Consider the following 57,671-nt stretch of genomic DNA (forward strand, 5'->3'; position numbering starts at 1 on the left):
TCATTTGAGACTGCTGAAAAAGTTAAACACCAATATGGGCACGCTTTCTTTGAATCTGCATCGGATCAAGATATCTTTACTGTTGATCAAGTAGATAGCGAAGAAGATGTTCAATTTACTCAAAAAGATTTAGCAGATATTATCGAAGCACGAGTTGAAGATATTTTCTTCAATGTATTTGAGGTTTTACAAGACTTAGGTCTTACAAAAGTAAACGGCGGTTTCGTAGTTACTGGTGGTTCGGCTAATTTATTAGGAGTCAAAGAATTGTTGCAAGATATGGTGAGTGAGAAAGTTAGAATTCATACACCATCACAAATGGGAATTAGAAAGCCTGAATTCTCATCAGCAATTTCAACAATTTCTAGTAGCATTACTTTCGACGAATTGCTAGATTATGTTACAATTAGTAATCGTGACAGTGAAGAATTCGAAGAGGAAGTCATCGAATCTGATGAAAGAGAACACAGTACAAAATCAAGCGGATTTGATTGGTTCAAGAAAAAATCGAACAAGCAAGATGATGAACTTCAAGCTACTTCTTCAGAATCAACTCGAACAAAAGAATCTGTTGTTGATGAAGAAGAACCAGAGGTATACGACGATGAAGTAAATGTCGAACACGATGAAGAACTTAAACCTCAGGAAAAAGAAGAAGGTAAATTTAAAAAACTTATGAAATCTCTATTCGATTGATTGGCCATTAAAACTAGGAGGAAATATAAATGTTAGAATTTGAACAAGGATTTAATCATTTAGCGACGTTAAAAGTCATCGGTGTAGGGGGCGGCGGTAATAACGCTGTAAACCGTATGATTGACCATGGTATGAATAATGTTGAGTTTATTTCTATTAATACGGATGGACAAGCTTTAAACTTATCTAAAGCTGAGTCAAAAATCCAAATTGGTGAAAAATTAACTCGTGGTTTAGGCGCTGGCGCTAACCCTGAAATTGGTAAAAAAGCAGCTGAAGAATCACGTGAACAAATTGAAGATGCAATCCAAGGTGCAGATATGGTATTCGTAACTGCTGGTATGGGTGGCGGTACAGGTACTGGTGCAGCACCTGTAGTAGCTAAAATTGCTAAAGAAATGGGTGCGTTAACAGTTGGTGTTGTAACACGTCCATTTGGTTTTGAAGGTCGTAAGCGTCAAACTCAAGCTGCAGCAGGTGTAGAAGCTATGAAAGCTGCTGTTGATACATTAATTGTTATTCCTAATGACCGTTTATTAGATATCGTTGATAAATCAACACCTATGATGGAAGCATTTAAAGAAGCTGATAATGTATTACGCCAAGGTGTTCAAGGTATTTCTGATTTAATCGCAGTATCAGGTGAAGTTAACCTTGACTTTGCAGACGTTAAAACAATTATGTCTAACCAAGGTTCAGCATTAATGGGTATCGGTGTTTCTTCTGGCGAAAATCGTGCTGTTGAAGCTGCTAAAAAAGCAATTTCATCACCATTATTAGAAACTTCAATCGTTGGTGCACAAGGTGTGCTTATGAATATTACAGGTGGAGAATCATTATCATTATTCGAAGCTCAAGAAGCAGCAGACATCGTACAAGATGCAGCTGACGAAGATGTTAATATGATATTTGGTACTGTAATTAATCCTGAACTACAAGATGAAATTGTTGTAACAGTAATCGCAACTGGTTTTGAAGATAAACCTTCATCACAAGGTCGCAAAGCTTCAAACACAGGATTTGGAAGCAGTGCTACAAGCAGCAATACAACTAAAGAAGACACATTCGCTTCAAACACAACGAATGCGTCTCAATCATCAGATAGTGCTAGTGAAGGTAGAGCACATACTACGAATGAAGATGACATTCCAAGCTTTATTAGAAATAGAGAAGAAAGACGTTCAAGAAGAACTAGACGTTAATTTAAAATCTTTTTGTAATATATGATTATAAATAAAAGTTGAGTCTGAGGCATAAACAATGCTTCAGGCTTTTTTCTGATATGATAAAGTATCGCTTATCCATAGAACTACTTTATAGAACTACTTTTCAGAACTACTTTTTCATTTATGAATAATAGTAGTTCTTATACATGAGCTTTAGCTCAGGTAATCCGTTTTCTTACTGTTTCTTTTTCAAATTTAAAGAAAATAAAATGAGTCGGCTTCCAATTACAAATGGATCTACTCATAGATTTACAAATGCTAGTATAAATAGAGATATTTTATTATAATTAAAGTGTGTCTGTTATATGAATGACAAATGTTTTTCAGATAAGCAGAAAGTTGAAACTAGCCATTATTTTGGAAGGGCATGTTGATTCGTAATATTAAAATTGAATAATATAAATTAATGGAGGTTCGTTGTGATGCAAGATAAATTTATTAAAAAGCGTCATATCTTGGAATATGAGGATAAACAATTAATAAATGTAAAACTGGGTATAACAACAAGAGAAGACGGTTTAAGTCCATATCCTCATAATGCGTTTAATATGGCAAGATATATTGATGATTCTCAGCAAAATATTACGAAACATCAAGAAATGCTTGCAACAGTTATTGGATTTCCAAGAGAACAATGGGTCTTCCCTATCCAAACACATGAAAACAAAGTTGTTAAAGTAACTAGCAACGATAAAGGAACAAATATTGATGCGTTAAATGATGCATTGCATGGTGTAGACGCACTATATACTTATGAACCCAATCTATTACTTACAATGTGCTATGCAGATTGTGTCCCAATATATTTTTACAGTGAAAAACATCATTTTATTGGACTGGCGCATGCTGGTTGGAGAGGGACGGTTGGACAAATCGTGAATGCATTAATCTCAAATATTGATTTTGACTTAAATGATTTAAATGTTGTTATTGGACCTGCTACTTCGACATCATATGAAATTAATGATGATATTAAATCAAAATTTGAAACGCTTCCCATTGATATCAACCAATATATTGATACTAGAGGCACAGACAGACATGGTATTGATTTAAAATGCGCCAATGCATTATTACTTGAAAATGCGGGTGTTCCCAAAGATAATATATATATAACAAATTATGCGACATCTGAAGATTTATCTTTGTTCTTTTCCTATCGAGTTGAAAAGGGGAACACAGGTAGAATGTTAGCATTTATTGGTCAATAATGAAGAGGTGTTTAAAGTTGGATGTACAATATAATTTAGAAAAAATAAATGAACAAATTGAAGCACATTGTAAAAAAGGTAATATTACAACGAAGCCAGACGTGATAGCAGTGACAAAGTATGTTACAATAGACCGAGCTAATGATGCATATAATGTTGGCATTAGACATTTCGGTGAAAATCGTTTAGAAGGCTTTCAACAAAAGAAAGCAGCTTTACCAGATGATGTTGTGATGCACTTTATTGGTTCATTGCAAACACGAAAAGTGAAAGATGTTATCAATGAAATAGATTATTTTCACGCGTTGGATCGGTTAAAATTGGCAAAAGAAATCAATAAACGTGCTGAACATAAAATTAAGTGTTTTGTTCAAGTCAATGTTTCAGGTGAATCATCGAAACAAGGTGTTTCATTATCTGAAGTAGAAACATTTATAAAAGAATTAAAGCAATATGAAAATATAGAAATTATAGGACTTATGACTATGGCGCCATTAACTGACGATGAGTCATATATTAAACGTTTATTTCAATTATTAAAATTAAAAAGAGATGAAATTAAAGCGCTCAATTTAAATTATGCACCATGTACTGAGTTGTCAATGGGAATGAGTAATGATTTCCATTTAGCTGCTGAAGAAGGTGCATCATTTGTGAGAATTGGGACTAAACTTGTAGGAAAAGAGGAGTGAGCCCCGTGGCTTTAAAAGATTTATTTAGTGGATTTTTCGTGGTTGAAGAGGAAGATGACGAATTAGAAGCACCACCAGAAGAAAATGAGCAACAAGAAAGACAACAAGCTAAACAACAAGCGCAGTCTCAAAATCAATTTACAGAACAACCTAGAAATGTGAATTCAGAAAGACCGAGATCGATTCAATCCGTGCCCAAAAAGCAGTCAACTAGATTGCAACAATCATCGGGTGAAAGGAAGTATCAAATGAATAACACTACATCAAAAAATAATGCTAGGAACGTTGTGAATATGAATAATCAAGAGCAAGAAAATTATGATTTTACACAAGAAAGTTCTAAAATGTGTTTATTTGAACCACGTGTTTTTTCAGATACACAAGATATAGCTGACGAATTAAAAAATCGTCGTGCAACATTAGTTAACTTACAACGTATCGATAAAGTATCAGCTAAACGCATCATAGACTTTTTAAGTGGTACTGTATATGCGATTGGTGGAGACATCCAACGCGTCGGATCAGATATATTCTTATGTACACCAGACAATGTTGAAGTTGCTGGCAGTATCACGGATCAAATAGAAAATATGGAATACCAAGGTGAATAGAGGTTAAAAATAAATGGATATAGGTTTATTAGCAAATATATTTAATTTTATTTTATTCTTGGTTCAAATTTATTATTATGGAATGATTGTTTATTTCTTTATGTCGTGGATTCCAAATGCACGAGAAAACAGATTTGGTCAATTTTTAGCCAAAATTTATGAACCATTTTTAGAACAATTCCGTAAGATTATTCCGCCGCTCGGAATGATTGATATTTCGTCAATTGTTGCCATCATTGTACTTGTATTATTCAGAAGTGGATTGGCAAGTATCTTCAATCTTATTTTGAGTAAATTAATGTAATGATTAAAGCAATAATTAATATTTAGAGTGAATTTAAAAAAGTATGTATAAAATAAATGATAAGCACCTACGTTCATAGACGCGAGGTGCTTTGTCTTGTATTTGGGGTGAGCGTCATAGATATATATCAGCATTTTAGAAAAGAAGAGCATGAATTAATAGATCAACTTATAGATAAATGTAATCGGGCTAATGATCAATATTCGCCTATTTTAACGCCATTTTTAGATCCACGTGGTCAGTATATTATGAATGTGGTGGCTGGCAGTTTTGAAGATTTAGAAGTTACATTTTATGGTGGGCCATTCGCGGAAAGAAAAAGAGCGATGATTGCGCCAAGTTATTTTCAACCAGATGCAGAGGCATTTGAAATTGTATTAATTGAAATAGATTATCCTCAAAAATTTGTAACATTACAGCACCAACACATATTGGGTACAATCATGTCTTTAGGTATTGAAAGAGATCAACTAGGTGACATTGTTGTAGATGATCGAATTCAATTTACTTTGACAAAACAATTAGAATCTTATATTATATTAGAATTAACTAAAATCAAAGGTGCTTCAGTTAAACTTAATTCTATTCCTATAAAAGATATGATACAATCAAAAGAGCATTGGCTATCTTTTGAAACGACTGTCAGTGGTTTAAGATTAGATGTCGTATTAAAAGAGATGGTGCGTAAATCACGCTCGATAGCTAAGCAACTTATTGATAAAAAGCGTGTTAAAGTCAACCATACAGTGATTGATGCTGCAGATTTCCAACTAGATAGTGGGGATTTGTTGTCTATCCAAGGATTTGGAAGAGCGATGATTACTGATATTGGTGGTAAAACAAAAAAAGATAAAATACGCATTTCATATAAAACGCTGTTTAAATAATATGAAGTTTATGAAAGCGAATATAAACACTTTGCACAATTAACTAAATGATATATTATAAAAGAATATTGTAGGAAAAACACTATTTATCTTATTTAATCAAAGCTGATAATAGTGTATTATAGAAGGAGGATCATGTATGCCTTTTACACCAAGTGAAATAAAAAACAAAACATTTACTCAAGTAAAAAGTGGGTTTGAACCTAAAGAAGTTGAAGACTATTTAGAACAATTAAGTAATGAAATTGAACGTCTAAAAGAAGACAAAGCTCAGTTAGAAAAAGTCATTGAAGATAAAGAAACAAATATTCAATCTTACAAGGATGTACATCAATCCGTAAGTGATGCTTTAATTCAAGCAAAACATGCTGGTGAGGAAACTAAAGCAGCTGCTACAAAAGAAGCAGAAGCAACAGTAGCAAAAGCAAAAGCAGAAGCGGATAAAATTGTTAATGATGGTGTGGAAAAAGCACGTCGCTTATCTTTCCAAACAGAAGATATGAAACGTCAATCAAAAATTTTCAGATCGCGTTTCCGTATGCTAGTTGAAGCACAATTAGATTTACTTAAAAGTGAAGATTGGGATTACTTATTAAATTATGATTTGGATTCTGAACAAGTGACTCAAGAAAATATTAATCATTTGAATGAAAAGGATTTAACTGAAGAAGAAAAAGCTATGAAAGCAAAAGCAGAAGCAGATAATACTGCACAATCAAATGATGATCCGAATAAAGCATAAGGATAACAGACACGTTTGAAACGAAACACATATCAAAGCGAGTTAGGAATAGTGAGAGCCTTTCATATGTGCGTTTCTAATATCACTGTTGTCACAATTTATATAACATAAATGAGAGAACTCTAAGTTGAGTTAACCAGGGTGGTAACGCGGTCAATATCGTCCCTGTTAATTGAACTTAGGGTTCTTTTATTGTATAAAATGAACTAACTTAGAAAATCGGAAGAAGGAGTGTATTGAAAATGGATTATAAAGATACGTTGTTAATGCCAAAAACAGATTTCCCAATGCGTGGAGGTTTGCCAAATAAAGAGCCAAAAATACAAGAAGAATGGGATGCCAAAAATATTTATCAAAAAGTATTAGATAAAAATGAAGGTAATCCGTCATTTATTTTACATGATGGACCACCGTATGCGAATGGTAATTTACACATGGGCCATGCCTTAAATAAAATTCTTAAAGATATTATTACGAGATATAAATCCATGCTTGGTTACTATGCACCATACGTTCCAGGTTGGGATACACATGGTCTTCCAATTGAACAAGCATTGACTAAAAAGGGCGTTAAACGTAAAGAACTATCAATCGCTGAATTTAGAAAAAAATGTGAAGCATTTGCATTAGAACAAATCGACAACCAGAAAAAAGATTTTAAACGTTTAGGTGTTAAAGGTGATTTTAATAATCCATACATTACGCTTAAACCTGAATATGAAGCAGCTCAAATTCGTTTGTTTGGTGAAATGGCAGACAAAGGATTAATTTATAAAGGTAAAAAACCTGTTTATTGGTCACCATCAAGTGAATCGTCATTAGCTGAAGCTGAAATTGAATATCAAGATAAACGTTCACCGTCTATTTATGTAGCTTTTGATGTTATAGATGGTAAAGGTATTGTAGATGACGATGCACAATTCATCATCTGGACAACAACACCATGGACTTTACCTTCAAATGTTGCCATTACAGTACACCCAGATTTAACTTATGGTCAATATAATGTTAACGGCAAAAAATATATTATCGGTAAAGATTTAGCGAGTGATGTGGCTGAAGCGCTAGATTGGGACGAAGATACTTTAGAATTAGAAAAAGAATTCAAAGGTAAAGACTTAGAGTACATTAAAGCGCAACATCCATTCTTTGATCGTGAATCATTAGTTATCAACGGGTTACACGTTACTACTGATGCAGGTACAGGTTGTGTACACACAGCACCAGGTCATGGTGAAGATGACTATATTGTTGGTCAAAAATACAATTTACCTGTTATCAGTCCTGTTGATGATAAAGGTGTGTTCACTGATGAAGCAGGTCAATTTGAAGGCATGTTCTATGATAAAGCAAACAAAGAAATCACAGATTTATTAAAAGAAGATGGCTCATTATTAAAATTAGAATTTATTACACATAGTTACCCTCATGATTGGCGTACTAAGAAACCAGTGATCTTTAGAGCGACACCACAATGGTTTGCTTCTATTGATAAAGTACGTGAGGACATCTTAAGTGCAATAGACGATACGCAATTCAAAGTTGATTGGGGTAAAACACGTATCTATAATATGATTCGTGATCGTGGAGAATGGGTTATTTCTCGCCAACGTGTATGGGGTGTGCCATTACCAGTATTTTATGCAGAAAATGGTGACATCATCATGACAAGTGAGACCGTAAACCATGTTGCAGATTTATTTGAAGCAAATGGTTCAAATATTTGGTTTGAACGTGAAGCGAAAGATTTACTGCCAGAAGGTTTTACACATCCTGGTAGCCCTAACGGCGAATTCACAAAAGAAACGGATATCATGGATGTATGGTTTGATTCAGGTTCTTCACACCGTGGTGTATTAGAGGCACGTCCAGAATTATCATATCCTGCAGATTTATATCTTGAAGGTAGTGACCAGTATCGTGGTTGGTTTAACTCTTCAATAACAACTTCTGTAGCTACAAGGGGACAATCACCATATAAAATGTTACTTTCTCATGGCTTTGTCATGGATGGCGAAGGTAAAAAAATGAGTAAATCATTAGGAAATGTGATTGTTCCTGATCAAATCGTTAAACAAAAAGGTGCAGACATTGCACGTCTATGGGTAAGTAGTGTAGATTATTTAGCAGATGTTCGTATATCTGATGAAATCTTAAAACAATCTTCTGATGTATATCGTAAGATTAGAAATACGCTAAGATTTATGCTAGGAAATGTGAGTGATTATAACCCTGCCACAGACGCTATCGCAGAAAAAGATTTACTAGAAGTAGATAAATATTTATTAAATAGATTACGTGAATTTACTGCAAACACATTAGATCACTATGATAACTATGATTATTTAGATATTTACCAAGAAGTTCAAAACTTTATCAATGTGGAATTAAGTAATTTCTATCTAGATTATGGTAAAGATATTCTATATATTGAAGAACGTGATTCACACAAACGTCGCAGCATGCAAACGGTGTTATACCAAATTGTAGTAGATATGACAAAACTACTTGCACCGATTTTAGTTCATACTGCTGAAGAAGTTTGGTCTCATATTCCACACGTAGAAGAAGAGAGTGTACATTTAACAAATATGCCAGAGCGCGTAGAAATTGATCAAGCGTTTGTTGATAGATGGAATACATTTATGAAATTACGTGATGATGTTAACCGTGCATTAGAAGTTGCACGTAATGAAAAAGTAATCGGTAAATCACTCGAAGCAAAAGTTGTGATTGGCTCTAATGAAAACTTCGATGCGACGACATTCTTACAACAATTCAAAGATTTACAACAACTATTTATCACTTCTCAAGCTGAAGTTGTCGATAAAGTAGATGACGGTGTTGCATATCAACATGGTGATATCCGTATCGAACATGCTCATGGAGAAAAATGTGAACGTTGTTGGAATTATAGTGAGGAATTAGGTTCAGTAGGTGAATTAGATAACTTATGTCCTCGTTGTCAAGCAGTTGTAAAAACACTTGTATAAGAATTAGAAAGTAAGTAAAAATGATTCAATAAGTTCAAAGGTTACTTATATTTGCATTCAGCAAATTAAGTAACCTTTTCTTATGGCAATAATTGTTGTTATAATTTAGTGAAAATAAAATGCTAATGGCGCGGATGTACAGTAATATCAATAATGAAGGACGTATGAATTAGCATAGGTAGATAGATAAAAATTAAACGTAAAGTGTCATTTTAATGAATAAGAAATTGACATTTGGAAAGGTGTTTGTCATGTTTCATAATCAAAGTGCTCATTTTGTAAATGGCATCACATTAAATGTAAGAGATAAAGAAGCAATGAAGCATTTTTATCAAGACATATTAGGATTGAATGTAGTGAATGAATCACTATCTATTGTTCATTATGAAATAGGAAATATGAATCATTTTTTAACATTAAATCAAATAAATATGGGGAGAGAGCCATTAACATCGGAAGCTGGCTTATTTCATTTAGCTATAAAGTTACCTTCAAAGACAGACTTAGCAGATTTACTTGTACAGTTAAGTGAATATACAATTCCAGTTAACGGCGGTGAACACGAAACGGCTACCTCAATTTTTCTAGAGGATCCTGAAGGCAATGGACTTGAATTCTATGTCGATAATCCAATGGAAGATTGGTCTTTTGAAAATGGACAAGTTGTATTAGAGACCCAACCGATTAATGTGCCACATCTATTGACTTATGTATCAAATGAAAAGTGGCAAGGCATTCCAGATGAAAGTATTATTGGTTATATTAATCTAAAGACAATAGAGTTAAAACGTATTAAATTATATTACAAGCGATTTTTTGGTTTAGAACCATCCGCTTTAGAAACCAATCATTCAGTATATTTATCATCAAATGGTTATCATCAGCATATCGTTGTGAATAATTGGTACTCTAGTATCAAACGTATTGAAAATGAACGTACCTATGGTTTGGCTTGTGTAGATTACCATTATCCTGAATCGACTCATAAACGCTTAACTGGACCCGATGGGATTCAATTTAGATTCAATTTCTACAAAGTGATATAAAGAAGCGAAATAAAAAATGAAAAGCATAGTTAGAAATTTCCTGATTGCATCGGTATAATTTTAAACGTCAAAATTTCGTATAGGAAATGTAGTTTTTTTACAGATAATGAAACTGTAACTTTTTTTATAAGTTTGAGTAGGATATAATGAGAGTTGTTGTAAAAGCGACTGAACGTAGAATAGGAGGTACGGACATGAAACGTCAGTACTATATTGGTATTTCTTTATTCATAACAATCATTATATTAGTATTAGATCAAATCACAAAATTTATTATTGCTAGTTCAATGAAAGTGGGAGATTCATTTGAAGTTATTCCCAACTTTTTAAATATAACTTCGCATCGTAATGATGGTGCAGCTTGGGGAATTTTAAGTGGAAAGATGAGTTTTTTCTTTATTATCACAATCATTATACTGGTTGTACTCATCGTATTTTATATTAAAGAAGCGAAAAACAATTTATTGATGCAAATCGCAATTAGTTTATTGTTTGCTGGTGCATTAGGGAACTTCATCGATCGTGTGTTACATGGAGAAGTTGTAGACTTTGTAGATACATATATCTTTGGATATAATTTTCCAATATTTAATGTAGCTGACTCAAGTTTAACGATAGGCGTTTTATTAATTATTATCGCTTTGCTAACAGATATGAAGAAAGAAGAATAGGAGAGATATTGTATGGATATACATCAGTTTAAGATTGAAAATCCAGAAGATACAGGCCAACGTATCGATAAATTACTACCTGAATATCATTCAGAGTGGTCACGTACACAAATTCAAGACTGGATTAAAGCTTCTCTAGTAAAAGTAAACGACCAGGTCATTAAATCTAATTATAAGACAAAAATGAATGATCACATTGTTGTAACCGAAAAAGAAACCGTTGAAGCGGATATTCAACCAGAAAATTTAAATTTAGATATTTATTATGAAGATGATGATGTAGCGATTGTATATAAACCTAAAGGTATGGTTGTGCATCCATCTGCAGGTCATTATACCGGTACATTAGTGAATGGTCTAATGTATCAAATGAAAAATTTATCAGGTATTAACGGTGAAATACGTCCAGGTATTGTACATCGTATTGATAAAGATACCTCAGGTTTACTCATGGTTGCTAAAAATGATGTGGCACATCGTAGTTTAGTTGATCAACTCGTTAATAAAACCGTGACACGTAAATATGTCGCTTTGGTACATGGTAATATTCCTCATGATTATGGTACTGTTGATGCGCCGATTGGTAGAAATAAAAACGATCGTCAATCTATGGATGTTGTAGATGATGGTAAAGAGGCGGTTACACATTTTAATGTTTTAGAACATTTTAATAAATACACATTAATAGAGTGTCAATTAGAAACCGGACGTACCCACCAAATCCGTGTGCATATGAAATATATTGGTTATCCATTAGTTGGTGACCCCAAATATGGCCCTAAAAAAACATTAGATATAGGTGGCCAAGCGTTACACGCTGGAATTATTGGCTTTGAACATCCAGTTACACATGAGTATATTGAAAAATCAACTGCATTACCTGAAGATTTTGAACAGTTATTGTCAGAATTACGTAGAAGTGATAAATAAAAATGATAAAATTTTATAAAATGGATTATTAAACATTCATAGTGCCTAATTTTTAATTAATCAAACTGTCATTTCCACTAAAGATACACATTTTAAATTGAAACAAGCATACCGTTTTCTGTCTCACTACTGTGTTTATTTCTTAAGTGGCTTGCAAGTGAATGCGTTTCATGGTAGTATGGTGACAGTTTAATAAAGAGCGTACGTCTTTAATTGTAAGTCCAGAGAGGCTTCGAAGACATGTATTTATTAAAGGTAGACAAACAATATTTTTCTCATTTGAGAAAAATACCTGTTGTAGTTAGTATCATATAACGCAACGGAAGATACAGTCGTTAGTAAAAACACTGTAAAGAGAAATCAGCTTGGATAAGAAAGCATATGTCTCTTATACGTTTGTCATACACTTTAACAAACCTCATGTCTTAATAAAGACATGAGGTTTTCTTTATATCATCATCATTTTAAAAGGTAGGTGCCTAAGATGTCAGAACGCATTATTATGGATGAAGCGGCAATTCAACGTACTGTGACACGTATTGCACACGAAATTTTAGAATATAATAAAGGTACTGATAATTTAATCTTATTAGGTATTAAGACACGTGGCGCATTTTTAGCAAGAAGAATTCAACAAAAAATTGAGCAAATTGATGAAATTGCTGTGCCTACAGGTACAATCGATATAACACAATTTAGAGATGATTTGGAACAAACGATAAATCAAGTAGATGAAAGATCATATGAAATTGATGTAAACATTACTAATCAAGTAGTCATTATTATCGATGATGTCTTATATACTGGTAGAACTGTAAGAGCGTCACTAGATGCAGTGTTACAGTATGCTAGGCCGAAGAAGATTGGGCTAGCGACACTAGTAGATAGAGGGCATAGAGAGTTACCAATAAGAGCTGACTTTGTAGGTAAAAATATCCCGACAGCCAAGGAAGAAGATGTTTCAGTATATTTAGAAGAAATAGATGAAAGAAATGCAGTTGTAATTGAATAACACCTTTTAATTCGGTACGAGAGACTGAAAAAGGGGAGAGGGTTAAACGGATGCAATAATATTGATAAATGTTTTATTGTAATACATCCGTTTATAAATTAAACAATTAATGAAACAACCTCTTCAATTATCTAATTTTATTTTTAAAGCACATTAATATTATAGAAGTTACATAACTTTTTATATGTGTATGAGTAAATTAGATAATATACTTTTTAGTCTCTTTACATGAATTTAATGTAAAGAGATTTTTTTATGAGAGGAAGCATAACCATGGAAAATGAAACAATGTTTGAACGGACAGTCAAGCCAGTATTAGATGTACAAGATAAACCAAAAATTGGACAGTGGGCATTTTTAAGTACACAGCATTTATTCGCAATGTTTGGTTCGACCGTACTTGTACCATTTTTAACTGGATTACCCATATCATCAGCGCTTTTAGCATCAGGTATAGGAACATTGCTTTATATCCTAATAACAAAAGCTAAGATACCAGCATATTTAGGATCGAGCTTTGCATTTATCACACCGATTATAACGGGGTTAAATTCTCATAGCCTTGGTGATATGCTGATGGCACTCTTTATGAGCGGCGTGATGTACGTATTAATAGGCTTAGCAATTAGATTGAGTGGTACGGGCTGGCTTATGCATCTTTTGCCACCTGTTGTTGTAGGACCAGTGATTATGGTCATAGGATTGAGTTTAGCACCAACAGCAGTTAATATGGCCATGTTTGAGAACTCAGGGGACATGAAAGGTTACAACTTAAGTTACTTGATTGTAGCTATGATTACGTTATTAGTAACAATTATTGTTCAAGGTTATTTTAAAGGATTCTTATCACTCATTCCTGTTCTAATAGGAATCATAACAGGTTACATCGTTTCGGCTTGTATGGGATTAGTCAACTTTGCACCGATTGCTAAAGCAAAATGGCTACAGTTTCCAGAAGTCTACATACCATTTAAAGATTATACACCTTCGTTTCATCTAGGACTCATACTCGTCTTGATACCTATTGTATTTGTGACGGTAAGTGAACATATCGGGCACCAAATGGTTATCAATAAGATTGTAGGACGTAATTTTTTCAAGGATCCAGGCTTAGACAAATCAATCATTGGTGATGGTGTTTCAACCATGTTTGCAAGTATTATCGGAGGTCCTCCAAGTACAACATATGGTGAAAATATCGGCGTTTTAGCAATCACAAAAATTTATAGTGTTTATGTGATTGGTGGCGCAGCAGTCATTGCAATCATTTTAGGATTTGTCGGGAAATTTACAGCACTGGTTTCATCTATACCAACCCCAGTCATGGGTGGGGTATCCATCCTGTTATTTGGCATTATCGCAGCAAGTGGCTTGAGGATGTTAGTGGAAAGTGAAGTAGATTTTGCGAGCAATAGAAACCTAGTCATTGCATCGGTCATACTTGTTATTGGTATTGGCAATCTAGTATTCAATTTAAATGGATTAGGGATTAACTTAGAAATAGAAGGTATGGCATTAGCAGCGTTAGCAGGTATTATACTTAACTTGATTTTACCTAAAACAGCACCAAACAATAATTAAAAGAAATTCTGATGATGAGGGAGCTGAATAAAAATGGATAATTTACTTTCAATGGAATACTTAAATACGACTGAAATTTACGATCTAATACAACGTGCGAGCGCTTTTAAAAATGGTAACGCGCAGCCAGGATGTTTTGAAGATAAATTTGTTGCTAATCTATTCTTTGAAAATTCCACACGTACAAAAAGTAGTTTTTTAGTAGCGGAACAAAAATTAGGACTAAAGTTAATAGATTTTGAGACAAGTACATCATCCGTTCAAAAAGGTGAATCATTGTATGATACTTGTAAAACGCTGGAACAAATTGGTGCCAATGTGTTAGTTATTCGACATTCACAAACAACTTATTATGATGAATTAAAGCATTTAAATATACCTATCATCAATGCTGGAGATGGTAGCGGACAACATCCGACACAAAGTTTACTAGACCTCATGACAATTTACGAAGAATACAAGACTTTTGAAGGTTTGAATGTACTTATCTGTGGTGATGTCAAGAACTCACGTGTAGCGAAAAGTAATTACCAAAGTCTAACAGCATTAGGTGCGCATGTCATGTTCTCTAGTCCAGATGAATGGAAAGATGAAACATTAGAAGCACCTTATGTTGATATTGATGAAGTGATTGATCGAATCGATATTGTCATGTTGTTAAGAGTCCAACACGAGAGACATGAGGATAGTGAAGTTACTAGCTTTGAAGTGAGTCAATATCATGAAAATTTTGGTTTAACGCAATCACGTTATGATTTATTGAAAGATCGAGCAATTATCATGCATCCTGCACCAGTAAATCGCGGTGTAGAAATTGAAGATACATTAGTAGAAGCACCGAAATCACGTATTTTTAAACAAATGGAAAATGGTATGTATATACGTATGGCAGTTATAGATCATATCTTACAAACGGAAGGGGCAACAGCAAAATGAAATTATTAACAAATGCAAAAATCTTAAAAAATGGTGAATTAACGACGGTATCGATTTTAATTGAGGGACAACATATTAAAAAAATCGCACCACACATTGATGTTACATCAGAGACTGAAGTCATAGACGTTAAAGGACAATTCGTTTCGCCAGGATTAGTTGATGTCCATGTCCATTTACGTGAACCAGGCGGTGAACACAAAGAAACAATAGAAACGGGTACGAAAGCAGCGGCGAGAGGTGGATTTACTACAGTATGTCCAATGCCGAATACGAAACCTGTGCCTGATTCAGAAGAAAATCTGAATCGCTTAAACCAATTAATTGAAGAAAATGCACAAGTAAGAGTATTGCCATATGCAGCAATCACAGTTAGACAGGCTGGGAAAGAACACGCGGACTTTGAAACACTTGCTAACAACGGTGCATTCGCATTTACAGATGATGGTGTTGGTGTACAACAAGCTAGCATGATGTACGAAGCTATGCAAGCGGCTGCAAAAGTAAATAAAGCAGTTGTTGCACATTGTGAAGATAACAGTTTAATATACGGCGGAGCAATGCACGAAGGTCAGCGTAGTGAAGCGTTAGGTATACCAGGTATTCCAAATATATGTGAAGCTGTACAAATCGCGAGAGATGTTTTACTGGCAGAAGCAGCAGGCGCACATTATCATGTATGTCACGTATCTACAAAGGAAAGTGTCAGAACAATTAGAGATGCTAAAAAGGCAGGCATTCATGTAACTGCTGAAGTCACACCACACCATTTATTATTAACAGAAGATGATGTACCAGGTGATGATGCTATTTATAAAATGAACCCGCCTTTAAGAAGTAAAGAGGATAGAGAGGCATTATTAGAAGGTTTATTAGATGGCACGATTGATTGTATAGCTACGGATCATGCACCACATGCAGCAGAAGAAAAGAATCAGCCAATGACGAAAGCACCATTTGGTATAGTTGGAAGTGAAACAGCGTTCCCATTACTATACACTCATTTCGTTAAAAATGGAGATTGGACACTTCAACAATTGGTAGATTATTTAACAATCAAACCTGCACAAACATTTGATTTACCTTTTGGAAGATTGGAAGAAGGTTATTTAGCAGATTTAACAGTCATTAACTTAGAAGAAGAAAGCGAAATTAAAGCAGAAGATTTTGCATCTAAAGGAACCAATACACCATTTATCGGTTACAAAGTTTACGGTACACCCGTATTAACAATGGTTGAAGGCGAAGTTAAATTTGAGGAGGAAGAATGATGTTGAAAAAACGTTATCTCGTATTAGAAGATGGTTCATATTATGAAGGTTATCCAATAGGTTCAGATCAATTAACATTAGGAGAAATTGTATTTAACACAGCTATGACTGGTTACCAAGAAACAATTTCAGATCCATCATATACTGGTCAAATTATTACATTTACTTATCCATTAATTGGTAATTATGGTATTAACAGAGATGATTTTGAAGCACTTGTTCCAACGTTAAATGGTGTTGTAGTGAAAGAAGCGAGTCGCCAACCAAGTAATTTCAGAAAGCAAAAGACATTCCATGAAGTATTACAAGAATATGATATACCAGGAATTTCAGGTGTAGATACACGTAGCATTACACGTAAAATAAGAAACAATGGTGTATTAAAAGCAGGTTTTACAGATGAAAAAAGTGAAATTGATTCAATGATTGCAAAGCTGCAATCCGTTGAATTGCCGCGAAATGAAGTCACAACTGTTTCTACTAAATCACCATATGTTTCTACAGGTTATGGACTTAGCGTCGTACTAGTAGATTTTGGAAAAAAACAAAACATAGTTAGAGAATTAAACGCGCGTGGTTGTAATGTAACTGTAGTGCCTTATGACACTTCAGCAGAAGCGATTATTCGCATGTCACCTGATGGTGTTATGCTGTCAAATGGCCCAGGTGACCCTGAAGAAGTCCATGTAGCTGTTGAAATGATTAAAGGCATTTTAGGGAAAATACCATTTTTTGGTATTTGTTTAGGACATCAATTATTTGCATTATCACAAGGTGCTACGTCATTTAAGATGAAATTTGGTCATAGAGGGGCTAACCATCCGGTTAAAGATTTAAAAACTGGAAAGATAGCTTTAACAAGTCAAAATCATGGTTATGCCATTGACAAAGCATCTCTAAAAAATACTGACCTAGAAGTGACACATATTGCAATTAATGATGATACGGTTGAGGGCTTGAGACATAAATCATTACCAGCTTTTTCAGTACAATATCATCCAGAAGCATGTCCAGGACCATCAGATTCAAACTACTTATTCGATGAATTTATAGACATGATAAATGAATATAAAACAAAGGAGCTTACAAATAATGCCTAAACGTCAAGATATAGAAACCATTTTAGTAATAGGATCAGGACCAATTATTATCGGTCAAGCTGCAGAGTTTGATTATGCTGGAACTCAAGCTTGTCTTGCGTTAAAAGAAGAAGGATACCGCGTCATTTTAGTGAATTCCAATCCTGCAACAATTATGACGGATAACGAAATTGCAGATAAAGTTTATATTGAGCCTTTAACACATGACTTCATCGCACGTATTATACGTAAAGAACAACCAGATGCATTATTACCTACACTTGGTGGCCAAACTGGTTTGAATATGGCGATTCAGTTGCATGATAGTGGTGAACTAGAAGCGAATAATGTAAAACTATTAGGTACTGAATTGGAATCCATTCAACAAGCGGAAGATAGAGAGTTATTTAGAACACTTATGAACGATTTAGGCGTACCAGTTCCTGAAAGTGATATCGTTAATACAGTTGAACAAGCTTTTGCTTTTAAAGAAGAAGTGGGTTATCCACTCATCGTTAGACCTGCATTCACAATGGGTGGCACAGGTGGCGGTATTTGTCACAATGATGCAGAATTCAAAGAAATTGTAACAAACGGTCTACATTATAGTCCGGCAACACAATGTCTAATTGAAAAATCAATTGCAGGATTTAAAGAAATAGAATATGAGGTTATGCGTGATAAAAACGATAACGCAATCGTAGTTTGTAATATGGAAAATATTGACCCTGTCGGCATACATACAGGTGATTCAATCGTTGTTGCACCAAGCCAAACACTATCAGATGTAGAGTATCAAATGTTACGTGATGTATCATTGAAAGTTATTCGAGCGCTCGGTATAGAAGGTGGATGTAATGTGCAATTAGCATTAGACCCACACTCATTAGATTATTATATTATTGAAGTGAATCCACGTGTTTCAAGATCATCTGCATTAGCTTCAAAAGCAACGGGCTATCCGATTGCTAAATTAGCAGCTAAAATCGCTATTGGTTTAACACTAGATGAAATGTTAAATCCGATAACAGAAACATCCTATGCAGCATTTGAGCCAACTTTAGATTATGTAATTTCTAAAATTCCTCGTTTCCCATTTGATAAATTCGAAAAAGGAGAACGTGTCTTAGGAACTCAAATGAAAGCAACTGGTGAAGTAATGGCAATTGGTAGAACATATGAAGAATCACTACTAAAAGCAATTCGTTCCTTAGAATATGGTGTACATCACTTAGGATTACCTAATGGTGAAACATTTGATTTAGGTTATATTAAAGAACGTATTCAAGACCAAGATGATGAACGTTTATTCTTTATAGGTGAGGCAATTCGCAGAGGTACTACATTAGAAGAAATACATGAAATGACAAAAATAGATTATTTCTTCTTAAATAAATTCCAACACATCATAGATATTGAACACGATTTGAAATCAAATAAAGGTGACATTGATTATTTAAAATTCGCAAAAAATTACGGTTTTAGTGATAGAGTAATCGCACATCGATTCGATATGACAGAAGAAGAGGTGTACGATTTAAGACAACAAAACGGCATTATACCAGTGTATAAAATGGTTGATACATGTGCTGCAGAATTTGAATCTGCTACGCCTTATTATTACGGCACGTATGAATATGAAAATGAATCTGTAGTCACAGAGAAAGAAAAAATTCTTGTCTTAGGTTCAGGACCTATTAGAATTGGACAAGGTGTAGAATTTGATTACGCCACTGTACATGCTGTATGGGCAATTCAACAAGCGGGCTACGAAGCGATTATAGTTAATAACAATCCAGAAACTGTTTCGACCGACTTTTCTATTTCGGATAAATTATACTTTGAACCGTTAACTGAAGAAGATGTCATGAACATTATAGATTTAGAGCAACCTAAAGGTGTCGTTGTACAGTTTGGTGGGCAAACGGCCATTAACTTAGCCGATAAACTAGCGAAACATGACGTGAAGATTTTAGGAACATCATTAGAAGATTTAAATAGAGCAGAAGACCGTAAAGAGTTTGAAGCGTTATTACACACGATTGATGTACCACAACCTAATGGTAAAACTGCAACGTCACCACAAGAAGCATTAGAAAATGCACGCAGTATTGGCTATCCAGTCGTCGTCAGACCTTCTTATGTATTAGGTGGTCGCGCTATGGAAATCGTTAATAGTGATGCAGAATTAGAAGACTACATGAATCAAGCAGTTAAAGCAAGTCCAGACCATCCGGTATTAGTCGATAGATATTTGACAGGTAAAGAGATTGAAGTAGATGCGATTTCTGATGGTGAAACAGTGATTATACCAGGTATTATGGAACATATTGAAAGAGCGGGAGTCCATTCAGGTGATTCCATTGCTGTTTATCCACCACAAACGTTAACGCAAGAAGAAATGACAACATTAGAAGACTTTACGATTCGTTTAGCAAAAGGCTTAAACATTGTTGGTTTAATTAACATTCAATTTGTAATTGCGCATGATGGTGTATATGTATTAGAAGTGAATCCACGTTCGAGTCGTACAGTACCATTTTTAAGCAAGATTACGAATATTCAAATGGCACAGTTAGCTATGCGTGCAATCATAGGTGACAAGCTAGTGGACTTAGGATATCAACCAGGCATCCAACCTTATACAGAAGGTGTCTTTGTGAAAGCACCCGTATTTAGCTTTAACAAATTGAAAAACGTCGACATCACGTTAGGACCTGAAATGAAGTCAACAGGTGAAGTGATGGGTAAAGATGCAACTATGGAAAAAGCACTGTTTAAAGGTTTAACAGCTAGTGGGATGGAAGTTAAAGATCATGGTACGGTCTTGATGACAGTCAGCGATAAAGATAAAGATGAAATTGTCTCTATTGCACAACGATTAAATGAAGTAGGATATAGAATCTTAGCAACACAAGGTACTGCACGAAAATTAGCCGAGAATAATATACCTTCAGAAGTAGTAGGAAAAATTGGTGGCGAAGATGATTTACTTACGCGTATACAAAATGGAGAAGTACAAATCGTTGTGAATACGATGACCAAAGGTAAAGAATTCGAACGAGATGGTTTCCAAATTAGACGCGCCTCCGTAGAAAATGGCGTGCCTTGTCTAACCTCATTAGATACGGTTGTTGCATTAACACGTGTAATTGAAAGCATGACATTTACAATGAAAAATATGTAGTAATGAATAAGTGAGAAATGTCACAACAATGAACAATCATTGACTTTGTGATGGATTAGATAAGATGAAATAAAAAAGGTTAGGATGTAGAGCTAGATGAAAAACTTGCCAATTATTGCTTTAGATTTTGATTCAACAGAAGCTGTAGATCAGTTTTTAGACCAATTTAATGAACCACTATTCGTGAAAATTGGAATGGAACTCTTTTATCAAACTGGACCTCAACTGATTGCTTCAATAAAGGATAGAGGACATGACATTTTTCTTGATTTAAAATTGCATGATATTCCTAATACGGTTGGCAAAGCAATGGAAGGCTTAAGCAAATTAAATATCGATCTTGTGAATGTGCATGCGGCAGGTGGTACAGAAATGATGAAACAAGCCTTGAACGGTTTGCAAAAACACAACCCCGATATTAAATTAATTGCAGTTACTCAATTGACGTCAACAACTGAAACGATGTTGCACAAGGAACAAAACATTCAAACTTCAATTGAGGAGGCTGTTTTGAACTATGCAACTTTAGCACAATCATCAGGTTTGGATGGCATCGTATGTTCACCACTAGAAGCAGAATTAGTGAAAAATGAATTAGGTAATGACTTTTTAAAGGTAACACCTGGTATCAGACCAAAAGATGCTAGTTCAGACGACCAAAAACGTATTACAACACCAGAAGATGCTAAAGAATTAGGTTCAACACATATTGTTGTTGGAAGACCAATCACCAAAAGTGAAAACCCAGTAGCAAGTTATCATAAAATCAAAGAAAGTTGGTTAGGTTAATATGGCTAAAGCAATTGCAAAAGCATTATTAGAAATTGAAGCAGTATCACTATCCCCGAATGATCCATTTACTTGGAGTTCTGGTATAAAATCACCAATTTATTGTGATAATCGTGTAACACTTGGATATCCAGAAGTACGTCAACATATTAGAGATGGACTGTGTGACTTAATCGAAACATATTTTGGAGACGTGGAAATAGTTTCAGGTACTGCCACAGCTGGTATACCCCATGCTGCGTATGTTTCTGAAAAATTAGCTTTACCGATGAATTATGTTCGTTCTAAAAGTAAGAGTCATGGCAAACAAAATCAAATTGAAGGTGCTTTAAGTAAAGGAAAAAAAGTAGTTGTTATTGAAGATTTAATTTCAACGGGTGGTTCATCAATTACTGCAGTCGAAGCTTTAAGAGAAGCGGGGGCAGATGTTATTGGTGTCGTAGCTATCTTTACTTACGGTTTAAAAAAAGCAGATGAACAATTCAAACAAGCGCAAATGCCATTTTATACATTAAGCAATTACAATGAATTAATTGATGTTGCAAAAGAAAATGGAGAAATTTCTGATAATGATATTAGGTCTTTAGTTGATTGGAGAGACAACTTGTCATAATATACTAAGTGGAGGGGATGTTATGACAAAAGACCCGAAAGAAGCTTATAATCATTTCGCACATTTGAATAAATTTTTGAATAAAAATGAAGATTATAGAGACCAAAACATATCAGATATTGATTACGAAATGTTAAAGCAAAAATCAGAAGAAAATATATATAAAAAATCTAAATCAACTATAAAGCAAAAAGGGCATATTAAATAATAAGCTTAACGAATAGACGATTTAAGTTAATAACATGGCAAATAAGTAGGGGCTAATCAAATTTATTTTATTAAATAAGTTTGATTAGCCCCTATTTGAAATAAGAAAGGGAACAACATTTATATTGATTATCATGAATTGTTGATTTCAATTATAGGTGCCCCGTACGTTATAAATTTTTTAATAGTGTATTAGCAAATCATTATTTTAATGATGATATAGCCTACAAGTAATACAAGGGCTGCAATAAGTAAAGGAATAATATAAAAAGACATGAACATTACCTCCAATGTAATTTAGTTTCATTTTAACTATAGAAGTTAAAATGGTAAAAGAAAAAGCTATTAGTTTAAGTATAACAGTTAATAAGTATATTCATATGATATGCTTAGTTTACTAAAAAAGATAATTAAAGTATCAAATGATTTATAAACTATGTATTTAAGATCTATATACTTATTTTAAAATAAATTGTAAAAATAAGATATTAAAGCTTTGATATTTTGGTAAGGGGGACTTGTATGCAAAAAATTCGACAGTTACTTAAAAACAATACAAAAGATATGATCATTTGTCTTATTGGTTCTTTTATTAGTGCTATTGCAGTCAATTGCTTTATACTAGGGTCAAATTTAGGTGATGGTGGCACCGTCGGCATGTCATTAGCGCTTAAATACGCTTTCGGTTGGTCACCAGCACTTTCATCTTTAATTATTAATACCCTCGTCATTATTGTTGGCTGGAAATTTTTAAGCACAAGAACAGCGATTTATACTGTGGTCGCCAATACTTCCATTTCTATATTTTTAGATTTAACTGAACATTGGAAGACAGGGGTAGATAATTTTGTAATTAATGCAACGTTTGGTGGTGTACTAGTCGGTGTGGGCATTGGGTTAGTTATTGCATCCGGTGGTGTTATAGGTGGTACATCAGTTATTGCAAAAATGCTTAATAAGTATTTTGATATTAAAACAGCACAGGGTATTTTTGTATTAGATGGTTTAGTCGTACTATCATTTTTATTTGTATTGCCACTCACGAACGTGCTATTTACAATAATAATGATTTTCATTACTGAGCGTGCGACCTCATTTATAATTGAAGGTTTTAATCCCAAAAAGGCAGTTACAGTCATTTCTAGTAAAAACGAAACGATTAGTGATAAAATCAACAGCTTCACAGGTAGAGGCTCTACGATACTAAACGGTAAAGGTGGTTATGGTAAACATGAGACAAGCATGTTATACGTTGTTGTGCCACAATCACAAGTAACAAGAGTTAAAAAGTTAGTAAATGAAGAAGACGAAAATGCATTTTTAGTGATTCATGACGTACGTGACGTACTTGGTAATGGATTTATTAACTTATCTTAAATTTAGAAATTTACGAACATAAAATGCATAAATTCGATTTTTGATAGTATATCCTTTATTCTAAAGTGTATAAAGGTTTAGGAGGTAGAATAATGGCAATACCTAAGATAACAACTTTTCTGATGTTTAACGGCAATGCAGAAGAAGCTATTAATTTATATGTTAATACATTTGAGGACGCTGAAATATTAGCGTTGGTAAGATACAGCGAAAGTGATGAAGAACCAACAGGCGCTGTTCAACATGCCATTTTTAGATTAAAAGATCAAGTATTTATGGCAATTGATAATATGAATGGGGTAGATATTGAGATGAACCCTGCAATGTCATTATACGTGACAGTTGATAGCGCAATTGAAATGGAGAGATTATTTAGTAAACTGAAAAGTGGTGGCGCCATTTTAATGCCAAAAACAGAAATGCCACCTTTTAGAGAATTTGCATGGATTCAAGATAAGTTTGGTGTTAATTTCCAATTAGCCTTACCTGAGAAAAATTAAATACTAATATAGAAGCGGGACGATGAAATCAACATTTCTAAAATTGATTTCATCGTCCCGCTTTTGTTTGTTATAGGATACAACCGTAATATTATATCGTATTTACTTTACTTTCATTTTTTGAATGTGATCATAATCGGGTGTTGCATAAAGTGTTTTTTGGTTATCATAAGTTACAAAACCTGGTTTTGCACCTGAAGGCTTATGCACGTGTTTAATTTCAGTAAAATCAACTGGAATTTGAGCTGAACTACCTGCTTTTGAGAAGTAACCAGATAACATGGCCGCTTCTTTAATTGTTTCTTCACTCGGATCATCACTTAATATGACGACATGTGATCCGGGAATATCTTTCGTATGGAACCAAAGTTGATGTTTCTTAGCTAATTTATTCGTTAAATAATCATTTTGTTTATTGTTTTTACCAACCATGATTGTATCTCCATCTGTAGATACGTATTCTTGTAACTGCATAGTTTGTTTCTTTTTCTTCTTACTCTGTTTACGTTGTTTCATATACCCTTGCTCGGCTAATTCATCGCGAATGTCATCAATATCATTGACTGAAATATGAGCAAGTTGTTGTTCTATACTTTCAAAATAATTAATGTTTTCTTTGGTTAAATCGATTTGATGGTGCAATTCATGTTCTCTTGTCTTTAATTTATTATACTGTTTGTAATAATTTTGTGCATTCACTGCTGGTGCCTTTGTAGGGTTAAGCGGTATAGTGACTTCTTCACCAGTGTAATAATTTAAGGCTGTGACCGATTTGTCACCTTGTTTAATACGATAAATGTTAGCAGTGATAAGTTCCCCATACAATTGTTGTAATTCTTTTTCTTTTGTACCTTCTTGTTCATCAATCAATTTATTTAATTTATTTTGAAATTTATGCAATTGTTGTTGTACAAATTTCACTAAATCATTTGCACGTTGTTTTACACGCTCTCGCTCTCCACGTGCATCATAATAACGGTCTAATAAATCATGTAATGAGTCATATTCTGTTACATCATCATAAAATTGATTTAATTTCATAAAGTAAAAATCTTCTTTACCCGTCTCGTGATTTTTATGAAAAACGGGTGTAGGTGTATGGTTAATTTCATTGATGACTTCATCAAATGCTTCTGGTAACGTATCATTTGTCATAAATCGTTTGCGATTCACAATTTCATTTGTAATTAATGGACTAAAGCCTTCGAAATGATCAAGAAGTTGACGTGCAATTTTGCCCTTATTGAAATCGATATATTGTATGACTTTATTACCAGTTATTTCAAAAGGATTAATTTTATTTTGAGTTGGTGGTGTTTCATATTGAAAGCCAGGCATTACTGTGCGATATTGATTGGTATTCGGTGTTAAATGCTTAAAGCCTTCAATGATTTTACGCTGATCATCAACTAATATTAAGTTACTGTGTTTACCCATAATTTCTAAAATTATAGTTCTATATATTGTATCTCCAATTTCATCTTTGCTTTGAACATCAATTTCTACACGTCTATCATTCCCAATTTGTCTTACTGCTTTAACGATGCCACCTTCTATATGTTTACGGAAAACGCGTGCAAACATGGGTGGATCAAATGGATTATCATATTTTTTATTTGTTAAATGCATTCTAGCAAAGCTAGGATGAATAGAAAGTAGAAGTTGATGATTTTTTCGGTTTTGTCGAATAACGACAAGAAGCGTGTCGTTTTCTGGTTGATTTATTTTATGGATTCTTCCGTCTACAAGAAATTGTAACGATTCCACCATTTTTCTTGTAAATAAACCATCATATGCCATTACTATCAGCCACCTTATTTTTAGTCATTCATCATATTGTAACATGGCATAAAGAAATGGTCATGACCAAAGTTTGTGCTGTTGGACGCTATACAACTAAATGAAAATTGTGGTATCATAGTTTAATAATAGAAGAATAGTTTAGAGAGGTAGTAAGTCATGGATAATGAGAAAGGTTTGTTGATTGTGCTATCTGGACCTTCTGGCGTTGGGAAAGGTACAGTTAGAAAGAAAATATTTGATGACCCGTCCACATCTTATAAATATTCTATTTCGATGACGACACGTGATAAGCGTCAGGGTGAAGTCGATGGTGTTGATTATTTCTTCAAAGCAAAATCAGAGTTTGAAGAGTTAATAAAACAAGATCAATTTATAGAATATGCAGAGTACGTAGGAAATTATTATGGGACGCCTGTGCAATACGTTAAAGACACTATGGATCGTGGGCACGATGTATTTTTAGAAATTGAAGTAGAAGGTGCAAAACAGGTACGTAAAAAGTTCCCAGATGCATTGTTTATTTTTCTTGCGCCACCAAGTTTAGATCATTTACGTGAGCGCTTAGTAGGTCGTGGTACAGAATCCAGTGAAAAAATTCAAAGCCGAGTGCATGAAGCTCGTAAAGAAGTGGAAATGATGAATTTATATGATTATGTTGTAGTTAATGACGAAGTTGAGTTAGCTAAGCAACGTATTCAATCTATTGTTGAAGCTGAACATTTGAAGAGAGAACGTATAGAAGCAAAATATAGAAAAATGATACTGGAGGCAAAAAAATAATGTTACAACCACCATTAAACCAATTAACATCAAAAATTAATTCAAAATATTTAATTGCAACTACAGCTGCAAAACGTGCGCGTGAAATAGACGAGAAACCTGAAAGTGCATTATTAACAAAATACATTTCAGAAAAACCTGTTGGTAAAGCTTTAGAAGAAATTGCTGACGGTGAAGTTTTCCCAGACGAACTATTCTTAAAAACGTATTAATTAAAAAGCATAGATATTGAATTTTATATAGCCATCTATGTGTTATTAAATGAATATCTTTCAAGTGCACACCATGCAGTCGCAAGGTGTGCTTTTTTTATTTAACTAATAAATTGTGTATAATGAACAGTAATCGAAAAGTTAATTTAATTATGAGGGACATACATTTTGATTTTCAATTATAAGAGACGTCACCCACGTCTGATCTAATTCAATCGAAGGAGAATGACTATATAATGAAACGAATATTACTTGCTGTTACAGGTGGTATAGCTGCATATAAAGCAATTGATTTAACGAGTAAACTGACGCAGGCTGGATTTGATGTCAGAGTCATGCTTACTGATCATGCTCAGGAATTTGTTACCCCACTAGCATTCCAAGCTATTGGGAGAAATCCCGTTTATACGAGTACATTTATAGAGCAAAATCCTCAAGAAATTCAACATGTTGCGCTGGGTGATTGGGCAGACGCAATTATCGTAGCGCCAGCAACTGCAAATACAATTGCTAAATTAGCAAATGGCATTGCAGATGATATGGTTACGTCAACGTTGTTAGCAACTGAAACGCCTAAATTTATTGCACCTGCAATGAACGTGCATATGTATGAAAATAAGAGGACACAACATAATTTAGCGACTTTAAGTTCAGATGGTTACTATTTTTTAGAACCTGGAGAAGGTTTTTTAGCATGTGGATATGTAGCGAAGGGGCGTATGGAAGAACCTTTACAAATTGTAGAGCGCATAAAGCAATACTTTAATGACATAAAACAAAAAGCTGTGCCAGCATCAAGTAGCTTTATTGGTAAACATGTATTAATTACTGCTGGACCCACTGTAGAAGAATTAGATCCAGTTCGTTTTTTATCAAATCGATCTTCAGGTAAGATTGGATACGTGCTTGCTGAATCTTTAGCTAAACGAGGTGCAGAAGTTACTTTAGTTTCAGGACCGACACATTTAACACCACCGAAGCATGTTGATGTAGTACACGTACAAAGTGCAGAAGAAATGTTCGAAGCGGTTCGAAGTCGTTTTGCTAAACAAGATATCGTTTTTAAAGCTGCTGCCGTGTCAGATTATGCGCCAGTAGAAATGTTGGACCATAAATTAAAAAAACAAGATGGTACTTTATCTGTAGAATTTAAACGTACACCAGATATTTTGAAATATTTAGGAGAACATAAAGAATCACAATACTTAGTTGGATTTGCAGCAGAAACACAAAATATTGAAGCTTATGCACAAAAAAAATTGCATAATAAAAATGCAGATGTGATTATTGCGAATAATGTTGGAGACCGTACGATTGGCTTTAGTTCCGATGACAATGATTATACGATGTATTATAAAAATGGAGACGCTATACCTTTAGGCAAACACAAAAAAGTCGAATTAGCGGAGCATATATTGAATAGTTTAGAAACAAGGTGGCAATAAAATGATAGCAAAAGTAATTGTTGATATACCTTCTAAGAGTGTTGATTTTACATTTGATTATATAATTCCTATAAGGTTACAATCAATGATTCAAATAGGTATGCGTGTCATTGTTCCATTTGGACCAAGAACAATTCAAGGTTATGTCATGAAGATAACAGACCAGCCTGATAGCAATATAGATATAAATAAATTAAAAGAAATTAAAGAAATTCAAGATATAAAACCCGAATTGACTGAAGAATTAATTCAATTTACTGAGTGGTATAACAATTACTTCGTTACAAAACGTATTTCAATGCTTGAAGTTATGCTGCCAAGTGCAATTAAAGCAAAATATACCAAGGTCTTTTCTATTGAAGATACGAATGCACTGCCTGAAACTTTAGCAGGGAAATTTGACTCATCAGGACACTATGCATTTAAAGCAGCACAGCAAAATGATGATTTAACACAAATTGCGCCATTATTAAAACAAGGTATTGTATCTGAAGTAACCTTACTATCACAAAATGTAAATAAGAAAAAACAACGTGCCATATGTGTTGTTGAAGGATTTAACTATGATAGTGTGCTAAATTCATTAGAAAAATCTAAGAAGCAATATGAATTATATGCCTTTTTATTAGATGAACAACATCGCATCGTTTTACTTAAAGACATAGAAGCAATGGGTTATTCAAAATCTAGTGTAGATACATTAATTAGCAAGGGCTTTGTTGAAAAATATGATGCTGTCGTTGAACGTGATCCATTTGAGACTAGGGTCTTTGAACAAGATGTGAAACAACATCTGACTTCAGACCAACAACGTGCATTTGAAGCCATATCAGAAAAGATACATGCTCATGAACAATGTACCTATTTATTACATGGTGTGACAGGATCAGGCAAAACAGAAGTGTATTTACAAACAATTGAAGAAGTACTAAATCTTAATAGACAAGCAATGATGTTAGTTCCAGAAATTGCCTTAACACCACAAATGGTATTAAGATTTAAACGTAGATTTGGAGACGAAGTTGCTGTACTACATTCTGGATTATCCAAAGGTGAACGCTATGATGAATGGCAAAAGATTAGAGACGGTAAAGCACGTGTGAGCGTAGGTGCACGTTCAAGCGTCTTTGCACCATTTAAAAATTTAGGGATGATTATTATAGATGAAGAACATGAATCTTCGTATAAGCAAGAAGATTATCCTAGATATCATGCAAGAGATATCGCGCAATGGCGTAGTGAGTATCATCAATGTCCTTTAATATTAGGCAGCGCGACACCAAGTTTAGAATCATTTGCACGAGCTGAAAAGGGTGTATATGAGTTACTATCGTTACCTAACAGAGTTAATCAACAAGCTTTACCTGAGGTAGAAATTGTAGATATGAGAGAAGAATTGAACTCTGGAAATCGCTCTATGTTCTCTAATCAATTACGAGATGCAATACAACAACGCTTAGATAATCAGGAACAAATTGTACTCTTTTTAAATCGACGCGGTTATGCTTCATTTATGTTGTGTAGAGATTGTGGGCATGTTCCACAGTGTCCGAACTGTGATATTTCATTGACTTATCACAAATCAACAGATCAATTGAAATGTCATTATTGTGGTCATCAAGAAGTACCACCTAATCAATGTCCTAATTGTGAAAGTGAGCATATTAGACAAATGGGTACTGGCACACAGAGAGTTGAAGAACTTTTACAAGAAGCGTTTCAAGAGGCTCGTATTATACGGATGGACGTGGATACTACTTCTAGAAAAGGTGCTCATGAAAAGTTATTAAATGATTTTGGTTCAGGAAAAGGGGATATCTTGTTAGGGACACAAATGATTGCTAAAGGATTGGATTTTCCTAATATTACGTTAGTAGGTGTTTTGAATGCTGACACAATGTTGAATTTGCCAGACTTTAGAGCAAGTGAGCGAACATACCAATTGTTAACGCAAGTTGCTGGTCGAGCTGGTCGTCATGAAAAAGAAGGACAGGTGCTTATTCAAACATACAATCCAGATCATTATGCTATTAAAGATGTCCAAGAAAATGATTACACAGCCTTTTTTCAAAAAGAAATGAATTATAGGAAAATTGGAAAGTACCCACCGTATTTCTTTTTAATTAATTTTACTATTGCGCATAAAGAAATGAAAAAAGTTATGGAAGCATCCAAGCATATTCATAAAATATTACTGCAACATTTAACAGACAAAGCACTTGTACTTGGCCCATCTCCGGCCGCATTATCAAGAATCAATAACGAATATCGCTTTCAAATATTAGTGAAATATAAACGAGAACCTGCATTACACGAAGCATTAAAATATTTAGACGATTATTATCATGATCAATATTTAAAAGAAAAATTATCTTTGAAAATAGATATCGCACCGCAGATGATGATGTAATATTGAGCACGTTATATAACGAAGCTAATGTATACTGACTTTTGTATAAAAATATTAGAAAAAAGAACAAATTGTTTTGCTAGGTAAATGATTAGCCATTAAAATAGTTTGTTCTTTTTTTTGGACAAAAAAACATAAAAGTTAGATATAAATATGAAGTATAGTGATGGCGCTATGGATATAATCTTAACAATTAACTAATATTTATTAAAATTTATAAAAAATAATTTGCTACATTTTTTTGCATTTAATATTAATTAAAGTTATATTAAAGAGTAACGAGTCACGCATAAATGATTAGAGTACGTATTGAGAACGACAATAACGATTAAGAAAAGCAACCGACTAAGTGAGAAATGAGATCAATATCTTTTTATGTCTAATCTAAGGAGTACGCCTATGAGTTTAATTCGAAATAGAAAAGCAATTGGATTAAGTATCAATGAGTTGTCAAACAGAATTACGTCCTTTTACGATATCGTATTAAATCCAGAGATGATTAAGCAAATTGAACAACAACAATTAACACTCAATCAAAATGACGCTAAAATATTAGCTGAATTTTTAATACGACTGCGGAAGATTTACTTTAGTATAGTAACGTTAGTTTATGCTTTAGGGAAAAAAGGAGTGTTCATGTGCGATATAATGAGTTTAAGCAACCCAGTGGTGAAGAACAAAATGAGTTTAAACAAGCTCATTTACCCAATGTGAAAGTTTTAGAAGGGCAATATTGCAGATTAGAAAAGTTAGCGCAATGTCATATTCAAGATTTATTTAATTATTTTTCTGATGAAGCGGATGCGCCGAATTGGACATATTTACCTGATGAGCAACCTCACGATTTTCAAGCATTTGAAAATTATATAGATAAGAAAATCAATTCTACTGATCCGTATTTTTTCGCCATTATTGATAAAGAAACATCTGAAGCAGTGGGCATTTTATCTTTACTCAGAATTGATCGCCATAATGGTTCAATTGAAGTTGGTCATATACATTACGCTAATGTCATGAAACAAACACGTATTGCCACGGAAGTGCAATTTTTATTAGCCAATTATGTATTTCAAACATTAGGTTATAGAAGATATGAATGGAAATGTGATGCTTTAAATGAACCGTCTATTAAAGCTGCCCAACGGCTAGGGTTTAAATTTGAAGGTATTTTTAGAAATCATAAAGTGTATAAAAATCGTAATCGTGACACATATTGGTTAGCAATGATTGATAAAGAGTGGCAGCAAAATAAACTTAAATTTGAAAGTTGGTTAGCAGCACAAAATTTCGATGAACTTGGTAATCAAGTGAATCGGTTAACGATTCTAGATTGATGAAAAACAATAAGCTTAAAGAACGATCAATGCTCAATATATAATGAAAAATGTAAAGGTTTGAAATATGTCTTGTATACTATGAACATCGTTTTAAAGTGCAGTATAGATAAAAAGCCCATTTAAATATGAGCAGATATCTATTTCTGCACTTTTTATATTTTATGAAGATAGATTGAATGAAGACTTATCCTACTACTTACTCAATATGTTCAGTAAAGTATTCTTTCAATGAATGGTGCAATTTCCACTAAAATAAGTTATAATAATATGATGAATTTTTATGAGGAGAAATCGATATGACAATCAAACAACTTGTAACAAGCAAACACCCTATTCTTAATAAGTCTATACCGGATGTGACAAAATTTGATGAAAATTTAGAACAATTATTGTTAGATTTAGAAGATACAATGTATGATGTTGAAGCATCTGCGATATGTGCGCCGCAGATAGGTGTTGCACAAAAAGTAGCGATGATAGATATGGAAATGGATGGATTGTTACAACTGATTAATCCTCAAATTATAAGTGAATCGGATACAAAAGTGACTGATTTAGAAGGGTCTATCAGTATACCTAATGTTTATGGTGAAGTGGAAAGAAGTAAAATGATTGTCGTTAAGAGTAATGATAAAAAAGGTAATGAAGTTGAGATGACTGCATATGATGATATCGCGAGAATGATTTTACATATGATAGATCATTTTGAAGGAAGATTGTTTACTGAACGTGTAGAGAAATTTTTAAGTGAAAGTGAAATGGAGGCGTATTTTGATAATGAGTAAAGTCATTTTTATGGGAACACCAGATTTTTCAACAAAAGTGCTAGAAATGTTAATTCCTGAACATGATGTGATTGCAGTAGTCACGCAACCAGACAGACCAGTAGGTAGAAAACGTGTTTTAACACCTCCACCAGTGAAAGAAGTTGCAATTAAGCACGGTTTACCAGTATATCAACCAGAAAAATTAGCCCAATCATCAGAGTTAGAACAACTTATTGACTTAGAAGCAGATTTAATCGTAACTGCAGCCTTTGGGCAAATATTGCCTGAATCATTATTAAATGCGCCAAAGTTAGGGGCAATCAATGTCCACGCGTCGTTATTACCTAAATATAGAGGTGGAGCGCCGATTCATCAAGCTATCATGGATGGTCAAACAGAAACAGGTATTTCTATAATGTATATGGTTAAGAAATTAGATGCAGGAGATATCATTTCTCAACAAGCAATAGAAATTGAGCACCAAGATGATGTCGGTACCATGCATGATAAATTGAGCTTTTTAGGTGCAGAATTATTAAAAGAGACTTTACCTTCTATTATTAATGGTACAAATAACCGCATTACACAGAATGAAAGTGAAGCTAGTTTTGCTACTAATATAAGTAGAAAACAGGAAAAGATTGATTGGTACCAATCGGCTGAAGTTATTTACAACCATATAAGAGGTCTATCACCATGGCCAGTAGCTTATACAGTTATGGATGATGGTAACATGAAAGTATATGCATCCCGAATTGAAAAAGGTAAAACAGGTGAACCAGGTACAATTATTGAAACAACGAAAAAAGCAATCATCGTTGCGACAGGTTCCGACGATGCAATTGCATTAACAGATATTCAAGTTGCAGGGAAAAAACGTATGTTAACTGCAAACTACTTAAGTGGCGTGCAAACTTCACTTGTTGGGAAGGTACTAACATGACAATAGAAACAAATGTGCGAGCGTTAGCATTTGAAACCATTCAAGATATTATAAATGATAAAGCCTATAGTAACATCATCATTAATGATGTGTTATCAAATAATGAATTAAATAGAGCAGATAAAGGATTATATACAGAATTAGTATATGGCACGTTAAAAAGAAAATATACTTTAGATTATTTGCTGAAACCTTTTGTTCAAACAAAGTTAAAAGGTTGGGTCAGACAGTTACTTTGGATGAGTATTTATCAATATGTCTATTTAGATAAAATACCTGAACACGCGATTATTAATGAAGCCGTTGAAATTGCTAAATATAAAGGCGGTCCGCATAATGGTAATGTTGTGAACGGTATACTAAGAAATATTATGCGCAGTGACTTACCAGATTTTACTGAAATTACAGATGACAAAAAACGTATCGCGATTGAATACAGTTTACCCAAATGGTTGGTTGATCACTGGACAACGCATTTTGGTATTGAAAAAACAGAAACAATTGCGCAATCATTTTTAGATAAAGTAACTACAACCGTACGTGTTAACTTAACTCGTATTTCAGTAGACGATGCTATTAGAAGACTCACTGATGATTATATTGTAGAACAAGATAGAGAAATCGAAACTTGTCTACATATTAGTGGTAAGCCAATTATTGAATCTCGTATGTTTAAAGATGGACTGATATCTATTCAAGATAAGAGTTCAATGTTTATTGGTGAATTAATGGCATTAAAAGAAGGTGACCAAGTTTTAGATGCTTGTAGTGCACCTGGTGGAAAAGCTTGTCATATTGCTGAAATATTAAATGGTACTGGACATGTTGATGCGACGGACATTCATGAACATAAAATAGATTTAATAGATTTTAATATAAGAAAATTACGTTTATCTAACATTTCTGCATTTGAACACGATGCAACTGAAAAATATGATAAAGTGTATGATAAGATTTTAGTAGATGCGCCATGTAGTGGTTTAGGTGTTTTAAGACATAAACCAGAAATAAAATATGAACAATCGCAACATGCAATTGAATCTTTGGTTGAAATTCAATTGGAAATCTTAAATAATGTGAAATATAATGTGAAACCTGGTGGTACAATGATTTATTCAACTTGTACGATTGAGCAAATGGAAAATGAAAATGTTGTATATACATTTTTAAAAGAAAATAAAGATTTTGAATTCGATCAATTTGAACATCCAATAACTGGAGAAAAAGTAAAAACGATGCAAATTTTACCTCAAGATTTTAACTCTGATGGCTTTTTCATAACTAGGATAAGAAGAAAGGAAAATTAAAATATGATAACTGCAGAAAAGAAGAAAAAAAATAAGTTTCTTCCCAATTTTGAAAAGCAATCAATTTATTCATTAAGATACGATGAGATGCAAGATTGGTTGGTACAAAATGGTCAGCAAAAATTCAGAGCGAAACAAATTTTTGAGTGGCTTTACGAAAAACGCGTCGATGACATTGATGATATGACAAATTTATCTAAAGAATTAAGAGAAGTACTTAAAGATAATTTTACAATGACAACCATGACAACAGTTGTAAAACAAGAAAGTAAAGACGGTACAATTAAGTTTTTATTTGAATTACAAGATGGTTATACAATTGAAACGGTCCTTATGAGACATGAATACGGGAATTCTGTTTGTGTAACCACACAGGTTGGTTGCCGTATTGGTTGTACGTTTTGCGCTTCTACATTAGGCGGTTTAAAACGTAACTTAGAAGCTGGAGAAATTGTTTCTCAAGTATTAACAGTTCAAAAAGCTTTAGATGAAACAGAAGAGCGTGTATCACAAATCGTTATCATGGGTATTGGAGAACCATTTGAAAACTATGATGAAATGATGGATTTCTTAAAAATTGTTAATGATGATAATGGACTAAATATTGGAGCGCGTCATATTACAGTGTCAACTTCAGGAATTATTCCAAGAATATACGATTTCGCTGATGAAGATATTCAAATTAATTTTGCGGTTAGCTTACACGGTGCAAATGATGAAATTCGATCACGTTTGATGCCGATAAATAGAGCATATAATGTAGAAAAATTAATGGAAGCTATTCATTATTATCAAGAAAAAACAAATAGACGTATTACTTTTGAGTATGGTTTATTTGGTGGCGTCAACGACCAAATTGAACATGCTAGGGAATTAGCGCATTTAATTCAAGAATTGAATTGCCATGTTAACTTAATACCAGTGAATCACGTACCAGAAAGAAATTATGTGAAGACACCTAAAGAAGATATCTTTAAATTTGAAAAAGAATTGAAGCGTTTAGGGATAAATGCAACAATTAGACGTGAACAAGGTGCTGATATTGACGCTGCTTGTGGTCAATTAAGAGCTAAGGAACGAAAAGTAGAAACGAGGTAGGGGCATGCTAAAAGCACAATTTTTTACTGACACGGGTCGATACCGTGATAAAAATGAAGATGCAGGTGGCGTATTTTATAATCGTACAGAGCAACAGCTATTAGTGCTTTGTGATGGTATGGGTGGTCACCTAGCAGGAGAAGTTGCGAGCCAATTTGTCACTGATGAGCTTCAACGTCGTTTTGAAGTGGAAAATCTTATCGAAGCTGATCAAGCTGAAAATTGGTTGAGAACAACTTTAAAAGCTATTAATCGTGAGTTATATGAAATGTCAGTAGAAAACCCAGAATATAAGGGCATGGGTACAACTTGTGTCTGTGCTTTAGTATTTGATAACTATATTGTAGTAGCAAATATTGGTGATTCACGAGCTTATTTAGTGAATAGTAGAGAGATTGAACAAATTACGAATGATCATTCGTTTGTTAATCATCTCATGATGATTGGGCAAATTACTGCTGAACAAGCATTTAATCATCCTCAACGAAATATCATTACCAAAGTGATGGGGACTGATAAGTTAGTGACGCCAGATATATTTGTGAAAAAAACGAATTTCTATGATTATTTAATGTTAAATTCTGATGGTTTAACCGATTTTGTACGTAACCATCAAATTCAAGAAACATTGGTGCAAGCGAAAGAATTAGAGACACACGGTCAAGACTTAATAGAACTTGCACTATCTGAAGATACGAATGACAATGTGAGTATTGTATTGGCTGAGATTGAAGGTGATAAAGTATGATAGGCAAAATAATAAGTGAGCGCTACGAGGTCATTAAAAAACTCGGTGGTGGCGGAATGAGTACTGTCTATCTTGCCGAAGACACAATTCTCAATCGTAAAGTAGCGATCAAAGCAATTAGGATTCCTGCTGGTGAGAAAGAAGAAACTATTAAACGTTTCGAAAGAGAAGTACATAATTTAACACAACTATCACATAAAAATATAGTGAACGTGTTTGATGTTACGGAAGATGATGATAATTTCTATTTAGTAATGGAATATATAGAAGGACCGACATTATCTGAATACATTCAAAAAAACCAACCTTTGGATACCACAACAGCACTCAACTTTACCAATCAAATTATTAATGGAATTAAACATGCTCATGATACTAAAATCGTACACCGTGATATTAAACCACAAAATATTTTAATAGATAAGCACCAGACTTTGAAGATTTTAGATTTTGGTATTGCGAAAGCTCTAAGCGAAACAACAATGACACAAACGAACCATGTATTAGGTACAGTTCAATATTTATCACCCGAACAAGCACGTGGTGAATCGACAGATAATGGTACCGATATTTATTCAATTGGTGTTGTATTATATGAAATGCTTATTGGTAAACCACCGTTTTCTGGAGAAACAGCAGTAAGTATTGCAATTAAGCATATCCAAGATCCTATGCCTAATATTACTGATGAACGCTCGGATGTACCTCAAGCACTAAGTAATGTTGTACTGAAAGCAACGGAAAAAGATAAGACGGTGCGTTACCAATCAGTAAGAGATATGCAAAGTGATTTAGAAAATGTATTGTCTGAAAATCGTGAGAATGAAGCGAGGTATCAATCCGTTGAGGAGAATACCAAGACAATTCCTATAAATAAATCAGATATTGTCAACCAGACGAGAGATGAAGATAAAGGAAAAAACATAAAAGAAACAATGCAGATTCCTATCGTCAATCAACAACAATTTCAATCAAGTGAAGAACATATTTATGAGGTACCACAAAAAAAGCGTACAAAGAAAAAGAAGTTTTTCTATACACTTATAATCGTCTTATTGCTGTTTGGTTTATTTGGATTCATGGCAATGGGTATGTTTGGAAATAAATATTTAGAAACACCAGATTTATCAGGTAAGACAGAAAAAGAAGCAGAACATATTTTAAAAGAAAATAAATTACAAATGGGTAATATATCGCGTGAATATAGTGATAAATATCCAGAGAATAAAATTATAAAAACGACGCCTGAGAAAGGGGATCGTTTAGAACAACAAAGTAAAGTTGACATTGTTTTATCTAAAGGACCTGAATTGACGGAAATGCCAAATTTATTTGGTATGACAAAATCCGAAGCTTTAGATAAATTAAAAGATTTAGGCATCAAAGATTCAAAAGTGAAACAAGCGTACACGAAACAAAATATCGCTAAAGGTTTAATTGAATCACAAAATGTGAATCCTGGAGATAAAGTGAAAGTGAATGATAGTAATATAGAGCTTACTGAATCTTTAGGGACAAAACAAGTTTACGTTGATGACTATGAGAATAAAGCTTTTAAAACGGCAAAATCAGAGTTAGAGGCAAAAGGATTCAAGGTAGTTGTCACTCAGGAAACTGAGGACAAGAAAGTTAAAAAAGATAATGTTATCAGCCAATCACCAAAAGATGAAGAAATAGACGAAGGTTCAACAATTGAATTCACCGTTTCAAAAGGCGCTCCAAAATCTGATGATGATAAAGAAGATGAGGAAAAAAATGCTGACGATAAAGATAAAGATGACAAAGAATCTAAAGATGATGAACCAGCGACTAAAGATTATACAGAAACGTATGAAGTTCAATATACTGGTAAAGATGACGACAGCCAAGAAGTAAAAGTGTTTGTAAGAGACAAAGATGGCGAAGGGACATCACCTTCACAAACATTTAAAATAAAAGACAATAAAACCATTAAAATACCGATGACAATAGAAAAAGGTAAAACGGCTGGTTATACCGTTCGTGTAGATGGTAAAGTTGTTGCTGATAAAGATATACCTTATGATTTTTAGCGAGCGAAGAGAGCATAGTGTCGCTTATGCAAGAGCGAAAGCTCTAGCGAACCACAAATAGAAGATATAAAATGAGCACCAATTTAGTCGAATTTGGATTAAATTGGTGCTTTTAATTTATTATCTCAATTTCATTCATAGAATAATTAAGTGGAAAAGTATCGTTATCGATATTTACAACTGAAAATTTAGCCGAAATCGTTTCAAATCATATTTAAATCAAAAATGCTTTGCTATAATATAAATGGTAAAAGTATTTAAAAGAGGGGTGCCTAAGTGAAAACAGGACGCATCATAAAATCAATCAGTGGTGTTTACCGAGTTGATGTAGACGGTGAAATGTATGATACAAAACCACGTGGCCTTTTTAGAAAAAATAAATTTTCACCTATTGTAGGTGATGTCGTTGATTTTGAAGTAGAAAATGTAACGGAAGGTTATATACATCATGTACATGAACGAAAAAATGAAATAAAGCGACCGCCTGTTAGTAATGTCGACCATCTCATTATTGTAATGAGTGCTGTAGAACCAGATTTTTCTACACAGTTACTAGATAGGTTTTTAGTAATTGCGCATTCTTATCATATGCGTCCGCGTATTCTTGTAACTAAAAAAGATTTGACATCTTTGGAAAAACAACACGATATTGAAAAATTGCTAGAAGTTTATGAGAATATGAGCTATAAAACACAATTCATAAGTATTAATGAAGATATTGAACAAGTCTTTTCAAGTTGGGGTGATGGTTTAGCTGTGTTGAGTGGTCAATCAGGTGTTGGTAAATCAACGTTATTGAATAAATATTTTCCTAATATAGAGATTGAAACACAACACATTTCTAAAGCGTTAAATCGTGGTCGTCATACAACACGTCATGTTGAATTGTTTGAGAGAGCTAAAGGCTTTATAGCAGATACGCCAGGCTTTAGTGCTGTGGATTATGATCATATACAAAAAGATGAAATCAAAAATTATTTCATGGAAATACATGAATATGGTGCGACATGTAAGTTCAGAGATTGTAACCATATTAATGAACCGAAATGTAATGTTAAAGCTGAATTGGAAAATGGCAATATTGCCCAGTTTAGATACAATCATTATTTACAGCTATTTAAAGAAATTTCAAATAGAAAGGAAAGATATTAAGTGGCAAAATTATATCCATCATTATTATCAGCAGATTTTTTGAATTTACAACAAGAGTTAACTGCTTTAGAAAAGGCAGGCGTTGATGGGGTACATTTTGACGTCATGGATGGACAATTTGTACCTAACATTTCAATCGGACTACCTATATTGGATTCAGTACGTAAAGGTACAGATCTACCTATTGATGTGCATCTTATGATAGAAGAACCTGAAAAATATGTTGAATTATTTGCTGAGCATGGCGCTGATATGATTTCAGTACATGTTGAAGCAACACCCCATATTCACAGAGTGATTGAACAAATTAAGAATAAAAATGTAAAAGCTGGTGTGGTGATTAATCCTGGGACGCCAGTTGATTCAATTCGTCCGGTATTAAAAATGGTAGATTATGTATTGGTTATGACAGTAAACCCTGGTTTTGGTGGTCAAACATTTATAAATGATTGCGTAGAAAAACTGGATCAATTATCTGAAATCAAAAAAGCGCAAGGCTTAAACTTTGATATTGAAGTAGATGGTGGTATTAACAATAACACTGTTGAAACTGTAGTTAACCATGGTGCGACAATGTTAGTTGCAGGGTCATACTTTTTTAAACACGTTGATTATCAAACGGTAACTAACACATTGAAAGGTTGACATAGATGAAAGCCAATTTATTATGTGGCAATAGAAATTTGCCCAAGCATATTTTAGTGGAACATAAACATGAACATTGGATTGGTATAGATAGAGGCACCTTGATCTTGCTAGAATCTGGGATTACACCTCAATTTGCAGTCGGTGATTTCGATTCTATTTCTGATTCAGAGAGGAACTTTATACAACAACAGATAGAGATAAATCCTTATAATTCTGAAAAAGATGACACAGATTTAGCTTTAGGCATTGATCAAGCAGTAAAGCGTGGCTATCGAAATATTGATGTTTATGGTGCGACGGGCGGTAGACTAGATCATTTCATGGGCGCCTTACAAATACTGGAAAAACCGGAATATACAAAAATGAATATCAACATTAAATTAATAGATGATACAAATGAAATTCAATTTATACAAAAAGGTCAGTTTAATGTGACGTATAGTGAACAATTTCCATATATTTCATTTATACCAGTCATCTATCCAACTGTAATTTCATTGAAAGGCTTTAAATATAACTTACAAAATGAAACACTGAAACTTGGTTCAACGCTTACTATTTCAAATGAATTAAGTCAATCTTGTGGGAATATAGAAATAATTGAAGGCAGTGTATTGATGATTCGAAGTAAAGATTAAATGAGGATTTTTAAATATACGCTGATATCTAAAAGAAAATGAAATAAAAAAAGACCAATCCTCCACATAAGGATTAGTCTTTTCGTGCATTATATTTATTAAACTCTAGTTACTTTACCAGATTTTAAAGCACGTGCAGAAACCCAAACTTTTTTAGGTTTTCCGTCTACAAGAATTCTAACTTTTTGAAGGTTAGCATTCCATCTTCTTTTAGAAGAATTTAAAGCGTGAGAACGATTGTTTCCAGTTGAAGCTTTACGACCTGTTACGAAACATTGTTTGCCCATGAAAGTACCTCCTTTAATAAATATAAATACACGTATCTACTACATACTTGAATAATGTACCACAAATAAGTATAGATAGCAATAAAACGAGAAAAATTTTTTGTTTACATGAGTAATACTTTTGTTAATATTAAATTATGGTATAATTGTAAACTGTGGATAAATATAGTATTTTTTTTAATAAGATAATCAAAACGCATTGTTTATTATTGGCGATTATGATATAACGATAAACTTAGGAGGCCCATTTTATGACATTAGAAATCACAAATGATTACGGTAGTATAGACATTTCAAACGAAGTAATATCTTCAGTTGTGGGTAGTAAAGCAGTAGAATGTTATGGAATTGTAGGCATGGCTTCTAGACAACAAGTTAGAGATGGCATTGCAGAAATACTCGGACATGAAAATTATGCTAAAGGTATCATTGTACGAGAAGATAATGGCGTTGTTGACGTAGATATGTACATTATTGTAAGCTTTGGAACAAAAATATCTGAAGTAGCTAGCAATGTACAATCAACAGTAAAATATACATTAGAACAAACATTAAAAATAAAAGTAAATTCAATCAATATATTTGTACAAGGTGTGCGCATTAATAATGGCACGAAAAACTAGGAGGACATTACGCAATGGTAAGCAAAATAGATGGTAAATTATTTGCCGAGATGATTATACAAGGGGCGCAAAATTTATCAAATCATGCAGACTTAGTTGATTCATTGAACGTTTATCCAGTACCAGATGGAGATACTGGGACGAATATGAATTTGACGATGACATCAGGGAGAGAAGCAGTCGAAAACAATTTATCTCAACAAATTGGTGAACTAGGTAAGACATTTTCTAAAGGTTTATTGATGGGTGCTAGAGGGAACTCTGGTGTGATTTTGTCACAATTATTTAGAGGGTTTAGTAAAAGTTTAGAAACATATGAAACAATTAATGCTAAACAATTTGCTGAAAGTTTTAAAGCAGGTGTAGATACAGCGTATAAAGCAATCATGAAACCAGTTGAGGGAACGATTTTAACAGTAGCAAGAGATGCAGCTGATGCAGCTATACAAAAGGCAGAAGAAACCGACGATTGTATTGAATTAATGGCTTACATTCTCGAAGAAGCAGAAGTCTCACTTGAAAACACACCGAATTTATTACCAGTATTAAAAGAAGTCGGTGTTGTAGATAGTGGAGGTAAAGGCTTAGCTATTGTTTACGCTGGATTTTTAAAAGCATTAAAAGGTGAAACGGTATCTGCACAGTCACCAAAATTAAATAAAGAGTCTTTAGTTAATGAAGAACATGATTTTCATGGCGTAATTAATACGGAAGATATCGTTTATGGCTATTGTACTGAAATGATGGTTCGTTTTGGAAAAAATAAAAAAACCTTTGATGAGCAGAATTTTAGAGAAGACATGAGCCAGTTTGGGGATTCTTTATTAGTTATCAACGATGAGGAAATTGTTAAAGTGCATGTGCATACAGAAAAACCAGGTGACGTATTTAACTATGGTCAACAGTATGGTGAATTAATTAAGTTAAAAGTCGAAAATATGCGTGAACAACATCGTGAAGTTGTGAAAAAAGAACATGACGGTGGCAAAGCAACATCTACAGAAGAAACGCAGGCAGTCGACACTGCAGTCATTGCAATCTCCATGGGTGAAGGTATTTCAGAGATTTTCAAGTCAATGGGTGCGACACACATGATTAGTGGTGGACAAACAATGAATCCATCAACAGAAGATATTGTCAAGATTATTGAACAATCACAATGTAAACGTGCAATCATTTTACCTAATAATAAAAACATTCTAATGGCTAGTGAACAAGCTGCTGAAATTGTAGAAGCTGATACTATAGTCATTCCGACCAAATCAATACCACAAGGCATTGCTGCGTTATTTAATTACGATGAAACTGATTCACTCGAATCTAATAAATCAAGAATGGTGGAATCTTTAGAAGCAGTACGTTCTGGTTCAGTGACATACGCTGTGAGAGATACTAAAATTGATGGTGTTGAAATTAAAAAAGACGCATTTATGGGCTTGATTGAGGATAAAATTGTAACAAGTCATGCTGATCAATTTGAAACGGTTAAGGGATTAATGGCAGAAATGATTAATGAAGATAGTGAAATCATTACGATGATCGTTGGTATGGATGCTGATAAAACAGTTACTTCAGACATTGAAGATTGGATGGAAGCAACATATCCAGACGTTGAATTAGAACAACATGATGGTCAACAACCTGTTTATCAATATTTGTTTTCTGTAGAATAATATAAATCACAGCATTAGAATCTTAAAAGAGTATCATTTATACAATAGTATATGACTTCAAAAGGAAAAACATCGACTATATCAGTCATGTTACAGATGGGAGTGAGAAAATCAGATTTTAAAATTTGATTAATTCTTACTTCCATATTTTTTTGAAATAATGACATTTTTTAAATGGTTTTAAGGTTGTCAGCAATTTAATTTTGCATTTAATAAGAACAATACAACCAGTTTTAGTTTATAATGTTTATTGAACTTGTTATAATAAACAAGTTGTTTAAGAATGAAAGCGTAACACTTTAGAAACATTAAAAATAAGAGTGGGGTATAATTATGAAATATAAAACAGTCTTCGATATAATTGGTCCTACAATGGTAGGCCCTTCGTCTTCTCATACTGCAGGCGCAGTGAGAATTGGTTTAGTAGCTAGAGACTTATTTAATCAATTACCGAAACAAGCTGATATATATCTTTATGGTTCATTTATGGAAACATATAAAGGACATGGCACTGATGTTGCTTTAGTCGGTGGCTTGTTAGGCTACGATACTGATGATGATCGTATACAAACAAGTTTGGAAACTGCTGAGGAAGCTGGGATGAAAGTCAACTTTATTGAAATGGCAGAAGAAAGATCACATCCGAACACGGCTATTATTAATATGCGTGATGGAGACAAAGAAATATCCGTTGAGGGTGTTTCAATTGGTGGCGGAAAAATTGAAGTAGTAGCAATCAATGGATTCAATATCGCGATTAGTGGTAATTACCCGGCATTACTTGTATTCCATAAAGATACGTTTGGTACTATTGGTCGTGTAGCCAATATACTGGGAGACTCAAGTATTAATGTAGGTAGTATGCAAGTATCTAGGAAAGAAAAAGGCGATCAAGCATTAATGACTTGTGAATTAGATGATGCAGTGAATGATGAAATAATAGAGAAAATTAAAAACGTCGATGGTGTAGTGACGGTTTCACTCATGGGAGACGCCTAATGGAGGTATTGCATGTTTAAAAGTGTGAAAGAATTAGTAGAAATGTGTGAAGAGCAAAATAAAAAAATCCATGAAATTATGCTTGAACAAGAAATGGAAGTTACAGGACTATCTGAAGCAGATGTTTATGCACATATGGACAAAAACTTACAAACGATGGAGAATGCTTTAGACGAAGGTTTAGCAGGGGTTACATCTACAACAGGGCTCACTGGTGGAGATGCTGTACTAATTAAAGAATATTTGAAAACGGGGAAATCACTCGCAGGACCAACTTTGTTAGACGCAGTTAGTAAAGCTGTTGCGACAAATGAAGTCAATGCAGCTATGGGGAAAATTTGTGCAACACCTACAGCAGGTTCTGCAGGTGTTGTACCAGGCGTGTTATTTGGTCTTAAACCGCGTTTAGAACCATCAAGAAAAGATATGTTAAATTTCTTATTAACTTCAGGTGCATTTGGTTTTGTTGTTGCCAATAATGCATCTATTTCAGGTGCTGCTGGTGGTTGTCAAGCAGAAGTCGGTTCAGCTGCGGCGATGGCAGCTGGAGCAACTGTAGAACTTGCAGGTGGAACGCCGCAACAGTCAGCTGAAGCTTTTGCAATTTGTTTGAAAAATATGCTAGGTTTAGTATGTGATCCAGTAGCTGGTTTAGTAGAAGTACCTTGTGTTAAGAGAAATGCTGCAGGTGCATCAAACGCAATCGTATCTGCGGACATGGCTTTGGCAGGTGTGACTTCAAGGATTCCTACAGATGAAGTGATTGAAGCAATGTATAAAATCGGTCAAACGATGCCATCCGCTCTACGTGAAACAGGTCGTGGAGGTTTAGCAGGTACACCTACGGGTCAGCGCCTAAAACAAGAAATATTTGGTGATTAATTATGTCAAAAGTCAATTTAATTGAAAGTCCATTTCCATTATCTCAAATAAAAGGATTAGGTCCGAAACGCTTAGCAGTATTGAATGAATTAAATATTCATACTGTTGAAGATTTAATTCTATATTTACCAACACGTTACGAAGATAATACTGTAATTGACTTAAATGAAGCTGAAGATCAAGCGATAGTGACAGTGGTGGGTGAAGTTTATTCAACACCAACTGTCGCTTTTTTTGGTCGTAATAAATCTAAATTAACAGTACATATCATGGTCGACCAAATTGCTGTGAAATGCACATTTTTCAATCAGCCTTATTTAAAAAAGAAAATAGAATCACATGGAACCGTAACAGTCAAAGGAAAATGGAATAGAGCAAAGCAAGAAATCAACGGTAACAGAATGTTTTTTAGCCAACAAATGGATGAGAGCGGACAATATGAACCTGTATATCGCATTAAAGAAGGTATTAAACAAAAGCCTTTAAGAGATATGATTAGACAGGTACTAGATCAGGTGACGATTCAAGAATGGCTCTCTGAAGACTTAAGAAAAAAATACAAATTAGAAACTTTAGAAGATACAATTAAAGCTTTGCATTTTGCAACTGATAAAGCATCTTTACTGAAAGCACGTAGAACATATGCTTTCACAGAATTATTTATGTTTGAATTAAGAATGCAGTGGTTGAATCGTCTTGAAAAAACATCAGATGAAGCAATTGACGTAGACTATGATATTAATTTAGTTAAACATTTTATAGATAGTCTACCGTTTGAATTAACAGACGCTCAGAAACATAGCGTGAATGAAATATTCAGAGATTTGAAAGCACCCATTCGCATGCATCGTTTATTACAAGGCGATGTAGGTTCTGGTAAAACAGTTGTCGCTGCTATTTGTATGTATGCCTTGAAAACAGCAGGCTATCAGTCAGCTTTAATGGTTCCGACAGAAATATTAGCGGAGCAACATGCAGAAAGTTTAGTTGACCTATTTGGTGATAGAATGAACGTGGCTTTATTGACTGGCTCTGTTAAAGGCAAAAAACGGAAGCTGTTATTAGAACAACTGAATAATAATGAAATTGATTGTATCATTGGAACACATGCATTAATTCAGGATGATGTTAAGTTTAATAATGTGGGTCTTGTTATTACAGATGAACAACATCGTTTTGGTGTTAATCAGCGACAGTTGTTAAGAGAAAAAGGTGCTATGACCAATGTCTTATTTATGACAGCAACGCCGATACCAAGAACATTAGCCATTTCAGTATTCGGTGAAATGGATGTTTCTTCAATTAAACAATTACCTAAAGGTAGAAAACCAATCATCACTTCTTGGTCTAAGCATGAGGCTTATGAAAGTGTATTAAATCAAATGACTTCAGAACTGAAGAAGGGTAGACAAGCTTATGTCATTTGCCCACTGATTGAAAGTTCAGAGCATCTTGAAGATGTACAAAATGTTGTTGAATTATATGAATCATTGCAATCATATTATGGAGTTGAAAAGGTTGGTCTGCTTCATGGTAAATTACATTCAGATGAGAAAGATGAAGTGATGCAACGATTTAGCAATCATGAAATTGATATATTAGTGTCAACAACGGTAGTTGAAGTAGGTGTGAACGTGCCAAATGCGACGTTTATGATGATATATGATGCTGATCGTTTTGGTTTGTCTACGTTACATCAATTGCGTGGACGAGTGGGGAGAAGTGAACAACAAAGTTACTGTGTATTAATCGCATCACCGAAAACAGAAACAGGTATTGAACGTATGAATATCATGACCCAGACTACAGATGGCTTTGAACTTAGTGAACGTGATTTAGAAATGAGGGGGCCAGGCGATTTCTTTGGTGTAAAGCAGAGCGGTTTACCTGATTTCTTGGTTGCAAATGTAGTGGAAGATTATAAAATGCTAGAAGTTGCTAGAGATGAAGCCGCCGAATTAATACAGTCGGGTGTCTTCTTTGAACCACAATATAATATATTAAAATCTTTTATTGAAGAAAATTTATTGTATATGAGTTTTGATTAAAAATTGTTAGTTTGTATTTCATGCAAATCCATTGTATACTTTCTATTATATTCTAAATAAAAATGACACTCGTAAATAATTTAATTATTTACGAATGCCATCCGAAGTTAGAATATGATTTATTGTGGGAGTCTGTTAGATAATTAATTATCTAACAGGCTTTTTAGTTTACGCCAACTTCTGTCCAAGCTTTATCAATAGCGTCAGCTTCAGCGCTATTATCACCATAAAGTTTATTTGCGGCTTCTTTTAAAGCTGTTTTAGCATCTGAAAATTCTGAATTTTGCGTCATATATTGAGTTAATGCAAGGTAGTAAATTTGTTCAGCTTTATCTTTTCCAATTTCATTAATTGTCAGATATGCAGCCTTGTTAGGAATACCACTATTTGTGTGTACACCACCATTATCCTGACTACCTGATTGATATTGATCCATGTGTGCCGGTTGATTATATCTTTCAGGGTCTTTTAAGCTTCTAAGACCATCTCCTTCAGTTCCAGGTGTATATACATCTTCACCCATTAACCAGTCATCTGGATCTACAAAATACCCAAATACATCTGAAAATGATTCATTCAAAGCGCCTGATTGATCTTGATATTTTAAGTTAGACGTACGCTCAGTTACGGCATGTGTTAATTCATGAGCGATGATATCATTGGCTCCTGATAATGCTTTGAAGGTTTGTCCATCACCATCACCGTATATCATATATTGCCCTGTCCACGCAGCATTATTGTAATCTTTATCATAGTGTACGACAGAGTCAATCTTTCCTCCGGCGTTATCATAACTATCACGATGATGTTTATCTAAATAATAGTTATACACTTCATTAGCATAATAATGTGCATCTACGCCAGCCTTGTGTTCTTCCTTGTCGAAATTATTACTATCGTTTGTGATTTCTGAAAAATCATCTGTAGTATTATTAGCAGTTTGTGTATGCATTTCTGCATTTTGTGTTGTATCTTTTAATGTGTATTCACCATTATTCTCTGTTAAATTCAATGGTGACTTTTCATCATCGTTCACGCCTGTACCTTTTCCTGTTGCTGAGGCATTTTTGATGACATTTTCTTTATTCAATATTTCTCCAGTGCTAGCATCGACTTGAATTTTCCAATGAGCGGCCTTAGGTGAAATATAGTTTAATTCAACATCGTATACAAGTTTTTGACTGTCGCTGTTAATATCTAATTTGTTTTTATTTACGATATCATAGCCTTTGATATTGTTAACATCTGCCTTGTTTTTTCCTATAGCTTTAAATGCGCTATTTTCAGCATCAACTGCAGAAATTTTCACTTCGTTGTCAACCTTGACAGTTGGTTTATCAATGCTACCGTTTATTAAAGTGACATCACCTTGTTTGTTTACATGAACTTTTAATGCGCTATCTTCAGCAGTTATACCATTGACTTTGGGTTTCAAGGTATAATGAGTGATTCCAGTAGCGTCTTGTTGTTTATCTGTAATTTCATATTGCTCAAATGCATTATCTTGAACATTAGCATTTCCAGATTCTTTAGATTCCTTGATAATCTTTGATGCATTATTTTGTAAATATGCTTTTACATCTTGATCATTATGAACTTTTGTATTTATGGGTTTCTTGAGACTTTCTGGTTTGATGCTATTGTTTTCTTGCGCGTGTGCTTGTAATGATGTGACAGATATCAGTGAACATGTTACGAGTGTTGTGGTAATCAATTTCTTCATCATGTAATCCTTCTAATTATTAATCTTTTGGCTTTAGAAACAATTGCTTTTCATATAAATATTTATTTACATAAAATATCACACCCCTTTAAATTATTTTGAATTATACGTTCCAAATATTTTTATTTCAATAGTGCACTACAAATAATCTTTTAATTGTTACATTTGTAATAAAATAGTAATGTTAAAAGAGTTTTTTGATACTATATAAAAAACTTATTATTAAATTGAGCTAATGCTAAAGCAAATTTAATTTAGCGACAGCATATGTTTTTTGTTGAGCAAATGAAATAGAAAGTGTTATGATATGTTAGGAATGTTTAAGACTTGGTACTAAAAACATGGGAGTTTGAATGCGATGAAATTAAAAAAACAAGAACGACGTAATGAAATAAAAAATGAAATAGAGAAAAATCCTTTTATTACTGACTTAGATTTAAGTGTGTTGTTCTCGGTGAGTATTCAAACGATTAGACTTGATCGTACACATTTAAATATTCCTGAGCTAAGAACACGCATTAAAACTGTTGCAAAAGAAAATTACGAAAGTATTCGCTCTATAGAAGGTAGTGAAATTATTGGGGATGTAATCAATGTACAACCTGATCAAACTGCCACTTCAATTATAAGAATAGACGAAAAATCTGTGTTTACTAGAAATAAAATTGCTAGAGGACATGTATTGTTCGCACAAGCAAACTCCCTGTGTGTGGCACTGATACATAAACCAGTTGTTTTAACAAGAGATAGTAATGTAACATTTATAAAAACAGTAAAATTAAATGAAACGGTACGTGCTGATGCACAAACTATTGAAATTAGAGATAAATTTTATACGATAAAAGTGCGATCATATGTAAAAGATACGCTCGTTTTTAAAGGAACTTTCAAAATGTATTATACAAGTGAGGATGAACAAAATGGTTAAATTAGCGATTGATATGATGGGTGGAGATGATGCACCTGGAATCGTTTTGGAAGCTGTTGAAAAAGCGGTTAATGATTTTAAAGATTTAGAAATAATTTTATTTGGAGATTCATCGCAATGTACATTAGAACATGATCGTGTAGAAGTGCGTCACTGTACGGAATCTATCACGATGGATGATGAACCAGTAAGAGCAATTAAACGTAAAAAAGACAGCTCTATGGCGCGTATGGCTGAAGCAGTTAAGTCGGGTGAAGCCGATGGATGTGTTTCTGCTGGTAATACTGGCGCACTGATGTCTGCTGGACTATTCATCGTTGGTCGTATTAAAGGTGTAGAACGACCTGCATTGGTTGTTACGCTACCGACTGTATCAGGTAAAGGTTTTGTATTTATGGATGTAGGTGCTAATGCTGATGCAAAAGCAGAACATTTATTGCAATATGCTCAGTTGGGTAATATTTACGCTCAAAAAATTAGAGGTATTGCTGAACCATCTGTAAGCTTGTTAAATATTGGTACAGAAGCAGCGAAAGGTAATAGTTTAACTAAGAAAGCATACCGTTTAATGGAAGATCAACATGATTTTAACTTTACAGGTAATGTCGAAGCGAAAGGTTTAATGAATGATGTTGCTGATGTTGTAGTCACTGATGGCTATACAGGTAATATGATTCTTAAAAATCTAGAAGGTGTTGCAAAAGCAATGGGTAAAATGTTTAAATCTACACTGTTAAGTAGTTTTAAAAATAAAATGGCAGCACTGATTTTACGCAAAGACTTGAACGGTTTAATGACAAAAATGGATTATGCAGAATATGGTGGTTCAGTATTGTTAGGATTAAATGGTACGGTAGTAAAAGCACATGGCAGTTCAAGTGCAAAAGCATTCTATTCTGCAATTCGTCAGGCAAAAATTGCTGGTGAACAAGAAATTGTGAAAACAATGAAAGAAACGGTGGGCACAGAAAATGAGTAAAACGGCAATTATCTTTCCAGGTCAAGGTTCTCAAAAAGTTGGTATGGCGAATGATTTATACGAACATAATGAAGCAGCGACTACAATTTTAAATCAAGCCCAAAACGCTGTGGATTTTGATATTTTAGAAACGATGTTTACAGATAAAGAAGCAAAGTTAGGCCAAACAGAAAATACGCAACCAGTTTTATTAACGCATAGTTCAGCTTTATTAAACGCCCTTAATGATTTAAATGCAGATTATACTATGGGACATAGTCTGGGGGAATATGTGAGTTTAGTTGCAAGTGGTGTATTGAAATTTGAAGATGCAGTAAAAATTGTAAGAAAACGTGGTCAACTTATGGCAGAAGCCTTTCCAGATGGTGTGGGTAGTATGGCAGCCGTACTTGGACTGGATTATGAAGCGGTTGACGCAATTTGTAAACAGCTTTCTACAGAGAGTGAAATTATTGAACCAGCTAATATCAATTCACCGGGTCAAATTGTTGTATCTGGCCATAAATCATTGATTGATCAGTTAGTTGAAGAAGGGAAATCGCTAGGTGCTAAACGTGTAATGCCATTAGCAGTTTCAGGTCCATTCCATTCATCAATGATGCAAGTTATCAAAGATGATTTTGCAGATTTTATTGACCAGTTTGAGTGGTCTGATGCTCAATTCCCGGTTGTACAAAATGTGCATGCACAAGGTGAAACAGATGCAAATGTAATTAAAGCGCATATGATTGAACAATTATATTCACCAGTGCAATTTATTGATTCTACAGAGTGGTTAATTGAACAAGGTGTTGATCATTTCATCGAAATTGGTCCTGGTAAAGTACTTTCAGGATTAATTAGAAAAATTAATAAAAATGTAAAAGTTACCTCAATTCAAACATTAGAAGATGTGAAAGGTTGGAATGAAAATGACTAAAAGTGCATTGGTTACAGGTGCTTCAAGAGGAATAGGACGCAGTATTGCTATACAATTAGCGGAAGAAGGCTATAAAGTTGCAGTGAACTATGCTGGAAATAAAGAAAAAGCAGACGCTGTTGTGGAAGAAATCAAAGCTAAAGGCGTTGAAGCTTTTGCAATTCAAGCAAACGTTGCAAATGGTGACGAAGTTAAAGCGATGATTAAAGAAGTCGTTAGCCAATTTGGTTCAGTAGATGTGCTTGTTAATAATGCAGGTATCACACGCGATAATTTATTAATGAGAATGAAAGAACAAGAATGGGACGATGTCATTGATACAAATTTAAAAGGTGTATTTAATTGTATTCAAAAAGTAACACCACAAATGTTAAGACAAAAGAGTGGCTCAATTATTAACTTATCAAGTGTCGTGGGTGCAGTAGGTAATCCTGGACAAGCTAACTATGTTGCTACAAAAGCGGGTGTAATTGGATTGACTAAATCAGCAGCTAGAGAGTTAGCTTCTAGAAATATTACAGTGAATGCTGTAGCACCTGGTTTTATTGTTTCTGATATGACAGATGCTTTAAGTGAGGAACTCAAAGCACAAATGTTAGAACAAATTCCATTAGCTAAATTTGGTGAAGATTCTGATATAGCCAATACTGTAGCGTTTTTAGCTTCAGAGAAGGCAAAATATATTACTGGACAAACGATTCATGTCAATGGCGGCATGTACATGTAAGTCGATTTAGAAAAAATAATCATCGCTACAAGCTTTTAAACAATAGTGGTATGACTGATTATATTTTTTAAGTAAAATGTCATTTTGGATGTCTGACACATGCGTCATGATACGGTATAATTGTCAAATTTAGTAGATTATGTGTATTTCTAGTGTATCAATTGAAATACTACTTGTATTTCAATTGATAAAATGGGAAAATATAAAAGTCTATCAATAGACTTTTAAAGGAGGTGAATCGACGTGGAAAACTTCGACAAAGTAAAAGATATCATCGTTGACCGTTTAGGTGTTGACGCTGAAAAAGTAACTGAAGATGCATCTTTCAAAGATGATTTAGGCGCTGACTCACTTGATATCGCTGAATTAGTTATGGAATTAGAAGATGAATTTGGTACTGAAATTCCTGATGAAGAAGCTGAAAAAATCAACACAGTTGGTGACGCAGTTAAATTTATCAACAGTATTGAAAAATAATAAACAAATATCTGAGTCGTTGTCATTACGGCTCAGATTTTTTGTTTTTTTGATAGAATCAATGAAACTTAACGCATGATTTTTTGTACCTTCGATATTAACTACATCCATGACTTGTCGCTGTTTTACATGCGAAAAACAACAGTTTTTTCTTTAGTTTTGATGTGATTTCACGTAAAATATAAAGGTATACAGAATCCTAGCGCTATTTCTGAGGAGGAACTAGATTGACCAATCAAAAAAAGAAAGAAATGGTACAAACATTCCAAAATAAGTTTGAAAAAAAGATGCAAGAATTAAATTTAGATTTTAACCGAGTGGATTTATATCAACAAGCTTTTTCTCATTCAAGCTTTATCAATGACTTTAATATGAACAGGCTTGACCACAATGAGCGATTAGAATTTTTAGGAGATGCGGTATTAGAATTGACGGTTTCACGCTATTTATTTGATAAATACCCAGAATTGCCTGAAGGTAATTTGACTAAAATGCGTGCAACAATTGTTTGTGAGCCCTCACTTGTAATATTTGCGAATAAAATTCAGCTCAACGATTTAATTTTATTAGGTAAAGGCGAAGAAAAGACAGGTGGTAGAACACGACCTTCACTTGTATCCGATGCGTTTGAAGCATTTGTCGGAGCGTTGTATTTAGACCAAGGATTAGAGGCAGTCTGGCAATTTTCTGAACAAATCATTTTCCCATATGTGGAAGATGATGAATTGGACGGTGTTGTAGACTTTAAGACGCAATTTCAAGAATATGTACATAGACAAAATAAGGGAGATGTCACATATCGTCTGATAAATGAAGAAGGACCGGCGCACCATCGTCTTTTTACTTCTGAAGTGATTCTAGAAGAAGATGCCGTAGCAGAAGGCAAAGGTAAAACAAAAAAAGAATCTGAACAAAAAGCTGCAGAACGTGCATATAAAATATTGAAAAATAAAAACGCTTAACATTGGATGCGTTTAAACATCATGATTCACTAGATGGAAATATCATAGTTATAAGTATGATTAATGATGACATAGCATTTATATAATGAAAAATTGCGTTTTTAAATATACAGCTAAGATTAAATAATTAAGTTAATCATAATAAGATGGAATAAATGTTATGAATGGCGAATGAAGTTAAAATGAATTAGCCATTTCATTCCCGTGCTGTAGAACAGTCAGGAATATTTAAAGGAGAATAGTATGGTTTATTTAAAATCTATAGATGCCTTTGGTTTTAAGTCATTTGCTGAACATACAAATGTCCAATTTGATGAAGGTGTAACAGCAATTGTTGGACCTAATGGTAGCGGTAAAAGTAATATTACTGATGCGATAAAATGGGTGTTAGGTGAACAGTCAGCTAAATCATTACGTGGCGCCAAAATGGAAGATATTATATTTTCAGGCGCCGAGCATAGAAAAGCTCAAAATTATGCAGAAGTAAAATTGAAATTAGAGAATAGTTCTGGAAAGTTACAAGTTGATTCAACTGAAGTAACAGTTACACGTCGTTTGTATCGAAGTGGCGAAAGTGAATATTATTTGAATAATGATAGAGCAAGATTGAAAGATATCATTGATTTATTTTTAGATTCAGGGTTAGGAAAAGAAGCGTTCAGTATTATTTCGCAAGGACGTGTAGACGAAATATTAAATGCTAAGCCTATAGATAGAAGGCAAATATTAGAAGAATCTGCTGGAGTTTTAAAATATAAAAAAAGAAAAGCAACTTCTGTTAAAAAATTGGATCAAACAGAAGATAATTTGTCACGCGTAGAAGATATACTTTATGACTTAGAAGGTCGTGTAGAACCATTACGTGAAGAAGCCGCGATTGCAAAAGAATACAAACACTTATCCAAAGAAATGGAAAAAAGTGACGTCTTAGTAACGGTCCATGATATAAAACAATATAGTGACAATATTAATGAATTAGATGATAATTTAAACCATTTAAAAAGTCAGCAGGCAACAAAGGATGCTGAAAAAGTACAACATACACAATCTTTAAATAAATATAAAGCTGAAAGACAACAATTAGATATACGCATCGAGTCATTAAATTTCGAGTTGGTCAAAGCAACTGAAGAAGTAGAAAAATTCACAGGACAGCTCAATGTATTGGAAGAACGAAAAAGAAATCAATCGGAAACGAATGCACGCTTTGAAGAAGAACAAGAAAGTCTATTAAATCAAGCTGAGAATTTAAATAAAGAGAAGACAGAAGTTCAGTTAGAAATCGATAGATTAAAAGCTCAACAAAAAGAATTAAATGAAAAAGTGCAATATTTAGAATCACAATTGTATGTTACTGATGAACAACATGATGAAAAACTTGAAACCATTAAAGATGAATATTATCAACTTATGTCTGAACAATCAGATGTAAATAATGATATTCGCTTTTTAGAACATACGATACAGGAAAATGAATCAAAACAATCACGTTTAGATTCAAGGTTAGTAGAGGCGTATGAACAATTAAAGCATATTCAATCTGATATTAATGAGGCAGAAAAGCAAAGCACAACAACGAAAAAAGAACTGAAAAACGCAGAACAACAATTGAATGAATACGAACGTAAATTAACACAATTAAAACAACAACGTAGTGAATATGAAGAAAAATTACATCAAGCATATCGTTTTAATGAAAAGTTAAAGTCTCGTATTGATAGTGCGGCAACACAACAAGAAGAATATAGTTACTTTTTTAATGGTGTAAAGCATATTCTGAAAGCTAAAAACAAACAACTTACAGGTATACGAGGGGCAGTTGCTGAAGTTATTCAAGTACCTTCTGATTTAACAAAAGCGATTGAAATAGCTTTAGGCGCCTCTTTACAACATGTAATAGTAGATTCTGAAAAAGATGGCAGACAAGCGATTCAATATCTTAAACAAAATGGATTGGGTAGAGCGACCTTTTTACCTTTAAATGTGATACAACCAAGACATATTGCGAATGATATTTTAAATTCTGCAAAAACGTCCCAAGGATTCATTAATATTGCATCAGAGGCTATCCAAGTCGATTCAGATTATCAGAATGTATTACAAAATTTATTAGGAAACACCATTATTGTCGATGAATTAAAAAATGCAAATGAGTTAGCAAGAAAAATTCGTTATCGCACTAGAATTGTTACGCTCGAGGGCGATATCGTTAACCCAGGTGGATCGATGACTGGTGGTGGTGATCGTAAAACTAAAAGCATATTGGCACAAAAAGATGATCTAGCTAAAATGCGAGCACAACTAGAAGACTATCAACAACAAACCATTGAATTCGAAAAGCAATTTCAAGCAATTAAAGAAGCGTCAGATCAAATTAGTGAAAATTATTTTGAAACAAGTCAACAATATAATTCTGCAAAACAAAGATTACATGATTTTGAATTAGAATTAGACCGTTTGAGAAAAAGTGAAGCACATTTGAAAGATGAACATGAAGAATTTGAATTCGAAAAAAATGATGGTTATCAAAGTGAAGCAAGTAAG

General features: G+C 33.7%; 53 protein-coding genes (2 of these 53 cut by a window edge). 50 read left to right on the forward strand and 3 right to left on the reverse strand.

The window, feature by feature from the left end; translation table 11 throughout:
• From ftsA to L987_RS05880, 23 genes are all read left to right on the forward strand, one after another.
• Positions 1-696: the final stretch of a cell division protein FtsA gene (gene ftsA / locus L987_RS05770; RefSeq protein WP_047503508.1), read on the forward strand. 735 nt of this gene lie to the left of the window's left edge; 696 of the gene's 1,431 nt are visible here — the last part of the coding sequence; its start codon lies off the left edge, out of view; the stop codon is at positions 694-696.
• A 29-nt stretch (positions 697-725) separates the two neighbouring features.
• Positions 726-1,898: a cell division protein FtsZ gene (gene ftsZ / locus L987_RS05775; RefSeq protein ID WP_002483541.1), complete on the forward strand. Its 1,173-nt coding sequence runs from the start codon at positions 726-728 to the stop codon at positions 1,896-1,898.
• Positions 1,899-2,344: 446 nt separating this feature from the next.
• Positions 2,345-3,133, forward strand: a complete 789-nt coding sequence (gene pgeF, locus L987_RS05780) for a peptidoglycan editing factor PgeF (RefSeq protein WP_047503513.1) — start codon at positions 2,345-2,347, stop codon at positions 3,131-3,133.
• A 17-nt stretch (positions 3,134-3,150) separates the two neighbouring features.
• Positions 3,151-3,825 (forward strand): YggS family pyridoxal phosphate-dependent enzyme, encoded by a 675-nt coding sequence (locus L987_RS05785; RefSeq protein ID WP_011303322.1) that lies wholly within the window; start codon positions 3,151-3,153, stop codon positions 3,823-3,825.
• Positions 3,826-3,830: 5 nt separating this feature from the next.
• Positions 3,831-4,436, forward strand: coding sequence for a cell division protein SepF (locus tag L987_RS05790; RefSeq protein ID WP_047503516.1), 606 nt, complete (start codon positions 3,831-3,833; stop codon positions 4,434-4,436).
• A gap of 13 nt (positions 4,437-4,449) precedes the next feature.
• Positions 4,450-4,740 (forward strand): YggT family protein, encoded by a 291-nt coding sequence (locus tag L987_RS05795; RefSeq protein WP_002483537.1) that lies wholly within the window; start codon positions 4,450-4,452, stop codon positions 4,738-4,740.
• Between the two features lie 56 nt (positions 4,741-4,796).
• Positions 4,797-5,627 (forward strand): YlmH family RNA-binding protein, encoded by an 831-nt coding sequence (locus L987_RS05800; RefSeq protein ID WP_048787294.1) that lies wholly within the window; start codon positions 4,797-4,799, stop codon positions 5,625-5,627.
• A 139-nt stretch (positions 5,628-5,766) separates the two neighbouring features.
• Positions 5,767-6,369: a DivIVA domain-containing protein gene (locus L987_RS05805; RefSeq protein WP_011303320.1), complete on the forward strand. Its 603-nt coding sequence runs from the start codon at positions 5,767-5,769 to the stop codon at positions 6,367-6,369.
• A gap of 242 nt (positions 6,370-6,611) precedes the next feature.
• On the forward strand, positions 6,612-9,362 hold the full coding sequence (gene ileS, locus L987_RS05810) for an isoleucine--tRNA ligase (RefSeq protein WP_011303319.1): 2,751 nt from the start codon (positions 6,612-6,614) through the stop codon (positions 9,360-9,362).
• Positions 9,363-9,613: 251 nt separating this feature from the next.
• A complete protein-coding gene (locus tag L987_RS05815) occupies positions 9,614-10,408 on the forward strand; it encodes a VOC family protein (protein ID WP_047503520.1) in 795 nt (264 codons plus the stop codon).
• Positions 10,409-10,602: 194 nt separating this feature from the next.
• Entirely contained in the window at positions 10,603-11,079 is a 477-nt protein-coding gene (gene lspA, locus L987_RS05820) for a signal peptidase II (protein ID WP_011303317.1), read from the forward strand.
• A 12-nt stretch (positions 11,080-11,091) separates the two neighbouring features.
• Entirely contained in the window at positions 11,092-12,009 is a 918-nt protein-coding gene (locus tag L987_RS05825) for an RluA family pseudouridine synthase (RefSeq protein WP_047503523.1), read from the forward strand.
• A gap of 484 nt (positions 12,010-12,493) precedes the next feature.
• Positions 12,494-13,021 (forward strand): bifunctional pyr operon transcriptional regulator/uracil phosphoribosyltransferase PyrR, encoded by a 528-nt coding sequence (gene pyrR, locus L987_RS05830; RefSeq protein WP_011303315.1) that lies wholly within the window; start codon positions 12,494-12,496, stop codon positions 13,019-13,021.
• 273 nt (positions 13,022-13,294) lie between these two features.
• Positions 13,295-14,602: a uracil-xanthine permease family protein gene (locus tag L987_RS05835; RefSeq protein ID WP_047503525.1), complete on the forward strand. Its 1,308-nt coding sequence runs from the start codon at positions 13,295-13,297 to the stop codon at positions 14,600-14,602.
• Between the two features lie 33 nt (positions 14,603-14,635).
• Positions 14,636-15,538 carry an aspartate carbamoyltransferase catalytic subunit gene (locus L987_RS05840; RefSeq protein WP_047503528.1) on the forward strand — a complete coding sequence of 301 codons (903 nt, stop codon included), beginning with the start codon at positions 14,636-14,638 and terminating at the stop codon, positions 15,536-15,538.
• Positions 15,535-16,809 carry a dihydroorotase gene (locus L987_RS05845; protein WP_047503531.1) on the forward strand — a complete coding sequence of 425 codons (1,275 nt, stop codon included), beginning with the start codon at positions 15,535-15,537 and terminating at the stop codon, positions 16,807-16,809. The genes L987_RS05840 and L987_RS05845 overlap by 4 nt, the downstream gene beginning before the upstream one ends.
• The gene (locus tag L987_RS05850; protein WP_011303312.1) at positions 16,809-17,909 is read left to right on the forward strand and encodes a carbamoyl phosphate synthase small subunit; all 1,101 of its coding nucleotides are present in this window, start codon (positions 16,809-16,811) and stop codon (positions 17,907-17,909) included. Before L987_RS05845 ends, L987_RS05850 begins: the two co-directional genes overlap by 1 nt.
• Positions 17,902-21,075 (forward strand): carbamoyl-phosphate synthase large subunit, encoded by a 3,174-nt coding sequence (gene carB / locus L987_RS05855; protein WP_047503534.1) that lies wholly within the window; start codon positions 17,902-17,904, stop codon positions 21,073-21,075. The genes L987_RS05850 and carB overlap by 8 nt, the downstream gene beginning before the upstream one ends.
• A gap of 96 nt (positions 21,076-21,171) precedes the next feature.
• On the forward strand, positions 21,172-21,864 hold the full coding sequence (gene pyrF / locus L987_RS05860) for an orotidine-5'-phosphate decarboxylase (RefSeq protein ID WP_002483524.1): 693 nt from the start codon (positions 21,172-21,174) through the stop codon (positions 21,862-21,864).
• A 1-nt stretch (position 21,865) separates the two neighbouring features.
• Complete coding sequence (gene pyrE / locus L987_RS05865; protein ID WP_002483523.1) at positions 21,866-22,477, forward strand: orotate phosphoribosyltransferase; 612 nt, start codon at positions 21,866-21,868, stop codon at positions 22,475-22,477.
• A gap of 22 nt (positions 22,478-22,499) precedes the next feature.
• Entirely contained in the window at positions 22,500-22,685 is a 186-nt protein-coding gene (locus tag L987_RS05870) for a hypothetical protein (protein ID WP_011303308.1), read from the forward strand.
• Between the two features lie 521 nt (positions 22,686-23,206).
• Positions 23,207-24,061 (forward strand): YitT family protein, encoded by an 855-nt coding sequence (locus tag L987_RS05875; RefSeq protein ID WP_047503538.1) that lies wholly within the window; start codon positions 23,207-23,209, stop codon positions 24,059-24,061.
• A 92-nt stretch (positions 24,062-24,153) separates the two neighbouring features.
• Positions 24,154-24,561, forward strand: a complete 408-nt coding sequence (locus L987_RS05880) for a VOC family protein (protein WP_011303306.1) — start codon at positions 24,154-24,156, stop codon at positions 24,559-24,561.
• 102 nt (positions 24,562-24,663) lie between these two features.
• Here the strand turns inward: L987_RS05880 and L987_RS05885 are convergent, their stop codons facing one another.
• The gene (locus tag L987_RS05885) at positions 24,664-26,361 is read right to left on the reverse strand and encodes an Rqc2 family fibronectin-binding protein (protein ID WP_011303305.1); all 1,698 of its coding nucleotides are present in this window, start codon (positions 26,359-26,361) and stop codon (positions 24,664-24,666) included.
• A 159-nt stretch (positions 26,362-26,520) separates the two neighbouring features.
• On the opposite strand from L987_RS05885, the gene gmk reads away from it, so the two are divergent.
• From gmk to L987_RS05955, 15 genes are all read left to right on the forward strand, one after another.
• The gene (gmk, locus tag L987_RS05890) at positions 26,521-27,144 is read left to right on the forward strand and encodes a guanylate kinase (protein WP_002483518.1); all 624 of its coding nucleotides are present in this window, start codon (positions 26,521-26,523) and stop codon (positions 27,142-27,144) included.
• Complete coding sequence (gene rpoZ / locus L987_RS05895; protein WP_002483517.1) at positions 27,144-27,356, forward strand: DNA-directed RNA polymerase subunit omega; 213 nt, start codon at positions 27,144-27,146, stop codon at positions 27,354-27,356. Before gmk ends, rpoZ begins: the two co-directional genes overlap by 1 nt.
• A 236-nt stretch (positions 27,357-27,592) precedes the next feature.
• Positions 27,593-28,801: a bifunctional phosphopantothenoylcysteine decarboxylase/phosphopantothenate--cysteine ligase CoaBC gene (coaBC, locus tag L987_RS05900; RefSeq protein ID WP_047503540.1), complete on the forward strand. Its 1,209-nt coding sequence runs from the start codon at positions 27,593-27,595 to the stop codon at positions 28,799-28,801.
• A 1-nt stretch (position 28,802) separates the two neighbouring features.
• Positions 28,803-31,211, forward strand: coding sequence for a primosomal protein N' (gene priA / locus L987_RS05905; protein ID WP_047503543.1), 2,409 nt, complete (start codon positions 28,803-28,805; stop codon positions 31,209-31,211).
• A 399-nt stretch (positions 31,212-31,610) separates the two neighbouring features.
• Complete coding sequence (locus L987_RS14145; RefSeq protein WP_231558579.1) at positions 31,611-31,925, forward strand: hypothetical protein; 315 nt, start codon at positions 31,611-31,613, stop codon at positions 31,923-31,925.
• On the forward strand, positions 31,850-32,545 hold the full coding sequence (locus tag L987_RS05910) for a GNAT family N-acetyltransferase (protein WP_047503546.1): 696 nt from the start codon (positions 31,850-31,852) through the stop codon (positions 32,543-32,545). The genes L987_RS14145 and L987_RS05910 overlap by 76 nt, the downstream gene beginning before the upstream one ends.
• Positions 32,546-32,844: 299 nt before the next feature.
• Entirely contained in the window at positions 32,845-33,333 is a 489-nt protein-coding gene (locus tag L987_RS05915; RefSeq protein ID WP_011303300.1) for a peptide deformylase, read from the forward strand.
• Positions 33,326-34,258, forward strand: coding sequence for a methionyl-tRNA formyltransferase (gene fmt, locus L987_RS05920; protein WP_047503552.1), 933 nt, complete (start codon positions 33,326-33,328; stop codon positions 34,256-34,258). The genes L987_RS05915 and fmt overlap by 8 nt, the downstream gene beginning before the upstream one ends.
• 2 nt (positions 34,259-34,260) lie before the next feature.
• A complete protein-coding gene (rsmB, locus tag L987_RS05925) occupies positions 34,261-35,565 on the forward strand; it encodes a 16S rRNA (cytosine(967)-C(5))-methyltransferase RsmB (RefSeq protein WP_225310433.1) in 1,305 nt (434 codons plus the stop codon).
• Between the two features lie 3 nt (positions 35,566-35,568).
• Positions 35,569-36,663 carry a 23S rRNA (adenine(2503)-C(2))-methyltransferase RlmN gene (rlmN, locus tag L987_RS05930; RefSeq protein WP_011303297.1) on the forward strand — a complete coding sequence of 365 codons (1,095 nt, stop codon included), beginning with the start codon at positions 35,569-35,571 and terminating at the stop codon, positions 36,661-36,663.
• A 4-nt stretch (positions 36,664-36,667) separates the two neighbouring features.
• Positions 36,668-37,411 (forward strand): Stp1/IreP family PP2C-type Ser/Thr phosphatase, encoded by a 744-nt coding sequence (locus tag L987_RS05935; RefSeq protein ID WP_002483508.1) that lies wholly within the window; start codon positions 36,668-36,670, stop codon positions 37,409-37,411.
• Entirely contained in the window at positions 37,408-39,462 is a 2,055-nt protein-coding gene (gene pknB / locus L987_RS05940; RefSeq protein ID WP_047503557.1) for a Stk1 family PASTA domain-containing Ser/Thr kinase, read from the forward strand. Before L987_RS05935 ends, pknB begins: the two co-directional genes overlap by 4 nt.
• A 276-nt stretch (positions 39,463-39,738) precedes the next feature.
• Positions 39,739-40,614 carry a ribosome small subunit-dependent GTPase A gene (gene rsgA, locus L987_RS05945; RefSeq protein WP_047503560.1) on the forward strand — a complete coding sequence of 292 codons (876 nt, stop codon included), beginning with the start codon at positions 39,739-39,741 and terminating at the stop codon, positions 40,612-40,614.
• Positions 40,615-41,259, forward strand: coding sequence for a ribulose-phosphate 3-epimerase (rpe, locus tag L987_RS05950; protein ID WP_047503564.1), 645 nt, complete (start codon positions 40,615-40,617; stop codon positions 41,257-41,259).
• Positions 41,260-41,264: 5 nt separating this feature from the next.
• Complete coding sequence (locus L987_RS05955; RefSeq protein ID WP_037538558.1) at positions 41,265-41,900, forward strand: thiamine diphosphokinase; 636 nt, start codon at positions 41,265-41,267, stop codon at positions 41,898-41,900.
• A 98-nt stretch (positions 41,901-41,998) separates the two neighbouring features.
• Here the strand turns inward: L987_RS05955 and rpmB are convergent, their stop codons facing one another.
• Positions 41,999-42,187 (reverse strand): 50S ribosomal protein L28, encoded by a 189-nt coding sequence (gene rpmB / locus L987_RS05960; protein WP_002483503.1) that lies wholly within the window; start codon positions 42,185-42,187, stop codon positions 41,999-42,001.
• A gap of 251 nt (positions 42,188-42,438) precedes the next feature.
• Between rpmB and L987_RS05965 the strand changes: the two genes are divergently transcribed.
• The 5 genes from L987_RS05965 (at position 42,439) to recG (ending at position 48,412) form a co-directional block, all read left to right on the forward strand.
• The gene (locus tag L987_RS05965; RefSeq protein WP_002483502.1) at positions 42,439-42,810 is read left to right on the forward strand and encodes an Asp23/Gls24 family envelope stress response protein; all 372 of its coding nucleotides are present in this window, start codon (positions 42,439-42,441) and stop codon (positions 42,808-42,810) included.
• A gap of 14 nt (positions 42,811-42,824) precedes the next feature.
• The gene (gene fakA / locus L987_RS05970; RefSeq protein ID WP_047503567.1) at positions 42,825-44,483 is read left to right on the forward strand and encodes a fatty acid kinase catalytic subunit FakA; all 1,659 of its coding nucleotides are present in this window, start codon (positions 42,825-42,827) and stop codon (positions 44,481-44,483) included.
• 333 nt (positions 44,484-44,816) lie between these two features.
• On the forward strand, positions 44,817-45,482 hold the full coding sequence (gene sdaAB / locus L987_RS05975) for an L-serine ammonia-lyase, iron-sulfur-dependent subunit beta (RefSeq protein WP_002483500.1): 666 nt from the start codon (positions 44,817-44,819) through the stop codon (positions 45,480-45,482).
• 12 nt (positions 45,483-45,494) lie between these two features.
• Positions 45,495-46,364, forward strand: a complete 870-nt coding sequence (sdaAA, locus tag L987_RS05980) for an L-serine ammonia-lyase, iron-sulfur-dependent, subunit alpha (protein WP_002483499.1) — start codon at positions 45,495-45,497, stop codon at positions 46,362-46,364.
• A 2-nt stretch (positions 46,365-46,366) separates the two neighbouring features.
• On the forward strand, positions 46,367-48,412 hold the full coding sequence (gene recG / locus L987_RS05985) for an ATP-dependent DNA helicase RecG (protein WP_047503570.1): 2,046 nt from the start codon (positions 46,367-46,369) through the stop codon (positions 48,410-48,412).
• A gap of 163 nt (positions 48,413-48,575) precedes the next feature.
• Here recG and L987_RS05990 read toward each other — a convergent pair whose 3' ends face one another.
• Entirely contained in the window at positions 48,576-50,135 is a 1,560-nt protein-coding gene (locus tag L987_RS05990; protein WP_371090302.1) for a M4 family metallopeptidase, read from the reverse strand.
• Between the two features lie 358 nt (positions 50,136-50,493).
• On the opposite strand from L987_RS05990, the gene fapR reads away from it, so the two are divergent.
• The 7 genes from fapR to smc form a co-directional block, all read left to right on the forward strand.
• A complete protein-coding gene (gene fapR, locus L987_RS05995) occupies positions 50,494-51,063 on the forward strand; it encodes a transcription factor FapR (protein ID WP_011303287.1) in 570 nt (189 codons plus the stop codon).
• Positions 51,056-52,042 (forward strand): phosphate acyltransferase PlsX, encoded by a 987-nt coding sequence (gene plsX / locus L987_RS06000; protein WP_002483495.1) that lies wholly within the window; start codon positions 51,056-51,058, stop codon positions 52,040-52,042. Before fapR ends, plsX begins: the two co-directional genes overlap by 8 nt.
• Positions 52,035-52,961 (forward strand): ACP S-malonyltransferase, encoded by a 927-nt coding sequence (gene fabD, locus L987_RS06005; RefSeq protein WP_047503577.1) that lies wholly within the window; start codon positions 52,035-52,037, stop codon positions 52,959-52,961. The genes plsX and fabD overlap by 8 nt, the downstream gene beginning before the upstream one ends.
• Positions 52,954-53,688, forward strand: coding sequence for a 3-oxoacyl-[acyl-carrier-protein] reductase (fabG, locus tag L987_RS06010; protein WP_002483493.1), 735 nt, complete (start codon positions 52,954-52,956; stop codon positions 53,686-53,688). The genes fabD and fabG overlap by 8 nt, the downstream gene beginning before the upstream one ends.
• A gap of 243 nt (positions 53,689-53,931) precedes the next feature.
• Entirely contained in the window at positions 53,932-54,165 is a 234-nt protein-coding gene (locus L987_RS06015) for an acyl carrier protein (protein WP_002483492.1), read from the forward strand.
• Between the two features lie 227 nt (positions 54,166-54,392).
• The gene (gene rnc / locus L987_RS06020) at positions 54,393-55,127 is read left to right on the forward strand and encodes a ribonuclease III (RefSeq protein ID WP_011303283.1); all 735 of its coding nucleotides are present in this window, start codon (positions 54,393-54,395) and stop codon (positions 55,125-55,127) included.
• Between the two features lie 243 nt (positions 55,128-55,370).
• Positions 55,371-57,671, forward strand: the 5' portion of a protein-coding gene (gene smc / locus L987_RS06025; protein ID WP_047503582.1) for a chromosome segregation protein SMC. Its footprint extends 1,269 nt past the window's final position; only the first 2,301 of its 3,570 coding nucleotides appear in the window; its start codon is at positions 55,371-55,373; the stop codon falls past the right edge of the window.

This window comes from Staphylococcus sp. ZWU0021, assembly GCF_000798895.1.
Classification (GTDB): Bacteria; Bacillota; Bacilli; order Staphylococcales; family Staphylococcaceae; genus Staphylococcus; species Staphylococcus saprophyticus.

What these genes read in the sequence shown, in the direction of transcription:
- fapR (WP_011303287.1), top strand. Translation starts at nt 50,494, where the DNA reads ATGAAATTAAAAAAACAAGAACGACGTAATGAAATAAAAAATGAAATA.
- L987_RS05795 (WP_002483537.1), top strand. Translation starts at nt 4,450, where the DNA reads ATGGATATAGGTTTATTAGCAAATATATTTAATTTTATTTTATTCTTG.
- L987_RS05915 (WP_011303300.1), top strand. Translation starts at nt 32,845, where the DNA reads ATGACAATCAAACAACTTGTAACAAGCAAACACCCTATTCTTAATAAG.
- L987_RS05870 (WP_011303308.1), top strand. Translation starts at nt 22,500, where the DNA reads ATGACAAAAGACCCGAAAGAAGCTTATAATCATTTCGCACATTTGAAT.
- L987_RS05935 (WP_002483508.1), top strand. Translation starts at nt 36,668, where the DNA reads ATGCTAAAAGCACAATTTTTTACTGACACGGGTCGATACCGTGATAAA.
- pknB (WP_047503557.1), top strand. Translation starts at nt 37,408, where the DNA reads ATGATAGGCAAAATAATAAGTGAGCGCTACGAGGTCATTAAAAAACTC.
- L987_RS05875 (WP_047503538.1), top strand. Translation starts at nt 23,207, where the DNA reads ATGCAAAAAATTCGACAGTTACTTAAAAACAATACAAAAGATATGATC.
- L987_RS14145 (WP_231558579.1), top strand. Translation starts at nt 31,611, where the DNA reads ATGAGTTTAATTCGAAATAGAAAAGCAATTGGATTAAGTATCAATGAG.
- coaBC (WP_047503540.1), top strand. Translation starts at nt 27,593, where the DNA reads ATGAAACGAATATTACTTGCTGTTACAGGTGGTATAGCTGCATATAAA.
- fmt (WP_047503552.1), top strand. Translation starts at nt 33,326, where the DNA reads ATGAGTAAAGTCATTTTTATGGGAACACCAGATTTTTCAACAAAAGTG.
- rpmB (WP_002483503.1), bottom strand. Translation starts at nt 42,187, where the DNA reads ATGGGCAAACAATGTTTCGTAACAGGTCGTAAAGCTTCAACTGGAAAC.
- priA (WP_047503543.1), top strand. Translation starts at nt 28,803, where the DNA reads ATGATAGCAAAAGTAATTGTTGATATACCTTCTAAGAGTGTTGATTTT.
- L987_RS05835 (WP_047503525.1), top strand. Translation starts at nt 13,295, where the DNA reads ATGGAAAATGAAACAATGTTTGAACGGACAGTCAAGCCAGTATTAGAT.
- L987_RS05990 (WP_371090302.1), bottom strand. Translation starts at nt 50,135, where the DNA reads ATGAAGAAATTGATTACCACAACACTCGTAACATGTTCACTGATATCT.
- L987_RS05965 (WP_002483502.1), top strand. Translation starts at nt 42,439, where the DNA reads ATGACATTAGAAATCACAAATGATTACGGTAGTATAGACATTTCAAAC.
- fakA (WP_047503567.1), top strand. Translation starts at nt 42,825, where the DNA reads ATGGTAAGCAAAATAGATGGTAAATTATTTGCCGAGATGATTATACAA.
- pyrF (WP_002483524.1), top strand. Translation starts at nt 21,172, where the DNA reads ATGAAAAACTTGCCAATTATTGCTTTAGATTTTGATTCAACAGAAGCT.
- ileS (WP_011303319.1), top strand. Translation starts at nt 6,612, where the DNA reads ATGGATTATAAAGATACGTTGTTAATGCCAAAAACAGATTTCCCAATG.
- recG (WP_047503570.1), top strand. Translation starts at nt 46,367, where the DNA reads ATGTCAAAAGTCAATTTAATTGAAAGTCCATTTCCATTATCTCAAATA.
- fabD (WP_047503577.1), top strand. Translation starts at nt 52,035, where the DNA reads ATGAGTAAAACGGCAATTATCTTTCCAGGTCAAGGTTCTCAAAAAGTT.
- sdaAA (WP_002483499.1), top strand. Translation starts at nt 45,495, where the DNA reads ATGTTTAAAAGTGTGAAAGAATTAGTAGAAATGTGTGAAGAGCAAAAT.
- rpoZ (WP_002483517.1), top strand. Translation starts at nt 27,144, where the DNA reads ATGTTACAACCACCATTAAACCAATTAACATCAAAAATTAATTCAAAA.
- L987_RS05885 (WP_011303305.1), bottom strand. Translation starts at nt 26,361, where the DNA reads ATGGCATATGATGGTTTATTTACAAGAAAAATGGTGGAATCGTTACAA.
- plsX (WP_002483495.1), top strand. Translation starts at nt 51,056, where the DNA reads ATGGTTAAATTAGCGATTGATATGATGGGTGGAGATGATGCACCTGGA.
- L987_RS05805 (WP_011303320.1), top strand. Translation starts at nt 5,767, where the DNA reads ATGCCTTTTACACCAAGTGAAATAAAAAACAAAACATTTACTCAAGTA.
- L987_RS05955 (WP_037538558.1), top strand. Translation starts at nt 41,265, where the DNA reads ATGAAAGCCAATTTATTATGTGGCAATAGAAATTTGCCCAAGCATATT.
- pyrE (WP_002483523.1), top strand. Translation starts at nt 21,866, where the DNA reads ATGGCTAAAGCAATTGCAAAAGCATTATTAGAAATTGAAGCAGTATCA.
- sdaAB (WP_002483500.1), top strand. Translation starts at nt 44,817, where the DNA reads ATGAAATATAAAACAGTCTTCGATATAATTGGTCCTACAATGGTAGGC.
- pgeF (WP_047503513.1), top strand. Translation starts at nt 2,345, where the DNA reads ATGCAAGATAAATTTATTAAAAAGCGTCATATCTTGGAATATGAGGAT.
- fabG (WP_002483493.1), top strand. Translation starts at nt 52,954, where the DNA reads ATGACTAAAAGTGCATTGGTTACAGGTGCTTCAAGAGGAATAGGACGC.
- ftsZ (WP_002483541.1), top strand. Translation starts at nt 726, where the DNA reads ATGTTAGAATTTGAACAAGGATTTAATCATTTAGCGACGTTAAAAGTC.
- pyrR (WP_011303315.1), top strand. Translation starts at nt 12,494, where the DNA reads ATGTCAGAACGCATTATTATGGATGAAGCGGCAATTCAACGTACTGTG.
- carB (WP_047503534.1), top strand. Translation starts at nt 17,902, where the DNA reads ATGCCTAAACGTCAAGATATAGAAACCATTTTAGTAATAGGATCAGGA.
- L987_RS05880 (WP_011303306.1), top strand. Translation starts at nt 24,154, where the DNA reads ATGGCAATACCTAAGATAACAACTTTTCTGATGTTTAACGGCAATGCA.
- L987_RS05815 (WP_047503520.1), top strand. Translation starts at nt 9,614, where the DNA reads ATGTTTCATAATCAAAGTGCTCATTTTGTAAATGGCATCACATTAAAT.
- L987_RS05850 (WP_011303312.1), top strand. Translation starts at nt 16,809, where the DNA reads ATGTTGAAAAAACGTTATCTCGTATTAGAAGATGGTTCATATTATGAA.
- L987_RS05840 (WP_047503528.1), top strand. Translation starts at nt 14,636, where the DNA reads ATGGATAATTTACTTTCAATGGAATACTTAAATACGACTGAAATTTAC.
- gmk (WP_002483518.1), top strand. Translation starts at nt 26,521, where the DNA reads ATGGATAATGAGAAAGGTTTGTTGATTGTGCTATCTGGACCTTCTGGC.
- L987_RS05800 (WP_048787294.1), top strand. Translation starts at nt 4,797, where the DNA reads ATGATAAGCACCTACGTTCATAGACGCGAGGTGCTTTGTCTTGTATTT.
- lspA (WP_011303317.1), top strand. Translation starts at nt 10,603, where the DNA reads ATGAAACGTCAGTACTATATTGGTATTTCTTTATTCATAACAATCATT.
- rlmN (WP_011303297.1), top strand. Translation starts at nt 35,569, where the DNA reads ATGATAACTGCAGAAAAGAAGAAAAAAAATAAGTTTCTTCCCAATTTT.
- L987_RS05825 (WP_047503523.1), top strand. Translation starts at nt 11,092, where the DNA reads ATGGATATACATCAGTTTAAGATTGAAAATCCAGAAGATACAGGCCAA.
- L987_RS05845 (WP_047503531.1), top strand. Translation starts at nt 15,535, where the DNA reads ATGAAATTATTAACAAATGCAAAAATCTTAAAAAATGGTGAATTAACG.